The following is a 54,397-nucleotide window of genomic DNA, read 5'->3' on the forward strand; positions in this document are numbered from 1 at the left end:
AAAGGGGCGATGCCCCGCTGTCCTAGCCTAAGGGAAAACGGAATAGACGGAACCGACCGTCCGGCTGAGTCTGGGAAGAGGTGCCGGGCGGCGGGCGGAGCATGGCCACCGGACCCATCGAAACACATCTCCACCGTTCCTTCAACTGGGAAAACGGCGCCCCCGGGCCCCGGGAGGGGCCGCGGGGCGTTCGGCTAGGTGCGGGAACGGCCTATTTGCTCAGTGTGTTCGGCTGAGATCGGAAATCAACCGGCCCATACTCGCGCTGTGCAATGCTGTCAGGCTGCGTTGTCCGGCGCGGAAGCTCGCGAATCGGCTATTATTTGTTTAGACAACTTGAGTTGTAGAGGAGTGACTGGCGATGGTGCAGGGCGCCAAACATATGAAGAGCAATAACGCCGCGGACAACGGCGGCTCAAGCCCTCAGCCCAAACCTCAACCAAAGTCCAAGCGCCGCCGCAAGCGGCTGCCGCGCTGGGCCGATCGGCTCATCACCATCGTCATCATCCTTATCGGCGTGGGCCTTATGACCTGGCCGTGGATCTTGGACCGGCTCGAGGCCTCGGGCGTGTTCAACCAGATCAGCACCGTGTCCAGCACCGTGGACGCGCTGTCTGCCGAGGAGCGCGAGCGCATCTTGCTGCAGGCGCGCTCCTATAACGAGCAGCTTGCCGGCGAGGCCACCGAGCTTCCCGCCGACCAGATCGAGCCCTACGCTCAGCAGCTCATCTTTGACCGCGACCCCATGATGAGCTGGGTCGAGATCCCCTCCATCGATGTGAGCATGCCCATCTACCACGGCACGAGCGAAGAAGTCCTCATGGCGGGCGTCGGCCACCTGGAGGGCACGAGCCTGCCGGTGGGCGGCACCTCGACGCATTGCGTGCTCACCGCGCACTCGGGCATGCGCAACCTGAGCATGTTCGACGACATTCACTCGCTGGAGCCCGGCGACCTGGTGCTGCTGCACACCATGAACAAGACGCTTGCCTACAAGATGGTGGATTCCGAGGTGGTGCTGCCCGAGGAGATGGAGTCGCTGACCATCGAGCCCGGCGCCGACAAGGTGACGCTCGTCACCTGCACGCCCTACGGCGTGAACGACCATCGCCTGCTGGTGCATTGCGTGCGCACCAAGTACAACAAGAAGGACGTCGACAAGCAAAAGTCGCTGGCCGGCCGCCACTGGGGCAAGCGCGAGTTTGCCGTGCTCATCGTGGTCGTAGCCATTGTGCTGTTGCTGCTGGACATCGTGATCCACGCGATCCGCAAGCGCCGCAAGACCAAGGCCTCGGCATAAGACATTCTCCAGAACCACCGCAATGGGGACAGGCACCTTTGTGGCGGTCGGGACTTCCAAACCATCACAACATTCGATGAAAATCTCGATTTTGGCGAAAAGCGTCGAATGTTGTGATGGTCTTCGTTGTGGACGGCGCGGTTTTCGTTATGGGCGAGACGGTTTTCGCTACGGACGGTGCGGTTTCGCTGCAGAATCGCCAGCCCATTACCTGCCAGCCCGCCGCCCCCGTTACGTTTTCGCTGCATTTAGGTAAAGCGCCTGCTCCAAGCGGCGTTGCCTTGTATACTAGAGCGGTTTATCTGTTATGCGGAAGGGAGCGCCTATGGCACTCAGCGAGAAAGACGTGCGCGGTATCGCCGAGTACGCAAAGATCGCACTGACCGATGACGAGCTCACCCAGATGACGTCCTACATGAACGACGCCGTCCAGATGCTCGAGCCCGTCTTGCAATATGACTTGCCCGACGTGGAGCCCACGTTCCATCCCATCGGAAGCCTGTCCAACGTGATGGGCGATGACCTGCGCGAGCCCGAGCGCGACCTGCCGCTCGACGTCGCGCTCGAAAACGCCGGCAGCGCGCGTGAGCGCTACTTCCGTGTGCCGTCCATTTTGGGAGAGGGGGAGAGCGAGTAATGGCGCTAAGCTTCGATTCCCTTACCGCCGCCCAGATCGCCGCGGGCGTTGCCGCCGGCGACTTTACCGCTACCGAGGTGGCCCAGGCCTCCCTTACCGCCATCGAGGCGCGCGAGGGCGGGGTCCAGGCATTCCTACAGGTGGCGCCCGAGCTTGCGCTCGAGGCCGCTGCGCGCGTGGATGCCGACCGTGCCGCTGGCAAGCCGCTGCCTCCGCTCGCGGGCGTGCCGCTGGCCATCAAGGACAACATGAACCTCGTGGGCACGCGCACCACCTGCGCTTCCCGTATGCTCGAGGACTACCAGAGCGTCTACACCGCTACCTGCGTTCAGCGCATGCTCGACGCCGGCTGCCTGCCCATGGGCAAGGTCAACATGGACGAATTTGCCTTTGGCAGCTCCACCGAGAGCTCGGCGTTCCACCGCACCAACAATCCTTGGGATACCGAGCGCGTGCCCGGCGGCTCCTCGGGCGGTTCCGCTGCTGCCGTCGCCGCGGGCGAGGTCGCGCTCTCGCTGGGCTCAGATACCGGCGGCTCCATTCGCCAGCCGGCGTCGCTGTGCGGCGTGGTGGGCTTTAAGCCCACGTATGGCGCCGTGAGCCGTTACGGCGTGGTTGCCTTTGGCTCGTCGCTCGACCAGGTGGGCCCCTTTGGCCGCACGGTCGAGGACGTCGCGCTGGCCATGAATGCGCTTACCGGCGCGGGCCACGATCCCTACGACTGCACCAGCCAGGATTGCGCCGTCGACTTTACCGAGCATCTCAACGACAGCATCGAGGGCAAGCGCGTGGGCATCATCCCCGCATTTATGGAGGCCGAGGGCCTGACGCCCGAGGTCAAGGCCGCTGTTCAGCGCGCCGCCCAGGAGCTGCAGAACCAGGGCGCCGAGCTGGTCGAGGTCGACCTGCCGCACCTGGACGCCGCCATCGCCGCCTACTACGTCATCGGCCCGGCCGAGGCGTTCTCCAACCTGGCACGTTTCGACGGCATTCGATACGGCTATCAGGAGGAGGGCTGCGCCAACCTGTCCGACCAGAGCTCGCTCAGCCGTGCCCACGGCTTTGGTGCCGAGGCCAAGCGCCGTCAGATGCTCGGCGCCTACCTGCTGAGCTCGGGCGTGTACGACAAGTACTACTACGCCGCGCAAAAGGCCCGTACGCTCATCACGCAGGACTACGACGCCGCGTATGCCAAGGTGGACACCATTCTCATGCCCGCCTCGCCGCGCACGGCTTTTAAGTTTGGCGAGATCAGCGACCCCACGCAGATGTACCTCTCCGACCTGTATACCATTTCGCTCAACATCTGCGGCAACGGTGGCATTTCGGTGCCGCTGGGCCTGGGCGAGGATACTCAGCTGCCCGTTTCTGCCCAGCTGGTGGGACCTGCCTTTAAAGACCGTCAGCTGCTTACGTTTGCCCGCGCCCTGGAGCGCGGCTTTGCCGATGCCGCCACGGGTGCGCCCGCGCTTTCCGTCGCGCCCGATTTTGCCGGGAAGGGAGGCGAGCTGTAATGAAGGAGCTTTCCGAGGTCCTGCAGGATTGGGAGGCCGTGATCGGCCTGGAGATCCACACCGAGCTCACCGCACTCGATACCAAGATGTTCTGCAACTGCAAGCTCAGCCACGATGACGAGCCCAACGCCAACGTGTGCCCGGTGTGCCTGGGCCTGCCCGGTGCCCTGCCGGTGCCCAACAAGCGCGCCATCGAGAGCATCGTCAAGGCTGGTCTCGCCACCAACTGCGAGATTCAACGCCACTCGATGTTCTACCGCAAGCACTACTTCTATCCCGATATGGCCAAGAACTTCCAGACCACGCAGGGTCCGGTCGCCTTTGCCATGTACGGTCACCTGGACCTGGACGTGACCGGTCGCGGTGCCGCCGAGCGCCCCGACTGCGCGTTTGGTGAGGCCGAGGCCCAGAGCCTGGCGAGCGCCTCGGCCAACGCCGAGGGCCTGTCCACGTCCATGACGTCGACCATGCGCGAGGGCAACCAGCGTGCCGGCCATCTGGCCAGCTACGATGCGTCCAACCTGCAGATGCCCGAGCGTCGCGAGGACGGTTCCTACACGGTGCCCATCCGCATCCTGCGCATCCACATGGAGGAGGACGCCGCCAAGATGGTCCACGTGGGCGGCGCCGAGGGCCGCATTACCGCCGCTGCCGAGTCGCTCGTCGACTACAACCGCTGCGGCACGCCTTTGATTGAGCTCGTGACTGAGCCCGATCTGCGTACGCCCGAGGAAGCGCGCCTGTTTATGGAAAAGCTCCGTCGCATCTTTGTGACGCTGGGCATTTCGGACTGCTCCATGGAGAAGGGTTCCATGCGCTGCGACGGCAACGTGTCGCTGCGTCGCCGCGGCGAGACCAAGCTGGGCACCAAGACCGAGCTCAAGAACCTCAACTCGTTTAAGAGCCTGCATGACGGCCTTGCCTACGAGATCTGCCGTCAGGCCGAGGTGCTCGAGGAGGGCGGAATCATCTATCAGGAGACCCGCCACTGGGAGCCCAGCCGCAAGCGCACCGTGGTCATGCGTGTGAAGGAAACGGCCGACGACTATCGTCTGTTCCCCGATCCCGATCTGGCGCCGTTCGATCTGGACGACGAGTTCATCGACCGCTGCCGTGGCGAGATTCCCGAGCTGCCCGATGCCAAGCGCGCCCGTTTTGAGACCGACTTTGGTATTAAGGCGGCCGATGCCGAGCAGATCGCGGGCGACCCCGAGTTTGCCGAGTTCTTTGAGGCTGCCGCTGCCGGTATGGCTGGCAAGGAGGCCCAGACGGTCGCAAACCTGCTGGTCAACGAGATGATCGCCTACCTTAAGAGCGCAGGCGTGTCGCTCGCCGAGTCCGGCATCGCGCCGGCTCAGGTAGCAGCGCTGGCCAAGCTGCTGGTGACCGATGCCATCAGCTCCAACCAGGCGCACGAGGTCTTTGAGGCCATGCCCCAGACCGGTGACGATCCCAACAAGATCGTCGACGAGCGTGGTATGCGTCAGGTGAGCGATGCCGGTGCGTTGCAGCCGATCGTGGACGAGGTGCTGGCTAACTGTGCCGATCAGGCGCAGCAGTATCGTGACGGCAACCAGAAGGTTATCGGCTTTTTGGTGGGCCAGTGCATGAAGGCGAGCCGCGGCAAGGGCAACCCCAAGCTCTTCAACGAGTTGCTGAGAACGTCGCTCTCGTAGCTGCGAGGCCGGGGAAGCCCCGAGTCGCCGGGGTATTTCCTCCAAATTTCAAACAGTCCTATGCAAGACGAAGGCCACGTTTAGTGGCCTTCTTTGCATGCGGAACTCATTTGGAGCAAACACCCCGGCGACTCGGGGCTTCCCCGGCCAGACGACTCGGCCGTTCGGGTCAGGCGGGGCTGAATGGAATAGAGTGAATGGGCGTGCCGTCGGCACGCCCATTGTTTTGAAGGGAACTCATTGAGAGGCAAGGCCCTGCGCCCGGCCCCTCGGTTCCGTAACGACTCGGCCGTTCGGGTCAGGTAGGCTGAATGGAATTTGGTGAATGAGGGCGCCGTTGGTGCCTTCATTCTTTATATATGTTGGGAGCGCCAAGCGGTGGGGGTGGTGCCGGTGTGTTGCTTGAAGGCTTGGGCGAAGGCGGCCTGCTGAGGGTAGCCTAGACGCTCTGCGACCTGCGCTATCGTGAGCGAGCTATCGGCCAAAAGGTCCTGTGCTCGCTCCATACGGCGTCTGCGGATGTAGGCGCCCAGGGACTCGCCAGTTTGGGCCTTAAAGGTGGCGCATAGCTTGGAGCGGCTCGTGTAGAGCCTCTCGGCCACCTCGTTGATACCCACACGTCTGCCTTTGTCGAGCGCGCGCTCAATCATTGCCGTTGCTTCTTCGGCAATGGTTATGCTGGCGCGTGTGTCTGCCGCCCGCCGCGCCTGCTTGTGGGCCGCGCGCGAACAGGCGAGCTCCGCGACCATGGTCTCCACGATGCCTTGCATATAGACGTGTCCGCCTACGGTGCGGGCGCGGTCCTCGTTAATCCGGCGCAGCGTGTGGCAGATGGCAGACGTCGCCTCCTCGTGCCACGACTCGGCAAACGCTTCAAAGACTCCCACGAACTCAGTGGGATACCGATGCTCCAGCTCGTCAAAATACCCGGGCAAAAAGAGCACCGAGCGCGAGTGATAAAGCTGCCCTGCAAACAGCGGACTTAGTTCCTCGCCGCAGCTATCTTGGATAAAGCTGCACACCGCGCTGTTCGGCCACGGTCCATGCAAGGGTTTAAGGTTCGCAGGCGTTATGCCAGCCTCGGGCATGCATATAAGTGTGGGCGCGCTGACCTCGCTCACGCAGGCGTACGGTTCGGGTGTGTATTCGGCCAGGTACATATCGTGCATCGGGGTAATGAAATGCTCCATAACGATGCAGGCGGGGGAGAGAGGCATGATCCATGCGCGTCCGTGCGCCCGATCGTTTGCCACCTCGCCGGTAAAGACGGCGCCCTTGCCGGTAAGCTCCAGGCCAAACTGCTCAAACTGCGGTGCGTAGAGCTCGGTTATGTCGGTCGCTGCCCGCCGTATTTGCAAAAGCGTCCCTTTCCTTTGCAGAAACGTCCACGCATGGCTCGATTGTGAGCCATGGCTAACACATCAATGATAAGTTCATTACGGTTAACTCTCAAGCCGTTAGAAAGGAATCTCATGGCAAAGGGATCAAAAAAGGAAGGCGGCGGTATCGGCGAGCTGCTTGCATATGCCGGCGACCGTAAATTCCTAACATATTTGGGCATGGCCCTCTCGGCGCTCTCGCAGCTGCTGAGCTTTGGCCCGTTCGTGTGCATTTGGCTTGTCGCGCGCGATCTGATCGCCGTGGCGCCTAACTGGAGCGAAGCCTGCGGCATCGCGACGTATGGCTGGTGGGCCGTGGGGTTTGCGCTGGCAAGCATCGTGGTCTATTTCGTGGGGCTCATGTGCACGCACCTGTCTGCGTTTCGCTGCGCGTCCAATATTCGCAAGACTACGAGCGAGCACCTGCTTAAGCTGCCGCTTGGCTACTTTGACACACACGCCACCGGTGAGCTGCGCCGTATCGTAGACGGATGCGCCGCCTCCACCGAGACCCTGCTCGCGCACATGCTACCCGATATCGCCGGCGCCACCGCCATGGTCGCAGGTCTGCTCGTGCTGCTTTTCGCCCTCGATTGGCGCTTGGGCGCCGCATGCCTTATCTCGGTCGCCGTTTCGCTTGGCGCCATGGCCACCATGATGAGCGGCAAGGGCGCCGAGTTCATGAAGGCCTACATGGGCGCGCTGGTCAAGATGAACAAGACCGGTACCGAATACGTACGCGGCATTCCCGTGGTCAAGGTGTTTCAGCAGACGGTCTATTCCTTTAAGGCGTTCCACGACGCGATCGCCGAATACGCCGACATGGCACAAAGCTATGCGGGCACGTTTTGCCGAGGTCCGCAGGTACTCAACCTTACCGCGCTCAATGGTCTTGTGACATTCCTGTTGCCCGTGGCGTTGCTGTTGGCGCCGGGCGAGACGGACTTCGCGCATTTTATGGCCAACTTCACGTTTTACGCGATATTTTCGGCCGTGGTACCGACGGCCATGACCAAGCTCATGTTTGTGGGCGAGGCCTCTCAGATGAGTGCTGATTCGCTGGCTCGCATTCGAAGCGTCATGGATTTCAAGCGGCTCTCCGTGCCCGCGCAACCCAAGCACCCCGCTGGCAGCGATGTGCGCTTTGAGGACGTGAGCTTTACCTACGAGGGCGCCGAGGCGCCTGCCGTCAACCATGCGAGTTTTAGCGTTCCCGCAGGTAGCACTCTCGCGCTGGTGGGTCCTTCGGGCGGCGGCAAGTCAACCTGCGCAAGCCTGATTCCTCGTTTTTGGGATGTTTCCGCAGGTCGAGTGCTCGTAGGTGGTGTGGACGTTCGCGATATGGATCCGCACGAGCTTATGGACCAGGTCGCCTTCGTGTTCCAGACCAACCAGCTGTTCCGGCAAACACTTGCCGATAACGTGCGCGCCTCCAAGCCTGGAGCCACTGACGACGAAGTGCGCGCGGCCCTCTCCGCGGCCCAGTGCGACGATATCGTGGCCAAGCTCCCGCAGGGCATCGACACCATGCTCGGCGCCGGCGGGGCGTACCTTTCGGGCGGCGAGGTCCAGCGCGTGGCACTTGCCCGCGCGATCCTTAAAGACGCGCCTATCGTGGTGCTCGATGAGGCCACGGCGTTTGCGGATCCCGAGAACGAGGCACTCATCCAGCGCGCCTTTAGCAAGCTGGCGGCGGGTCGCACGGTCATTATGATTGCGCACCGACTCTCGACTGTAGTGGGGGCCGACAAGATCGTGGTGCTCAACCAAGGTAGCGTGCAGGAGACTGGCACCCATGCCGAGCTGCTGTCCCAAAACGGCCTGTACGCCAAGATGTGGGCCGAATACGAACAGGCCGCGAGCTGGAAAATCACTGCTACCGCGGATGCCGCCGTCACGAAGGGAGGCGAGGCCTAAATGTTCGCCTCATTCCAAAAGAAGTATTTCCTATCCGATAAAGGCGTCGCCGGCGTAAAACGCGGCATTTTCTGGACCGCGCTCACCAATCTCATCATCATGGCCGGCATGGGCTTTTTATTCCTGGTCATGGCCGGCTTTGTCGAGCATCTCGCCAGCGGCGCCGACCTGCCGGATGCCCTGCCGATTGTGGGCGGCCTCTTGGTCTTTTTCGTGTTGCTCTTTGCCTCTAACTGGCAACAGTATTACTACACCTACTGCATATTTTACGAGGAGTGCGGCAAGCAGCGCATGGAGATTGCCGAGCGCTTGCGCAAACTGCCGCTGTCGTTTTTTGGTCGTCGTGATCTGGCTGATTTAACCGAGACCATCATGGGCGACGTTCAGGCCATGGAGCACGCCTACAGCCACGTGCTGGGAGAGCTTTGGGGTGCCATCATCGCAAGCGCCATTATGTTCGTGGCGTCGCTGTTCTTTTGCTGGCAGCTGGCGATCGCGGCGTTTTGGAGCGTTCCCGTGGCCTTTGCCGTGCTGTATCTAACACGCGGCCCCATGACCCCGGTGTTCGATCTCGTGCGCGCCGAGAAGGTCAAGGTTACCGAGGCGATTCAAGAGACGCTCGACTGCGTTCGCGAGATCCGCGCCACCAACCAGGAGGCTCATTATCTTGAGGGGCTCAACGTCGTGATCGATGCCGAGGAGCGCGAGACCACCAAGGGCGAGCTCGCCAATGGGCTTTTGGTCAACTCCGCCTTTGCCATCCTGCGTCTGGGCATTGCCACCACGTTGGTCACGGGCGCCGCGATGGTCGCCTCCGGGCAGGTCGACTTTTTGGTGATGTTTGCCTTCCTGCTTATGGTGAGCCGTATCTATGCACCCTTTGACCAGGCGTTAATGTTAATGTCCGAGCTGTTTGCCGCCGAGTCGTCTGCCAAGCGCATGCGTTCCATCATGGAAGAGCCTGTGGCGCGGGGCAGCGAGAAATTTGAGCCCGTGGGCCACGATGTGGTGTTCGATCATGTGGCATTTGGCTATGGTGCGGGCGAGGACGGCCGCACCGGCGAGAAAGTTCTTACCGATGTGAGCTTTACCGCCAAGGAAGGCGAAGTTACGGCGCTGGTCGGTCCTTCGGGCTCCGGTAAGTCCACAGTGAGCCGCCTGGCCGCGCGCTTTTGGGACGCCACCGAAGGCACGGTCACCGTGGGCGGCGTGGATGTTGCGAGCGTGGATCCCGAGGTGCTGCTGCGCGACTACGCCATTGTGTTCCAAGACGTGCTGCTCTTTGACGACACGGTGATGGGAAACATCCGTCTTGGTCGTCGCGATGCCACCGATGAGGAAGTGCTTGCTGCCGCGCGTGCCGCCAACTGCGACGAGTTTGTGAGCCGCATGCCGCAGGGTTATGACACCATGATCGGCGAGAACGGCTCCAAGCTGTCCGGCGGTGAGCGCCAGCGCATCTCTATCGCCCGTGCGCTGCTCAAAGACGCCCCGATTGTGTTGCTGGACGAGGCAACAGCGAGCTTGGATGTGGAGAACGAGACCGTGGTTCAGCAGGCGCTCTCCCGTCTGCTTGCAGGTAAGACGGTTATCGTTATTGCCCACCGTATGCGTACGGTGGAAAATGCCGACAAAATCGTTGTACTCAAGGATGGTGTGGTTGCCGAGCAGGGCACTCCGGCGCAGCTCAAGGCGGCAGGTGGAGAATTCGCCCGCATGGTGGCGCTGCAAAAGGAAGCAGCTACCTGGCAGTTGTAAGAAGGGGCAAAGGGACAGTCCCTTTGTCACATTGACAATCGGTTACTCCGCATCGTTAATTTTCAAAAGGTTAGCCATGGCTGACCTAGATAGTTAGATAAAATTGAGATATTTCAAAAGCGTGCTCGAGCAAACTTGTTTACTCGGGTGCTGAGGCACCATGCCGCGTCCAATGCGGCAAAAGGGAGAGACATCATGAAGAAGTCCACGTTCAACACCCTGCTTGTTGGTGGCGGTTTTCTGCTTGGTACGGCTGGCATCAAGCTGCTCACCAGCGCTCCGGTAAAGAACGCCTGCGTGCAGGGTATCGCGTGCGGCATGCGCATCAAGAACGGCTACCAGGACATGGTCGAGCAGGCCAAGGCTAATGTCGACGACATGGTTGCCGAGGCGGCCTACATCACCCAGAGCGAGGCCGCTGCTGACGAGGCAGCCGAGTAACGCTCCCAGGCACAAACTATGAGATTCTCGATTATCAGCGAGATCCCCGGCAGGACCCGTCTTCAATTGGCGGGTCCTGTGCCAGAGAGCGATCTCGATGCACTTCTTAAGCTCAGCGGCGATATCGACGGCGTGCGCAAGGTGCGCGTCTATGGCCGTATTGGCCAGTTAGCGCTCGAATACGACGAGCCGTGTCGCGATGCCGTGCTGGCCGCCGTCGGTGCGCTCGACGCTCAGGCCATTGCCGACGCAAAGACGGGTTACGTGATGCAGCTTGAGCCGCGCAAGCACAAGCTCGTTATGGATCTTGCCATGCTTGTCGGCGCCCACTATGCGCGCCGATGGTTTTTGCCCACGCCCCTGCGTGCGGTGTTTGTCGTGGCCGGTTACATGGCATTTTTGCGCGCTGCCCTTCATGAGCTGGCGCAGCCGCGCCTGACCGTTCCCGTGCTCGACGCTTCGGCCATCGGCATTTCGTTCGTCAAGCGTGATGTCGACACCGCGGGCCAGACAATGTTCCTGCTCAACGTGGGCGAGCTGCTCGAGGACTACACCCGCGCCATGAGCGAAAACGAGCTCATCAACTCGCTGCTCGATGTACCCGACAAGGCGCAAAAGGTCGTCGGCGATACCGAGGTAAGCGTTGCCGCCACCGAGCTTGAGCCCGGCGACTTGGTGGCCGTGCGCACTGGCATGTCCATTTGCATCGACGGTGTCGTCGAGCAGGGGAGCGCTATGGTCAACCAGGCGACCCTGACCGGCGAGCCGCTGGCCGTTGAGCGCAGCGTGGGCGACGACGTGTTCGCCGGTACCGTCGTGGAAGACGGCAGCATCTTGGTGCGCGTGCGCGCCAACACGGCGCAGACCAAACTGCGCTCGATCGTCTCGCTCGTGCAGACGGCCGACTCGCTCAAGTCCGAGGGCCAGTCGCATATGGAGGACCTCGCCAACAAGATCGTCCCGTGGAACTTCCTGCTCGCGGGCCTGGTTGCGCTCACCACGCGCAGCCTTATCAAGACCTCGGCGGCGCTGATGGTCGACTACTCGTGCGCACTCAAGCTCACGGGTTCCGTCGCCGTCATGACCGCCATGAGCGATGCCGCCAAGATGGGCGTCATGGTCAAGGGCGCGAAGTACTTTGAGTCGTTTGCCAAGGCTGACACCATCGTGTTTGATAAGACCGGCACGCTTACCGAGGCACAGCCGCGCCTGGCTTGCGTGCTGACGACAGATGGCTGGAGCAAGGACGAGGTCCTGCGCCTTTCCGCTTGCTTGGAGGAGCATTTCCCGCATCCGGTGGCGCGTGCCGTGGTCAACGCCGCCCTCGAGCGCGGGCTCGAGCACCGCGAGCGCCATGCCGCGGTCGAGTACATCGTGGCGCACGGCATCGCTTCGTCCATCGAGGGGCGTCGCGCCATTATCGGTTCGGCGCACTTTGTATTTGAGGACGAGGGTGCGCAGCTCGAGTCCGACATCAAGGAGCAAATCGAGCTCCAGATGCAAGGCCTGTCGCCGCTGTATCTGGCGGTCGACGGCAAGGTCGTCGGCGTGCTCGGCATCGAGGATCCGCTCAAGCCCGGCGTCCGTGAGGCCATCGCCGACCTACATGCGCTGGGCGTCAAGCATGTCGTTATGCTCACGGGCGATTCGGAGCGCACGGCCGAGCGCATTGCGCGCGAGGCGGGTGTCGACGAGTTTAAGGCCGAGCTGCTGCCCGAGGACAAGTACGCCTATGTGGAGCGCATTAAGGGTGAGGGGCGCCACGTTGCCATGGTGGGCGACGGCGTCAACGATTCGCCGGCACTCGGTTTGGCCGACGTGGGGCTGGCAATGGGTGGCGGAAGCGACATCGCCAAGGAGGTCGCCGATATCATCCTGACCGACACGGATCTGGCCGCGATCGTGCGTTTGCGCCGCATGAGCCAGGGCCTCATTGATCGTCTGACGAGCTCCTACTCTAAGGTGATGCTTACCAACTCAGCGCTCCTGGCGCTGGGCATTACCGGCGCGATTACCCCGCAGACGTCGTCACTGCTGCACAACGGCTCGACGATTGCCTACAGTCTGAGCAACGCGAAGGCTTACCTGCGTTAGCGTTTTCGATTGAGTAAATGGCCTGCACCCTGACGACACCGCAGCCGCCAGGGTGCAGGCCTTCTTTTGTTTGACGAGATGTTAGCTCGGATATATGCTCGTGCTAGCAGAGCTAGCAAATGCTGAAGGTGAGGTTGAGATGGCTACCGTTGGCAGCATGGCGCAGGTGAATGTTCGCGTAGATCGCTCGGTTAAAGAGCGCGCCGAGGAAGCGCTGCGGCTTTCGGGCGGAACGCTGCCCGAACTCATCAAAAAGGTGGTGGCCAAGGTTGCGCAGGGTGGCGGGCAGTGCGAGGAAGTGCTTGCGGCCGTCGACGACCGGCAGCAGACCGTCGCGCCCGATACGCCGTTCGCCGCATCATGGGCGGCGGCGGATCAGCTTTACACGGACCTGGGCATCGCAACGTCGCCCGTATCCGACGATCGCGATTGGGACACAATCTATTCCGAAGCCATGGACGAGTGCTATCGCCAAAAGGGGATGATCCTGTGAGCGGAGCCCCTCTTAAGATCATGGTGGATGCCAACGTTTGGGTCGATTCGTTTTGCGCCGACCATGCCGAGTCGCTCGCTGCTCGTGCCTTTATTGGGCAGGCGGCGGAGGCAGGGGCATTGATGTTCTTTCCGGTGCATATCGCCAAGGACGTGCTGTACGTTGTCCAACACGAGCTGAAGCGTAGCGTTCTTGCCAGTGGGGGAGCGCTCGACGAGGCATCTGCCCGTGCAATTGGCGATGCGGCGCTGGCGTTTGTTCGGAACATGACCGAAAACGCCACGGCCGTGGGTGCAGATGCGTCGGACCTTTGGCTGGCCGACAAATACTTAGCGCTCCATCGCGATTACGAGGACAACTTGGTACTCGCCGCATGCAAACGCGCGCAGGTCGATTACTTGGTGACCAACGATCGCAAGCTGCTCGAACATGCCGATCTTGCAGCAAAGACCCCGCGCCAAATGATGCCGATTCTTGCTTTGGCCAAACGCGGCAGCGCGGTTATCGGTTGACGCGAACTGTTTGCGGGCCCCTTGGACGACGATGCGCCAAGGGGCCCGCGTCTGCTATTTACAAAAGCTCGGCCTTGATGGCGGGACTTTCTGCGAGCTGCTCGGCTGCCTTTTCGTCGGAGCTGTCGAGTGCTGCCAGACTGCGGTAGACCCACTCGTTGACCTGGGTGTTCTTGACGCCTGCGGTCTGCATAAGGGCGCCTACCTCGCGGATTGCTGCGAGCAGATCGGCTTTGGGACCCGCGAGCTCGACCTCGATGCCGTGGTAGGCGGTCACGCCACGGTTCTCGCTCACGTGGTCGATAAAGCCCTCGACGGTCTCAAGCTGCTGGGCGAGAGCTGCATCATCGGCAGCGTCCAGCGCGACGAGTGCGTTCGATACCGTGAGAGCGGGATGTCCGCAGGGGACAAAGCCTTCGATGACATCCATGGCTTCGGTAATGGTTGAGCCCAGGCCTGCGAGGGCATTGACGAGTTGCTGCTTGGTATCCATAACGGTCCTTTCGACGGGTCAATTTTGCTTGGCGAAAATATACGTGACGCGATCGGTAACAAAAGTGCGAAGTGCGGCGCACATTGGGGTCTTCACAGCTCGTGCATAGAACAGCTGTCCGCTTTCAGAACGTGGTAAGATAACACTCCACAAGCGGGGCTCGCCCCGTATGTTCCTTGAAAAGTCGACGGTTATCGGGTGTTTGCAGGCCCGATACCATCCAGACTTTCCCAACATTCGGGGGCGACTGGTTTCGACACGATAGCTCTGAGAGAGGAAGCAAGCCGAGGTCTCCTCGCCTCGTTAAACAGGGGTACCGTCAAATTGAATTGACAACAACTCTTCTTTTGAGCCTATGGCTCTCGCTGCTTAATTTATAGCGGCGCGTCAACCCGGTGATTTCCCCGACACCGGCGCGACGTCATTTTAGGGGAATGCTCCTGCGCACGTAATCGGTATGGCGCGGGCTAAGACCGAACCGATTAGGACGCCGCGAGCGTGTCGCTGCGCGCAAAGCGTCCGAGACTAAACCAGCGACTGAGCTTGGAGATGCCAATCAGGGGGCTTTCGTGGACCGGAGTTCGATTCTCCGCGCCTCCACCAATAGTTACAAGCAGGTAGAGAAGCGTCTCTGCCTGCTTTTTTATTACATATAGATACCGCGGAGAATCGAACTCTGTGCAGGGCGCGGGCGTAAAGAAAACGCGTAAGCGTTTTTAGCCCGCGGGCGAGGACGCCGGCAGGCGGCCGAAGCCGGTGCGGATTTGCGAAGCAAATACGCGGATTCTCCGCGCAAAGCCTCGACTGGATATAGATTCGATGCCGACCGGATGACAGCCTGCCGTGTCCCGCGCGGACGGATCCCCTCCACCCGCGGAGAATCGAACTCTATGCAGGGCGCGGGCGTAAAGAAAACGCCTCAGTGACGCAGAGTGGGACGCGCTTTCCCAATGGCAGCCCAGGCGGAAAGCCCATCCCGGAATCCGCGCTCAGACTGGGACGTAGTTTCCGGATGACACATCAAGCGGAAACCGCATCCCGGAATCCGCGCTCAGAACGGGACGCGCTTTCCCAACGGCGGTCCAAACGGAAAGTTCATCCCGGAATCCCGCCTCAAACTGGGACGCACTTTCCGCTTCACCTGCCGCCTCGAAAAACCTGCGCGCCCTCCATCCCAAAACTGGGTAGAAGAAAGTCAAAACGCAATCGCAGGAGGTCAATATGACTGCAGAAGATAAGGCAAAGAACGCCGGCAAGGTCGCGCTCGTCTTGGAGGGTGGCAGTTTTCGTGGGCAGTTTACCGCCGGCGTGCTCGACGTTCTCATGGAGGCCGGTGTCGAAATTCCGGCGGTATATGGCGTATCGGCCGGTGCGCTCAACGGCGTCAACTACAAGTCACACCAGATCGGTCGCGTCAATCGCATCAACCTGACCTTCTGCAATGACAACCGCTACATGGGTGCCGCATCCTTCGCATCCACGGGCTCCATCGTGGGTTACGACTTTATCTTCAACGATATCCAGGACCGCCTGGATCCCTTTGACAACGAGGCGTTCGACGCGAGCCCCATCGAGATGTACGCCGTCGCGACGGACATGCTGTTTGGAACCGCTGCCTACCTGCCGGTCAAAAGCGCCGTGCTCGACCTCGATGCTGTGCGCGCCTCCACCTCGCTGCCGCTGGTGACGCCGCCGGTCGAGATCGACGGGCACAAATACGTCGACGGCGGCGTGGCCGATTCGGTTCCTATCGAGCATGTGCTCGAGGAGGCGGGCTTCGACCGTGCGGTCGTCATCGTCACCCAGGACCGCTCGTACGAGAAAAAGCCCTACGAGTTTATGCCTGCCGCGCGCGCCCGCTATGCCGACTACCCCTACCTGCTCGAGGCTATCGAGACGCGCCACGACCGCTATAACCTCCAGCGCATGCACCTGTGGAAGTATGAGCGCGAGGGCCGCGCGCTGGTCATCGCTCCGCAAAAGCCGGTCGAGGTCGGCCATGTCGAGCACGATCCGGCAAAGCTTTTGGACCTGTATATCCAGGGCCGTCAGGAGGCAAAGCGCCTGCTCGCGGAAATCCAAGAGTTCGTTGAGCGCTAGCGACGGCGAACCCTCAAAAAATGACAACAGCCAAAGAGCTGGAAAATCACGGCTCGTGGATGACATGTGCAGAAACTCTGGTCGGAGCCAAAATACCTGTTGACTCGTACGGCGAGCGGGGTAATATGGACGGGTTACTTGCAGAGCCCCGTGAATCTCTGTAACAACACGTACTGTACATGGAGGAGTCTAAGTGATTTCGAAATCGACTCACTACGCCAAGCAGGGCGAGGTCCAGCGCAACTGGGTTCTCGTCGACGCCGATGGTGCTGTCCTGGGCCGTCTTGCCACCCAGATCGCAATGATCCTGCGCGGTAAGAACAAGCCCCAGTTCACGCCCAACAGCGACTGCGGCGACTTCGTTGTCGTCATCAACGCCGATAAGGTCCAGCTTACCGGTAACAAGGCCGACACGAAGACCTATTATCGCCACAGCGGCTACAACGGCGGCCTCAAGGCTGAGAGCTTCCGCCAGGCTATGGAGAAGCACCCGGAGAAGGTCATCGAGCGCGCCGTTCGCGGTATGCTGCCCAAGACCACCCTCGGCCGTGCCCAGATGACCAAGCTTAAGGTCTACGCTGGTGCCGAGCATCCGCATGCTGCCCAGAACCCCACGAAGATTGAGCTGGAGGCTTAAAGATGGCTGAGAACACCGTTGTCTACCAGGGTACCGGCCGTCGTAAGAACGCCGTCGCCCGCGTCCGTCTCGTCCCCGGCACCGGCAAGGTGACCATCAACAAGCGTGACGCCGAGCAGTATTTCGGCCGTCATCAGCTCGTTGAGAACGCCCTTGCTCCCTTCAAGGTGACCGACACCGCCGGTCAGTTCGACGTTATCGCTCTGTGCGATGGCGGCGGCATCTCCGGTCAGTCCGGCGCTCTGCGTCTGGGCATCGCTCGCGCTCTTCTGAACGCTGGCGACTACCGTGCTGACCTCAAGAAGGCCGGTTTCCTTACGCGCGATGCTCGCGTGGTCGAGCGCAAGAAGTACGGCCTCAAGAAGGCCCGCCGCGCTCCCCAGTTCTCCAAGCGCTAAGGTTTTATCTCCTTTCGAGATACAATGTACAAGCGGGGCCTGCCGATTCCTCGGCGGGTCCCGCTTTTCTTTTTCGACTAGGGTGGGCGGTTGCATATCGCCTGCTAGGGAAGGAGCGATCCTATGCCCCAGAACATCTTCGGTACCGACGGCGTCCGTGGCGTCGCCAATGCCGACCTCTCGTGCGACCTTGCGTTTCGCCTGGGCCGCGCGGCGACCAAGTTTCTTGGTCCGGATATCTGCGTCGGCCGCGACACGCGTCTTTCGGGCACCATGCTCGAGAGCGCTCTGACCGCCGGCATCATGGCCGAGGGCGGCCGTCCGCACTGCTGCGGCGTCATCCCCACGCCTGCCGTGGCGCTGCTCACCGTCCAGAACGAGCTCGACGGCGGCATCGTCATCTCTGCTTCGCACAATCCGCCGGAGTTCAACGGCATCAAGTTCTTTAGCCGCAAGGGCATGAAGCTTCCCGACGCGGTTGAGGAAGAGATCAGCGCCTGGGTCATGTCCGAGGAGGCCATGGCTGCCGACACGTTGCCGACCGGCGCCGGCGTGGGCCACATTATCAAGATGAAGGACGCTCGCAAGGCATACGTCGACCACGCCATCGATACGCTTGATGGCCTGAGGCTCGATGGCCTAGTCGTTGCCGTCGACTGCGGTCATGGTGCTTCCTGCCAGACTACGCCCGCCGCGCTGCAGCGCCTGGGTGCCACGGTCCATGCCATCAACACCGATTACTGTGGCACTGACATTAACGTTGAGTGCGGCTCTACGCACCTTGAGCCCCTGCGCGAGCTCGTGCTGCGCACCCACGCCGATATCGGCCTGGCCCACGACGGCGACGCCGATCGCGTGCTGTTCGTGGACAGCGAGGGCAACGAGATCGATGGTGACTACATCCTGGCTATCTGCGGTTCCGACCTGGCCGCTCGCGGCAAGCTCGCCAACTCCGAGATCGTCTCGACCGTCATGTGCAACCTGGGCTTCTCCATCGCTATGAAGGATCAGGGCTTCGAAATGGTTCAGACCGCCGTGGGCGATCGCTACGTTCTGGAGCGTATGCTCGCGGATGGCGCCGTCATCGGCGGCGAACAGTCCGGCCACATCATCTTCCTGGAGCACAACACCACCGGTGACGGCCTGGTGACGGCTCTTCAGCTGCTGGCCGTGCTCAAGCGCACCGGTCGTACCCTCACCGATCTTGCCGGCATCATGAAGAAGTACCCGCAGGTACTCGTCAACGTGCATTCCGACAACAAGGCTGGTCTGGACGATTGCCAGCCCATCTGGGATGCTGTCGCTGCTGCCGAGAAGGAACTTGACGGCCGCGGTCGCATTCTGGTGCGTCCGAGCGGTACCGAGCCGCTGGTCCGCGTTATGGCCGAGGCCGAGACGCACGAGCTGACCCAGCGCGTTGTTGACGACATCGTCGAGGTTGTCAAGCGCGAACTTCCCTAATGGTCAAAAACGAGTGCCAAGTGGTAAACTGTTAAGGCTATTTTGGTCGATTGGTATGTCCGAGGGGGAGCATGTTCACTAAAGTCCTAAGGTCTTTTGGTATGCGTGGTCGAGTCCTTACGCTGGATGCTCCCATCTCGGGCGACGTCATTCCGCTTTCCGAGGTAAACGACCAGACATTTGCCACCGGCCTTTTGGGCCAGGGCGTGGCGATTCAGCCTACCGGCACGCGTGTGATTGCACCGGCTGATGCCAAGGTCGAGGCCATTTTTCCCACGGGACACGCTGTTGCGCTTAACACGGTCGATGGCTTGGACGTGCTCATCCACGTTGGTTTGGACACTGTTCGGCTTGAGGGCAAGCACTTTACCGTACATGCGCAAGTGGGTGACATCGTCCATAAGGGCGATGTGCTCATTGAGTTCGATCGCGAGGCAATTGCTGCCGAGGGCTACGATGTGACGGTTCCCATCTTGGTGTGCAACTCCGTTGAGTTCTCGAGCATCAAGGGCTCCGTTGGCGTGCATGTCGAAGAGATGGACCAGCTCATCGTTGCTCGCGAGCGCTAGCAAGTGCACGTGGCCATTAGCCTACAATTCAAACACGTTTATGGAGGGCGCCCTTGAAAGAGGACGCCCTCCGTGGCAAGATGGGATTTGTCCGAAGCTAAAAGGCTTCGGGTCACCGTGGACGGGCAGGGGCCTCGACGCGGCTAGACACGAGACACATACATTACGCGACCTCGCCCTGGTGGCCGCACACGTTGGTTGCGGCCGACGCGGGCCGCGGGCAAGTGCTTGTAAGGGGAGCCTTGCCTCTCTTGTACGAGAAAGGACGCGTAATGAAGATCATTAAAGCTAAAGACTACGAGGATATGAGCCGCAAGGCAGCCAATATCATCTCGGCGCAGGTTATTCTCAAGCCCGACTGCGTGCTGGGCCTTGCCACCGGCTCCACCCCGATCGGTGCCTACAAGCAGCTCGCTGCTTGGTACGAGAAGGGCGACGTCGACTTTGCCGAGGTCAGCACCTACAACCTGGACGAGTATCGCGGCCTTTCGCACGACGATCCCCAGAGCTATCACTACTTTATGCGTGAGAACTTCTTCGATCACATCAACATCGACCTGAACAACACGCATGTGCCCGACGGTTCCAACCCCGACGCCGCCGCTGCCTGCTCTGAGTACGACAAGATCGTCGCCGCCGCCGGTTACCCGGATCTGCAGCTGCTCGGCATTGGCAACAACGGCCACATCGGCTTCAACGAGCCCGATGACCACTTCTCCAAGGGCACGCACTGCGTCGATCTCACCGAGAGCACCATTCAGGCCAACAGCCGCCTGTTCGACAGCATCGACGACGTTCCCCGTCAGGCCTACACCATGGGCACCCAGACCATCATGTATGCCCGCATGATCCTGGTCGTCGCCAACGGCGAGGCCAAGGCTCAGGCCGTGCATGACATGTGCTATGGCCCGGTTACGCCCGCGTGCCCGGCTTCGATCCTGCAGCTGCACACCAACTGCGTTGTCGTTGCCGACGAGGCCGCCCTTTCGCTCTGCGAGTAGCGCGAATCCTGCACCTCGACATAGCCTTGCCTAAGGCCTCCGCTTTGCGGGGGCCTTTTTGCTATCCCTTTCCGCCCGCTTGACCAAAATCTTGCCGCAAGCTTGGCGAATGCCGGATGCCCAACAGCTTGATTCATTCCATACCAGATTCTATGCAAAAATGCCACTAAAAGGTCGTAGACGGTAGCGGGTGCTAGGCGAGTTGAATGACATGGCTGAACCTTGTTCATTTGCGTTACACTGCCGCTTAGATGGGACAAGCTGACAAGCTCATTTACCTGCTTAAAGACCGATTAGTCGGGGGATTAATAACAATCGGCCCTTGCTGTACAAAAACTTGCCGCTTGCGTACCAAAAGACAACCTAAAACACAAGGCCGCTTTATTCATGGCGCGGCCTGTATGGTCTTGCGGTTACAGTGTCCATACGGTCGAGTTGAGGAGCGGGCATGGTAAACGATTTGAGCAGTATAGACGGCCTCGAGCTGATGCCGCTGGGCGGAGGCTATATGGTGCGCCGCGAACGCTTGATGAATGAGCTTATAGCCAAGGGCCGAAAGGCCGGCATCGTGGTTCTTTATGCGCCCGACGGGTTTGGGAAGACCTCGGTGCTGCTGCAGTACACCCATGAGGTTAAATTCGACCCGACGCGAGGCCCCGTGCGGATTATCGAGGCCGATCGCGCCATTGGGCGCGAGGTGTTTATGCAGCTCGAGGTGGTTACCGAAGAACTCAAAGACAAACCGCACTCCCTTATCGCGATTGATAATGTGCCAAACCTCGATCAGCACGATACCGAAGACCTCATCGACAGGATTCGCGGCCTGCGCGCTATGGGGGTAGGGGTCTTTATCTCCTGCCGTCCTTCAAATCGTCAGCTGATTCACGGGCTGGGCGATTCGGTTAAGATCAATGCGCAGATGCTCAAGGTGCATGCCTATGAGTATTCGGCGTGGGCATCGGCGTTTTCGATCAGCACGTCGCTCGACTTTTATCAGCTCACACAGGGCGTGCCCGAGCTCGTTTCGGCATTGCAGACGGGTCTGTATGGCCAAGGCGACGTAGCCGGACTGCTCGAAAACGAGATTGTCAACGTATATGGCGCGGCACTTGCCGATCTGGCTTCGCTCGACAATAATGCGCTGTTTTGCGTGGCATGTCTCATGATTTTGATGGGCGAGGGCAATATCGCAGAACTCGAGGCCTGTGGGGTGAGGCTGTCGATGGTCGACCAGTCCTACTTTGTACGCGACTACCCGATCTTTGGCTTGGATCCCGCCGAGCGGAGTTTTACGTGTCTGGGCACGGAGGATAACGGACGCTTGCGTTTGCGTAAGTTGGTGGCCGAGATTCGCCCCGAACTTGTTCCGAGGGCAGCCCGGATTTTGCTTAAGGCGGGCCGATGCGATGCGGCGATGGGCCTGGCGGACGCCTTTTTGGACCGTGAGGCGGTCCTTGAACTTGTTGGGCAGTATGGGGTCGATCTTGCTCTGACGGGGCACGGGGCCGATATCTGCCGAGCAGCGCTGGGCACGATCGATGCCGACGATCCGGCTCCAGAGCCAACGCCTGCCGAGGCGCTTGGCGTATATCTGGCAGCGGTCAGCGTGTCCAATACAAAGCTCGCTCGCTATATGGCATCGGTTATCGAGCGCGGGGGCGAACGGGCGGCCTGCGAAATAGGCCCTGTTTCATGGAGGGTGGCCCAGACACTGACGGCTGTTTGCTATGGGGACAACGGGCTTGGGCTTCCTGCGAACTTGGCCGTGCCAGAAATCGAGACATCCCACACCGCACTCGACATGTTGTCTGCGCATATCGAGGTCAAGCGCTGTCTGACCGAGCGGGGAGATGACGGCGGCGTTCTACAGCAGCTCAAAACGAGCAAGGCCTACGACTGCGAGCTCGACATTGCGGGGATTGTTATACGGGCCGATAGCATGCTGGTGGAGCTCTTTGATGGGTCGTTCGCGGGAACCGACGAGCGCGACGACGAGATGACGGTGGTGCGGGAGGCGCTCGACGTACGTGGGCTTAAGGCGATGGCTATCTGGGTGCGCATGGTGTTGGCGGCACGGCGGCTCCTTTCCGGCTTGCCGGTAACCGACGACGCGGCGTTCAACGAGCTCGATCGTTTTGCCGTGCGCATGCGCGACAACCAGATTCAGCTGTTTGGCCTGTTGCTAGAAGGCTGGCAGTCGCTGGCAGAGGGACGGCCGGTTAATGCAAAGTTCCGTGCGGTCCAAGTGCTCAAACTTGCCGAGGAGTCGATTGCGTACATGCGCGATAACGCATTGCTGCTGGAGCGCGCGGCGTATCTGCGTAACACCTCGATGGTTTCGGTGCGCGAGGAAGCGGAGTTACTCGATATAAGCCAGACACAGGTTGGTGGAGCGGAGGCCTGGATGGTGGCGCTGCATTTGGCCTGTGCGGGACGGGACAGCGACCTTGCGGCCTGGATGTCCATGAATCGTGCGGGGATTCTAGAGCCATCGTATCGGCTCTTTGCGCGCCTTGCCATGCATTGTCTGGGCGAGCCGGCGACCAGGATTCGCAAGAAGCTTCCCGTGCGCGAGCTGTCGCGGTACTCGCTGCGCGATGATCTGGAAGGGGAGGGCGAGCGCTTATTTCAGGCCGGCGAGGTTGAAGCCGTTGATACCATCGACCATATCGAGATTCGCATGTTTGGTGCGTTTCGCGCCGAACGCGACGGGTTTCCCATCACGGACAAAATGTGGCGCCGCAAGAAGGCGGCGACACTTGCCGAGCGGCTTGCGCTGGGCATGGATGCGCTCGTCGATCGTGAGACGCTGGCTATGGAGCTGTGGCCCCATGCCGAGTTCAATAGCGCCCGCAACAACCTGTACTCGACGATATCGCGCTTGCGGTCGGCTTTGGGACCGACGCCGGATGGCAAGTCGTGTGTGCTCATCCAAAATGAATGCATCGGACTCAACGGCGACTACGTCAAGACCGATGTACGGCTGTTTGACCAGATAAGCCGCGAGGTTTTGGGAAATCGAACGGGTGCGCGCGGGCCCCATTTAGTTGAGCTGTGCCTTAAGATTGAGCAGCTTTATGCCGGACCGCTGTATGTTCCCAATGGCTGTAATCCCACCTACTTTTTGCGTATGCGACGCATTATGCAGTCAAAGTATATCGATTGCATGATTAAGGGAGCAAATGCCGCTCTAGAAGAAAACGACCTGCAGTCGGCGATTTGGCTGGCGGAGTCGGGTCTTCGACAGGAAACGGCGCGTGAGGATATGGTGCGCTGCGCCATGCGTGTCTACAGTGCGGCGGGGCGGCGGCGCGATATCGTCGAGCTGTACAGCGGGCATATGCACCATCTGAGGGAGCAGGTCAATGGCGTGCCCGAGCCCGAGACGCGGCGTCTATACGAGCGCTTGGTGGAGGGGCGGCTCAATCGCGTGCTGGTCGAGCGATAAAAACGGGCGCCCGAAGTACTTGGGCACCCGTAAGCTCGCTATGTGTTGGCTCGCCGGATCATTGGCTCTTAGACGAGCTTGATCTTCTCGATGTCCTTGCGCGAGGACTCGCGATACAGCGAGAACTTGCGGCCGATGACCTGGACGACCTCGGCGTGGCAGCGCTCAGCGAGCTCTTCGGCGGCCTCGCGGGCGGAAAGACTGGAGCCATCGAGCACGGAGCACTTAACGAGCTCGTGCTTCTCCAGGTAGGCGACCGTCTGCTCGACGGTGCCCTCGTTGACATCGGACTTACCGATGATGATGGCGGGGTTGAGGTGATGGGCCATGCTGCGAAGCTGCTTGACCTGGGCTCCTGTCAGTGCCATGGGTTCTCGCTTTCTATGTATGGGGCGCCCCGCGACGGGGCCTTAATCTACGTGAGCTGTCCCACGATAGCGCAGGAACGGCGCGGTGTGGGGCGCGTTTGCCCAGTTCGCAAAGAATGCGGATGCCGAGGTGATGGGCAGCTCGGGCTGTGAACGGGCTACGAGCGGGATTCAGAGACCGGTTCCCATGCAATAAACGCCCAGCGAGCCTTACGGATATGGTCGAGCATATAGCACCCCTGCGGCACGCCCTTGGAGCCCGGCTCACCGGCATGGGGATTCTCGATCATGTGTTGGGCGATGTAGTCGCGCAGACGGTCGACCTTATCCTCGTTGCCATGCTCGAGCATACGGGAAAAATCCGCCACGCCTGCCTCAAGGCTATCGAAGGTATCGCGACGAGGCGATTCAAAGTACGTGACCTGCGGCAGGGCACCCATCTGAATGAGAATGTTAAAGGCGTACACAAAGCCATTGCTGCAGGTAACCGAGGCGCCGATGGCGTTCATCAAGTGCAGATCATAGCGCGGGCTGGAGTTGGCGACCATCGTGACAGCACAACGCCGACGAGCCGTTCGATTAAGCTTGGCAAGCGCATCTTTTAGATTGGTCGTCGTAACCGACCGACTGGCAAAGGCAACATCCACCGCTTTCGCGACCGGTCCAACCAAATCCCAGTCATCATCCCAAGCAAGCTCAAGCGGCGTAATAAGGTCCTCGAGCCCATAGTATTCAATGCCAGCATCTAGGGTGCCCAACATGGCAGGGGAAAAATCAGCGGCAATCACGGGATGCCTGTCTTGCGCAAGCGGAATAGCAATCGACCCAGCTCCACATCCCATATCAAGCACCGACTCACCAGGCTCCAGCGCTAACAGCTTTATAAAATCTCGGGCGTAGGGGGCAGTCTCCAACGGACGAAAATGCCGAGCCCGCTTATCCCACTCAAAAGAATCATCAGCTCGCCGCCGACCAGCCTGCAGACGCATCCATTCGCCATTCCAATCCGCAGAAAGCAGTTCAGAACGAATCAAATCATCAGCCACGGGCCAACCTCCTAGCAACAAAAAAGCGGCCCCTCCCAAAAGAAGAGCCGCAACCAGCATATATCAGAAAGAACCGATCCAACGCCAAACCGCCATACCAGCAAAGTAGGGCAGAAGCGAAGCGACTGCCAAAGGGATAGAACCCAACCGAGGGCCCGTTGTGCGGGAGCCCCGGGGAGGGCAAATATATAAGGTCGATCGCGAGTTCCGCACGAGCCGGAGAGCACTTAATGTGCTCTCCGTGCGAGCCAGGACTGTCCGAGCAGGCGACCTTATATATTTGCCCTCCCCGGGGCTCCTCGCCAGTCCCCCTCAGCTAGTTCTTCAGCGAGTTCAGCGGCGCCGGGAAACGTCCACCGCGATGGGCAAGCACGGTGCCGGCGTTGGGGTTCACCGGCATGATGGGTGCACGGCCGAACAGGCCGCCGTACTCGACGCAGTCGCCCACGCCCTTGCCGATGGCGGGAATCACGCGGACGGCCGTGGTCTTGTTGTTGATGACGCCGATGGCCATCTCGTCGGCGATGATGCCGGCGATGGTCTCGACCGGGGTGTCGCCGGGGATGGCGATCATGTCCAGGCCGACGGAGCACACGCAGGTCATGGCCTCGAGCTTCTCGAGCGAAAGCGCACCGGCTTCGACGGCGGCGATCATGCCGGCGTCCTCGGACACGGGGATGAAAGCGCCGGAGAGACCGCCCACGCTGGAGCTGGCCATGACGCCGCCCTTCTTGACGGCATCGTTGAGCATGGCGAGCGCGCAGGTCGTGCCCGGGCCACCGCAGGTGCCCACGCCGATGATCTCGAGGATGCGCGCGACGGAGTCGCCGATGGCAGGCGTGGGAGCCAGCGACAGGTCGACGATGCCCTTCTCGACACCCAGGCGATGGGCGGCCTCGCGGCTCATGAGCTCGCCGGCACGGGTGATCTTAAAGGCGGTCTGCTTAATCTTTTCGGCGACTTCCATCATCGATGCGGAATCGGGCAGCGTCTCCAGGGCTGCGGCCATAACGCCGGGGCCCGAGACGCCTACGTTGATGACGGCGTCGGCCTCGCCACCGCCGTGGACGGCGCCCGCCATAAACGGGGAGTCCTCGACCATGTTAGCAAAGCAGACAAACTTGGAAGCGCCGACGGAATCCTGGTCGGCCGTGAGTTTAGCGGCATCGATGATGGTCTGGGCGGCCATAAGCACGGCGTCCATGTTGATGCCGGCGCGCAGGCTGGCGACGTTGACACTGGAGCAGACACGGCTCGTGGTGGCGAGCGCCTGGGGGATGGACTGAATGACGCGGCGGTCGGCGTCGCCGATGCCCTTCTGGACGAGTGCGGAGAAGCCGCCCAGGTAATCGATGCCGAGCGTCTCGGCCGCGCGGTCGAGGGCATGCGCGATGGGGGTGAGGTCCTCATCCTTGCAGCACGCGGCGATCTGCGCCACCGGGGTGACGGAAACGCGCTTGTTGACAATGGGGATACCGTACTCGCGCTCGAGGTTCTCGGCGGTCTCGACCAGATGCTCAGCCGTGTGCGTCACATGGTCGTAGATCTTCGTGCACATGCGGTCGAGGTTCTCGTCACCGCAACCCATGAGCGAAACACCCATGGTGATGGTCCTGATGTCGAGGTTCTGTTCCTCAACCATGCCGCGGGTTTCCGCGATTTCTGCGGGCGTGATCGCCATCCTTGCGCTCCTATCTGCCAAAACGAGCATAGTCTTTTCTATTCTAACGTGCCGCACGTGCCAAGTGGCGCGTGCGGCACGTTTTAGTGCTCGGTTGTTTCCGTTGTGTTACTGCCCAAAGACCTCTTCGGCGATACGAGCGCTTTCGGCGGCATCCTTGGCGTAGTAGTCCGCGCCGATCTGCTTGGCGTATTCGGGGGTGAGCACGGCGCCGCCTACGATAATCTTGACGCCCGGAACCTCGGCATGGAGCAGCTTGATGGTCTCCTCCATGGCGACGACGGTGGTGGTCATAAGCGCCGAGAGGCCGACGAGTTTGATATCGCGCTCCTTGACGGTCTTGAGTACCTCCTGCGGATCGACATCGCGGCCCAGGTCAAAGACGGTGTAGCCGTAGTTGTCGAGCAGCATTTTGACGATGTTCTTGCCAATATCGTGGATGTCGCCCTTGACGGTGGCCACGCAGATCTTGCCCTTGTCGGCGATCTCGCCGGCGGGCATCAGGCGCTTGATGGTGTCGAAGCCCACGCGCGCGGCCTCGGCCGAGGCCATGAGCTGCGGCAAGAAGAACTTGCCCTGGTCAAAGAGGACGCCAACCTCGTCGAGGGCGGGGATAAAGTGATTGTTGATGAGGTCCATGGCGTCGTGGTCTGCCAGCAGACGCTCGGTCTCGGCAGCGATCTCGCCTTTGCGGCCCGAGACGACCATGCGACGAATCGGGTCGTCGTTGCCGACGGTGCCGGCGGTGCCCGCGGTGCCCGCGGCCGGCGCGGCATCACTCGATGCGGCCTGAGCTGCTGCCGGGTTGGCGGCGATCTTATAGGGATCGGTCCAGCCGGCGTAGCGTTCGATGTATCCGGTCGAGCCCTCGTCCTCAACGCTCAGCACGCGATAGCTGTAGACGGTGTCCATAAAGCGCTTGGAGCCCGGGTTCATGATGGGGGCGTCCAGGCCCGCGCCAAAGGCGGCGGCCAAAAAGACCGAGCCCAGCAGCGGGCGGGCAGGCAGGCCAAAGCTGATGTTCGACACGCCGAGCGCGCATTTGACACCCAGGCGCTCCTTGCACAGGGACATGGCACGCAGGATCTGCTCGGCCTGGCGCTGGTTGGTCGAGGCGGTCATGACCAGGCAGTCGATGAGGATGCGGTCCGGTCCGATGCCGTAGCGGGCAGCCTCGGCCACGATGCGCTCGGCGATGGCGAAGCGAGCCTCGGCGGTATCGGGGATGCCGCCTTCGTCGAGCGTAAGGCCGACAACGTTGGTGCCGTAGTGGGCGACCAGTGGAAAGATCTCATCCATGATCTGCTGCTTGCCATTGACCGAGTTGATGATGGGCTTGCCGGCGTAGCGGCGCACGGCGGCCTCGACGGCTGCGGGGTCGGTGGAGTCGATCTGCAGCGGCAGCAGCGTGGAGCCTTGGAGCTGCTCGGTCGCTTGCTGGATGACCTTGACCTCGTCGATCTCGGGCAGGCCCACGTTGACGTCCAAGATATCGGCGCCCTGTTCTTGCTGGCTGATGCCCTGGCTTACGACGTAGTCCAGATCGCCGTCGCGCAGGGCCTGCTGCAGGCGTTTTTTACCGGTGGGGTTGATGCGCTCGCCGATGACGGCGATTTTGTGGCCGTCGCAGGGGAGGTCCACCACGGTCTGGGCGCTTGTGACCGACATGCTGGGCTTGCGGTGGCGCGGACTGGGCGTGTGGTTATCGATAAGCGTGCGCAGCGCTGCCATGTGCGTGGGCGTGGTACCGCAGCAACCGCCCACGACGCTCACGCCGTCGGCGATCATGCCGGCGACGGCCTCGGCGTATTCGGGGGCTTGGATATCAAAGACGGTGTTGCCGTCGTCGTCCACGCGGGGCAGTCCAGCGTTGGCCTGCACCATGATGGGCTTGTCCGTAACGGTGAGCATGCGAGCGGCGAGCCCTCGGAGCTCGGCCGGTCCCTGGCTGCAGTTGATGCCCAAAACGTCGGCGCCGATGGCATCGAGCGTGATGGCGGCAACCTCGGGACTCGTGCCCAGGAAGGTGCGACCGTCTTCCTCAAAAGTCATGGTGGCAAAGACGGGCAGGTTGGAGTTCTCGCGGCAGGCGAGGACCGCCGCCTTGATCTCGGCCAGGTCGGTCATGGTCTCGATAATAAAGAGGTCCACACCCGCGGCGACGCCGGCGCGCACTTCCTCGGCAAAGAGGTCGTAGGCCTCGTCGAAGCTCAGGGTACCCAGGGGGCGCAGCAGCGCGCCGATGGGGCCGATGTCGCCGGCGACGTAGTGGGCACCGGCCGCGCGAGCGCAAGAGACTGCGGCGGCAAAGACATCTGCCACGGTGGCGGCGCCATCGAGCTTGTGCGCGTTGGCGCCAAAGGTGTTGGCGGTGATCACGTCGCACCCGGCCTCGACGTACTGACGTTGGATGTCGGTGATGACCTGGGGCTCCTCAAAGTTGAGCAGCTCGGGCAGGGCTCCGGCCTTCATGCCGGCCGCCTGCAGCATGGTGCCCATGCCGCCGTCGAACAGCAGGTGTCCCGTGCCCTCGATGGCGGCGCGCAGACGATCGTTCTTAATGCGAAGGTCGTCGATTGTGCGCGTCTTGTATGCAGCGCCTTTGCGGCGTGCGGCATCAACAGGCGCCGCCAGCGCGGCACCGTCCAGATCATGAGTGATAAGCGGAGTAAACATCGATGGCTCCTAATGGCTGGAATAGCAGGTGGTGTGGGCGGCGCGGAAGCGGCAGTGCTCACGCATGCGGCAGATATTGCAGGTGGGGCGGCTCTGGGCGTCGTGGACTTCGCCGTCAAACAGACCAATCACCGCGGTCACGCTCTTGGTGGGCATGAGCAGGCTGGTCGGCGTGACGGTAAGCCCGATGAGCCGCGTGGCGTTGAGCGCATTCACGATTGAGCGCTGGGCCGTAAGCGGGCAGTCGCCATAGCCGGGACTGAAGCGCCAGTTACCGGCGAGTCCGTGTGCGGCGGCCGCAGCCTTGACCTGCTGGTCCATCTGCTCGACGGCGGCTTCTACATAGGCAGAGCATGCGGCGTCGAGCACGGCTCCCTCCAGGGGCTGCTGGGCTCCCGTGGTGCGCAGACGACGCTCGGCGTCCATGCCGAGTGTGCATGCCATGAGCGCGGCAAAGCGGGCGTCTTTGAGATGTCGATAGATGTCGCGACCGCGCAGCTCAACGTTGGTGCCGACCAAGCGAATGCAAGGCTCTCCCTGCTCGTCCACGCCCATGGCATCGATGGCAAATGCGCGGCGCACGCCACGGGGCTCAATGTCCAGTTCCAGACGCTCAACGACAAGCTCAATACGCTGCGACAGCTCGGGCTCAATCTGCTGACCGCCGTAGCCCAGATAGCGCAGCATCTCGGCACGATCGACGCGGGGATGGTGGGCATCATCGATACGATAAAGCGCCGGCGACGCAAGGTCGGCCGGCACTTCGACAGCGGTTGTATCGATGTGCGGTTTTTCCATTACCCCAAGCGCTCCATAATGGTTGCGGCGATTGCAGGACGGTTCATAGTGTACAGGTGCAGACCGGCGGCACCGTGCTCCTTAAGGTCGCAAAGCTGACGGGCGGCATAATCTACACCGGCTGCCTGCAGACTCTCGGGGTCGTTCTCGTACTTGGCGAGAATCTTGATGACGGGGGAGGGCAGTGACGCGCCGCACATAAAGACCATGCGGCTGATCTGCGACTTGCCCATAAACGGCATGATACCTGCGGTAATGGGCACGGTGATGCCGGCCTTGTCGGCAAGCTCGCGAAAACGATAGAAGCACTCGTTATCAAAGAAGAGCTGCGTCACAAAGAAGCTCGCGCCGGCGTCCTGTTTTTGCTTGAGGTGTTCGACCGAGAGGTTGAGATCCTCGCAGGCAATGTGGCCCTCGGGGTAGGCTGCGGCACCCACGCAAAAGCCGGCGTCGACGAGCTCGGGGATGAGGTCGCGGGCGTAGGCGTAGTCGGAGGCGGGCTTGTCGTCCTCGGTCGCGCCGGCAGGGAGATCGCCACGCAGGGCCAGGATGTTTTCCACGCCGGCGGTGCGGTACTCATCGATCTTGGCGGCGATATCGGCGTGGGTACGGCCCACACAGGTGAGGTGCGCCACCGAGGGCGTATCGAATTCGCTCGTAATCATATGCGCGATGGGGGCGGTGGTGGCGCCGTTGCCCGAGCCGCCAGCCGAGCAGGTGACCGAGACAAAGCTCGGCGAAAGCTTGCACAGATTGCCTGCCACTTCGCGAGCCGTGTCGAGGGTAAGCTCGCCCTTGGGCGGGAACATCTCAAACGAAACGGGTGCAGTGCCCTGGGATGCTGCCTGCTTAAAAACCTCGTCGACGCGCATATCGTGCTCCTCTAGATACGTAATAGTGTGATGTGTTGTAAGGATTCTACAGCACCACTGTGCCACGGTGGAGTTTCACTCACTATTTGGGGGATACCAATCAAAGATGCCTTGCTATCGGCATTTCCTATAGCAGAGCGGCTCATTTTGACACGGGCTATAAAGACTGGTATCTGATGCGAAATACCAGTTAATTGAGCCCCATCCCAAATTGACTACCCTTAAACCATGGGGAGAGGTCTGCAATTTATACAGTTGATTGGCTGTTGAGGGCGGCAACGCCGCCGCGATGCGGTAACCTCATTGATTGGTTTCGTGACAGCAACATAACGGTAATGTTGCGGAAACACGACGAGCCTAATCTATGGCTCGTTCGTTAGTAATCAACACCGCTTCTCACGCGGTGCCGATACGAAGGGAGTTCCGTATGGCCGAACTTACTGACCGCTTCGGGACCATGGTGTTCTCTGAGGAAGTCATGAAGGACTACCTCCCCAAGGACATTTGGAAGCGCCTTGCTGCAACCCTCGAGGACGGTGAACCCCTCGACCTGGATGTGGCCAACGCCGTCGCTCACGCCATGAAGGTATGGGCCATCTCCAAGGGCGCCACGCACTACGCGCACTGGTTCCAGCCGCTTTCGGGCATCACTTCCGAGAAGCACGACAGCTTCCTCGAGCCTAACCACGACGGCACCGCCATCACCAAGTTTACGGGCAAGAACCTCATCCAGGGCGAGCCGGACGCCTCCAGCTTCCCCAACGGCGGCCTTCGCGCCACCTTCGAGGCCCGTGGCTACACCGCCTGGGATCCCACTAGCCCTGCCTTTATCAAGGACGATGTCCTGTGCATCCCCACGGCTTTCTGCTCCTACACGGGTGAGGCCCTGGACAAGAAGACCCCGCTGCTGCGCTCCATGACCGCGCTCTCGCGTGAGTCCAAGCGCGTTTTGGCGCTGTTCGGCAAGACGCCAAAGAAGGTCGTTCCTTCCGTGGGCGACGAGCAGGAGTACTTCCTGATCAAGAAGGACGCCTACCGCAAGCGCAAGGACCTGGTCATCACCGGCCGCACGCTCTTTGGCGCCGCTCCCTGCAAGGGCCAGGAGCTCGAGGAACACTACTTTGGCGCAATCCGTCCCACCGTCTCGTCCTATATGAAGGACCTGGACAACGAGCTGTGGGCGCTCGGCATTCCCGCCAAGACCAAGCACAACGAGGTTGCTCCCTGCCAGCATGAGCTCGCCCCCGTCTATGGCGAGGTCAACGAGGCCATCGACCAGAACCTGGTCATGATGGAGAAGATGAAGCTTATCGCTTCCCGCCATGACCTGGTCTGCCTGCTGCACGAGAAGCCGTTCGAGGGCATCAATGGTTCGGGCAAGCACAACAACTGGTCGCTTGGCACCGAGTCCGAGAACCTGCTCGATCCGGGCGACACCCCGCTCGACAACCTGCAGTTCATCGTCTTCCTCACCGCGGTGATCGAGGCCGTCGATAACTATCAGGAGCTCCTGCGCGCTTCCGTCGCCTCGGCCGGCAACGATCATCGTCTGGGCGCCAACGAGGCTCCTCCGGCGATTATGTCCATCTTCCTGGGCGACCAGCTCACCGAGGTTGTCGAGAAGATCATCGATGGCAAAGCTTCCGTCCATGCCACGCGCGGCGTGCTCGACTTGGGCGCCGATACCCTGCCCAAACTGATGCAGGACAACACCGACCGCAACCGCACCTCCCCGTTCGCCTTCACCGGCAACAAGTTCGAGTTCCGTGCCTGCGGCTCCGAGCAGAACGTCTCCGACTCCAACCTGGTGCTCGATGCCGCCGTGGCCAAGTCGCTCAAGTCCTTCGCCGACGCACTCGAGGGTACGCCCGAGGATAAGTTCCAGGACGCCGCGCTCGAGTACTGCAAGAAGGTGCTGACCGATCACCAGCGCATCCTGTTCTCCGGCGACGGTTACTCCGACGAGTGGCCCATCGAGGCCGAGAAGCGCGGCCTTGCCAACAACAAGACCACGGCCGACGCTCTTCCCGCCTTTGTTTCCGATAAGGCTATCGCGCTCTTTGAGGAGACGGGCGTCCTGACCAAGGCCGAGGCTCAGTGCCGCTATGACTGCAAGCTCGAGAAGTACAACAAGCTCATGAACATCGAGGCTACCACGATGGTTCGCGAGGCGCGTCGTACCTATCGCCCGGTCATTACCGCCTATGCCACCAAGGTCGCTAAGGGCCTTGAGACTATTCGTGCCGCCGGTGCTGAGGCCGCCATGCAGTGCGAGCAGAACACGCTCAACAAGCTCTGCAACGGTATCACCGCCATCAACAACTCCATCAAGGCGCTCGACGCCGTACATCAGAAGGCCGAGGCTCTCGATGGCCAGGAGCAGGCCAACGTGTACGCGCACGAGGTCGTTCCCGCTATGGATACGCTGCGTGCCGCCGTGGACGCCATGGAGGAGATCGTGGCCGCCGACTACTGGCCGGTTCCGACCTACGACGACATCCTGTTCTACGTGTAGGGCGTAACTGACATATCGTCACGGTATTGAGCCGGGGTCCGCATCGCGCGGGCCCCGGCTATTTGTTTGTGAAGGACGCTTTGGAGTCCGTTTTGCCGCCGATTTGCCGGGATCCGCACCCTGTCGGGTTCGAATCCCGGCATATCGGTAGCAAAAAGCCCGCTACCGAATTGGTAACGGGCTTCTCAGATTTTGTGGTGCCCCCAGCGGGATTCGAACCCGCGATATCCACCTTGAAAGGGTGGCGTCCTTGGCCGCTAGACGATGGGGACAGCGGGGAAGAGTATAGCAGACTTTTTTGCCGGCGCGTATATCGTTGGCAAACTGGAAAACCACCACAAAGGTGCCTGTCCCCTTTGTGGTGGTGAGGTGCTAGGAGAGGAGCTTCATGGCGGCGTCGTGGGCGGCGTGCTCGTAGGTGTCGTCGAGGGGTTTGAGCGGCAGCAGGGCGGCGGCCTGTGTGTCGCCACGGCGCTCGAGGGCGTGCGCGATGAGCCAGTCGGCGAGTTCGGGGTTCTTGGGCAGCGCCGGGCCATGCAGGTACGTGCCGATGACACCCTTGTAGATGAGACCCTCAAAGCCATCGTCGCCGTTGTTGCCGGTGCCCGTGACGACGGACGTTCCGAGCGGCGTGGCATCGGCGTCCAAAAGCGTGCGGCCACCGTGGTTCTCGAATCCCACAAAGGGCTCGGGTGCCAGGTCGGTCTTGACGGCGACGTTGCCGATCAGGCGGTCGGAGCCGCGTACGGTCTCGGCGGCAATGACGCCCAGGCCCTCGATGCGATTTTCGCCCATATAGTACGAACGGCCGAGCAGCTGATAGCTGCCGCAGATGGCGAGCAGCGAACCGCCGTCCTCAACATAGGCTGCGACCTTGTCTTTTTGGGCGAGCAGCTCGTGTGCCACGGCTAGCTGGTCGCGATCGGATCCGCCGCCCATCATGACGATATCGGCATCATGCAGATCGAGCACCTCGCCCATGCGGACCTCATCCACGCGAACGGGGATGCCGCGCCAGGCGCAGCGGCGCTCGAGGGCGATGACGTTGCCGCCGTCGCCATAGAGGTTGAGGGCATCGGGATACAGGTAGACGATGCGCAGCGGGCGCGAGAGCTCGACTGGCGCGATATCGGTGGGGACAGCGCTACCATCGGCGCGCGTTACGGCGTGGGAGGCGACCGAACTTGCATCGGTGCCTTTGAGCCCGTCGAGTTCTTTGACCAGCGGCGGGAAGGCCGTGTAGTTGGCGACGGCGTAGAAGGTGTCATCGGCGGCCTCGTCTGCCATGGCGCCAATTGCCTGCGCGACGTCCGAGATAATGGCGGCGTCGATGCCGGCGTACTTGAGGCGCACCTGCATATCGTGTGCACGCGTGCCGCCGGCAAAGGCGACAAGCCCCGAGGTATCGGCGATGCGCTCGAAGTCGACGTCGTAGATCCACGAGACATCGTGGCCGTCGGCGTCGTTGTCATTGAGGAAGAAAGCGCAGAGTCTGCCGCCTGCCGTCTTGATGGACTGGATTTGTCGATCGAAGCCTACGGGATTCTTGGCCAGGTTGGCCTCGACGGTGCGGCCGGCGATATCCCAGCGCCCCATACGACCGCCGGCAGGCACATAGGCATCGAGCGTAGGCTGTAGAAGCGCCGTGTTCACGCCCAACTCGTGTGTGGCAAAGAAGGCGGCGGCAACGTTATAGACCATGTACAGACCGTTGTAGCGCGTGGCGATGTGCGTTGCGGGTGCGTCGGTATCGGGTCCAAAGACAAGGTCAAAGCCGTAGCCGTCGCAGCCGAGTTCCACGCCCGTCACGCGACGGACAAGCGCAGGGCGGGCCCAGCCGCACGAGGGGCAATGGTAGGCGCCGAGTTGACCATACTGTACGTAGTCGTACTCCAACGGGGCGTTGCACTGCGAGCAAAAGCGCGAGTCGCTAATGCGGTCGGACTCGGTGCCCGTGGCGCCGTCGATGCCAAAGGCAATACTCGCGTTGGGAACGCGCGCGGCAATCGAGGCGCACAGCGGGTCGTCGGCGTTGTAGATGAGCGTCGTTGCCGGCGAAAGCTCCAACGCGTGGGCGATGACCTCCTGGGTGTGATCGATCTCGCCATAGCGATCTAGCTGGTCACGGAACAGGTTGAGCAGCACGAAGTACGTCGGCTTGAGCTTGGGCAGGACGCGCACAGTGTAGAGCTCATCGCATTCAAAAACGCCTACGCGCTTGCCACTGCTGGTGTGCTTAAGGCCGCCGCGGGCCTCGAGCAGAGCACCCACCACACCAGGCTCCATATTGTTGCCGGCACGGTTGCACACCACGGTAGCACCGCTGGCAGCAACGGCGTCGGCGATGAGGTTGGAGGTGGTGGTCTTGCCGTTGGTGCCGGTGATCACCACGCTGCGGTCGACCAGGCTCGCGAGGTCGCTTAGCAGCTCGGGGTCGATCTTCATGGCGATGCGGCCGGGGAGTACGCCGCCCTGGCGCTTAAGGACGGAGCGCAGCCCCCAGCGGGCGATATCGCTCGAGGCACAGGCGAGAGATGAGCGGAAGTTCATGAAGCCGTTCCTAACGTGAATGACATGGTCGTGGCGTTTGCGCCGTTAAAAGCCGTAACGGCGCGCAAATTCCTGGGCAAGCTGCGATACATCTTCGCAGGCGTTGGCCCAGGGGGCAAAGTCGGGGGTGTCCGAGATGATGCCGTCGGCTTCCCAAACTGCCTGATGCGAAAGGTCCCAGGGGTCGTGCGGTTCGGGCCGGCAGGGAAGGTACGGTGTCTGATACATGGGGTTCAGCAAAAAGAACGCGCCGCCCTCGCAACGGTTAGCGAACTCACGCAGCGCGCGCGTCGCCGGGCGCATCTTGTTTGTTTTGAACAGCAGAATCGTGCGGGCGAGCAGGTACCAAGGAGAGTTTTCGAGTGCGTCTGCCCCCATCTGTTCCTCGAGCTGGTGGGCTAGGGCAAAAAAGCCGTCCTGGTCTTCCAGGCGAGCGAGAGCGAGCAACACGGTGCCGGCAGCTCGGGTGGGATAGCCTTCTGCCTTAAGGACGCGGCGGGCGTAGTTGGCAGCAGCGCGGTAGCGGGCGCTTGCCATGCACTGCTGCGAGATGGCCTCGAGTGTGTGGAGCCACCCGATAAGGGCCGGCTCGCTCACGGTAAGGTCCGCTGCGGTGACACCGTCGGCCAAAACATTATTGGCCCAGTAGTGCGGGGCCTCCATATCAAACCCGGGCACGCTTCGCTGCAGGTAATCGGCCGTGGTCGCCTCGAGCTTCATCAGGTCGCCCAGGCAAGCGTCAACGGGCGTGTCGGCCAGGATGATGGCGAGCAGCTGCGCGTCGACGGCCAGTGCATCGACGCGGACAATCTTGAGCAGCTCATCGCGCATGTCGTCGAACAGGCGATTGCGCGTCTGCTCGAACTCCTCGTCGCTGCCCATGTCCTCGATGCGATGGAGCTCGTCGAGCAGGTGGCGATGAACACCGGCATAGGACAGCAGCGCCTGGGCATGCTCGGACTGCGCATACTTTTGGGGATTCGCGCTCATGTCGTTATGGACAAGCTCGCGTGCTGCATCGGTGAGCTCGGGGTGCGACGCCAGATAGGTGCGCTCCAGGTAGGCGGGGATGTAGACGCTCGGATCCATTAGAGGTCTCCTCCCTTAAATGGAAGCCCCTGCTCGGCTGCGCGCAGGATGCGCTCGTCGATCTGGGAACGCACGATGTCGTTGGTGGCGACCCAGGCGGCAAAGCTGGCGTTGTCGGGAGCGCCCAGGCCCTCCTGCAGTACCGGCGTCGCCTCGGAGAGTGCAAGGACGAGCTCGTCGGTGGAGCCTGCACCCACGTTGACGCGGGCATAGACGCCATCGGGAAACTCGGTTTGGAAGTAGAGTGCCTCGGCCGCGTGCGGGCACGAGCGTGCAAGGATGCGCAAGTAGTGCTCGGCACCCTCGTAGTCCAGCTCGCGCCAGGCTGCGCTCATCAGTGCGATGAGCGTCCACGGGTCCAAGTCGCGCTCCGCGTCCTTGGGACGACGACGCAGCGGCGTGTTGGCGAGATAGGGGACGGAGTGGGCAGAGCGAAAGCGCTTGAGCTCCTCGGCAGGGTATTCGAGCTTCGCCATGGCGAGCATCGCGGTGTGGCGGACGCCGGCCGGATCGTTGGGGGCAAAGTCGAGGCTGCGGTTTGCAGCTTCGAGCGACATGCGATAGCGTCCGCTAATGAGGGCGCGCGATGCAAGGGCGGCAAGCCAGCGCAGGTAGGGGCGGCGCATAAGGTCGCCCGCGGCCTCGCGCTCATAGGGGTCCTGCGCCGAGGCGATCTTGAACGCCAGGTCATGCTCGACTTCATCGCGCTTGGATACCAGGTACTGTACGTATTCCTCGTTGGAGTCGGCGGTGAGGGCCGTCAGCATGCGCTGGGCATCCCAGTTGGTCGGATCGAGCGCGGCGGCCTCGCGAAGCATGTTCTCGGCAGCGGCCTCTTCCTGCTCGGCTTGGGCATCGTCGGGGATAAAGGGAATGCGGTAGTCGACAGCCTCGACCACCTTGGCAATCAGATGTCCGGCGCGGTCGCGATCATGCACGATGAGCGGCGCGGGGTTGCGGGTGAATTGTTCCATCAGACGCTCTACGGCGGTGCCATCGGTGAGCGGGATATTGTCGCGGCGCAAGGCCTCAAGAACGAGGCGATGGCAATCCTCTTGAATGGGATCGAATGCCATGGGGCCTCCTTTGCTGCGGTTAGGGTTCAAATGTCTCTATATAAGGTTCTAGTTTACCCGCATGTGGCACACCGGGGGCGTCGCACTTGGACTTGCACCTTTGCACCACGAAGACGGATGTCGCACAAATGTCGGCACCTTGGACGACCGAGTGGTATCACGGTGCCGCAAACGGTCGATTTTTGGCGGCGAACGGTGCATATTTTGGAGGGGCACAGTCCTGCCCAGGATATGTAGTCAACCTTGATAAAACGTTTGCCCAGCTTGGGAGTATGAATGCCGCACAAGGGTCTTCAGGGATAGAAAAAACGTTTCATCATTGGCGGCTTTAGGTGAATAACTGACCAACCAGAACGGTAAAATAGTGTTTGTCTGAGCGTTGAGACGTTTAGACATCGCGCATTGTCATCGCCGGCAACGCGCAAACCGGTCCTAACGGAGTCAATTGGGTGCTCCGTTATATACGCAAGTCTAAGAGGGGCTTGTTTAGGAGGCACAGTATGGGACGTTTTACCAATCCTCGCGATCTGTACTTTGGTGAGGGCGCTCGCCACGAGGTGAAGAACCTCAAGGGCAAGAAGGCCATCATCGTTTCTGGCGGCAGCTCTATGCGCCGCGGCGGGTTCCTGCAGGACGTCGAGAACGACCTTAAGGAAGGCGGTTTCGAGGTCAAGCTGTTCGAGGGCGTCGAGTCCGACCCGTCCATCGAGACGGTCATGAAGGGCGCCGAGGCCATGCGCGAGTTCGAGCCCGACTGGATTATCGCCATCGGTGGCGGCTCGCCCATCGATGCCGCTAAGGCCATGTGGGTCTTCTACGAGTATCCCGAGGAGTCCTTCGATAACATCATCCAGCCGTTCAGCTTCCCGGAGCTGCGTCAGAAGGCTCATTTCTGCGCCATCTCCTCTACCTCCGGCACCGCTACCGAGGTCACCGCGTTCTCCGTCATTACCGACTACGCCAAGGGCATCAAGTACCCGCTGGCCGACTTCAACATCACCCCTGATGTCGCCATCGTCGACCCCGAGCTCACCTACACCATGCCCGCCAAGCTGTGCGCTCACACCGGCATGGATGCTCTGACCCACTGCATGGAGGCCTACGTTTCCACCTGCGCCTCTATGTTCACCGACGCCAACGCCCTGCACGGCATCCGCGAGATCGTCGAGTGGCTGCCCAAGTCCTATGCTGGCGACCATGAGGCCCGTCAGCACATGCACGAGGCTCAGTGCATCGCCGGTATCGCCTTCTCCTCGGGCCTGCTCGGCATCGTTCACTCCATGGCTCACAAGACCGGTGCTGCCTTCGAGAACGGCCACATCATCCACGGTGCCGCTAACGCCATGTACCTGGGCAAGGTTATCCAGTGGAACTCCAAGGACCCGCGTGCTGCTGAGCGTTACGCTTACGTGGCCAAGGAGATCCTGCACCTTCCCGGCGAGACCAACGAGGAGCTCATCGCTGCGCTCGTCCAGAAGATTCGCGACCTCAATGACCAGCTCAACATTCCGCAGTCCATCAAGGATTACGCGAATGGTGGCGTGAAGGTCGACGCCGAGAACCCGCAGATGGTTTCCGAGGAGGAGTTCCTCGCCAAGTTGCCCGAGATCGCTGCGAACGCCGAGACCGATGCCTGCACGCCCGAGAACCCGCGTGAGACCAAGGCTGCCGACTTCGAGAAGATCCTCAAGGCCTGCTACTACGACACCGACATCGATTTCTAATCGACTCTTGTTATCGTAACGAGGGGCTCCGCACGTATCCGTACGGAGCCCCTTTCTTTTTTCTTTTAGAGAATGGGATAGTTATGGCTGCAATTTTCAATAGCCCCAGCAAGTACATCCAGGGCCCGGACGAGCTGGCCAAGCTCGGCTCCTATGTCGAGCCGCTCGGCGCTAAGGCCCTCGTCATCGTGACGCCTTCGGGCAAGAAGCGCGTCGGTGCCAAGATCGAGGGCGGCTTTGCCGAGGCTAAGGCCGAGCTGCTGTTTGAGGACTTTAACGGCGAGTGCTCCAAGGGCGAGGTCGATCGCCTGGTTGCGCTCGCTCGCGACAACGGTTGTGACATCATCGTCGGCGTCGGTGGTGGCAAGATCCTCGACACCGCGAAGGCCGTCGCCTATTACCTAGAGTCCCCGGTTATCATTTGCCCCACCATCGCCTCGACCGATGCACCGTGCTCGGCACTTTCGGTGCTCTATACCGACGACGGCCAGTTCGATAAATATCTCTTCCTTAAGGCAAACCCCAACATTGTCCTTATGGATACGACGGTTATCGCGGCGAGCCCGGTGCGCCTGACGGTTTCCGGTATGGGCGATGCGCTCGCAACCTATTTCGAGGCCCAGGCAACGCACGATGCCGACGGCGGCACCTGCGCCGGCGGCAAGGGCGGAATGGCCGGCCTAGCGCTCGCCAAGCTCTGCTACGAGACGCTTATGGCCGATGGCGTCAAGGCCAAGGTCGCGCTGGAGAAGGGTGCGCTCACGCCTGCAGTCGAGCATATCATCGAGGCCAATACGCTGCTTTCGGGCATTGGCTTTGAGAGCTCGGGCCTTGCTGCTGCTCATGCCATCCACAATGGCCTGACGATGCTGCCCGAGTGCCACGGCATGTATCACGGCGAGAAGGTCGCCTTTGGCACCATCGTTCAGCTGGTACTCGAGGATGCTCCGACTGAGAAACTCGAGGAAGTCTTGGGCTTCTGCATTGAGCTGGGCCTGCCGGTCACGATGAAGGAACTTGGCGTTGCCGAGCTTACGCGCGAACAGGCCATGATTGTTGCCGAGGCCGCCTGCGCGCCCGATGACACCATGTGCAATATGCCGTTTGAGGTGACGCCCGAGATGGTCGCAAACGCCATCCTGGGTGCCGACGCGCTGGGACACTACTATCTCATGGATGAGTAAATCAAGCTAAGGAAGGGGCAAAGCCAGCAGACGGCTTTGCCCCTTTTTGCTATGGTGCAAACTAACCTGACCCCATCGCACCAAGTTGGTGCAAAGGGGTCAGGTTACTTTGCACCAATCGTTGTTTGATGAAGGGCGGATTCTCGTATGGCGCTTCCTATGGTTTACGGCGGTCCCGGCCGGTATGTTCAGGGGCCGGGCGAACTTTCGCGTCAGGGCAGGTATTTGTCATGGTTGGGCTGCGCTGCCTATGTCTTGTTTGACCAGGGCACCGAGGATCGGCTGTGCAGGCAGATCGTCGATGGATTTCTGGATGAAGATCTAAGCGAGCCGTTCTTTAAGATTTACAACGGTCCGTGTACGGAAGATGCCGTTGTCGAAATGGCCAAGGAAGCCCAGGCCGAGTATTGCGACATGGTGGTGGGCATTGGCGGCGGCAAGATGCTCGATATCGCCAAGGCAGTAGCGTTTTATGCCGAGTTGCCGTTGTGCGTATGCCCCACGGCGGCTTCGATGGACGGTCCGTGCAGTGCGATTTCGGTGCTGTATCACGAGGATGGGTCGTTCGACCGCTACCTGATGCTCGAGAAGAATCCAGATATGGTCGTGGTCGATACCAACGTGGTCGCAGCGGCCCCACTGCGTATGACGGTCGCTGGTATGGGCGATGCGCTGGCAACGTACTTCGAGGCGCGTTCATGCGCCGCGGCGAGAGGTGCGAACGAACACGGTGGCGCGCCGGGACACTTGGCCTTGGTTACGGCTCGTGCCTGCTACGACACGCTCATGGAGTGCGGCGTCGCTGCCAAGCGCGATCTCAAAAAGGGCCGTATATCGCCGGCGGTTGAGCGCCTGATCGAGTGCAATATTCTGCTTTCGGGCGTTGGCTTTGAGAGCGGTGGCTTGGCGTTGGCGCATGCCATCGCCAACGGTCTGACGATTCTGCCCGAGTGCAAGGCCATGCATGGTGAGGCCGTGGCATTTGGCCTGGTGGTGCAGCTGCGCCTGGAGCGTGCACCCGAGCTTGATCAGGTGCTCGAGTTTTGCCAACGCGTTGGTCTGCCGACGACGCTCGAGGAGCTGGGCCTTGGCGAGATTTCCGATGCCGACCTGCAGGGTGTTGCAAATGCGGTCTTTAGAAACGAGCGTAACATAGCCAACGAGCGGGCCAAGGTGACCAAACAAAAGCTCGTGCAGCTCATGTGCGAGGCATAGTTTGGCGCTTGATTGACCTTGTGCAATCGAGGCGGCGATAGGCCATGGGCTATTTGCCGCAAAGATGCTCCGCGTGTAATTTGCCCGAGGCGTGGACCGATGGCGTATCATTATCTCTTGCTTGTTTGCACTGCTCAGGGAGGGGCCGCGCATGGCGCAGGAACACGATCTGTTTGATGACATTATCGAGATCAGCAAGGGTTTCGACTTTCTTAAAAATCCGCTTGGCGGTGTGACCGACGCACTCGATCCGTCGGCGCCGCAGTGGAATCCTGCCGACTACAAGGAGCGTCCGCGCGGCAACACCATTCCGTGCCTGACCTGCAAAAACGAAAAGAGCGGCTGCACCGCGTGCATGGACGTGTGCCCGGTCAACGCTATCGAGGTCGAGGAAGACGCCATCGAGATTCTCGACTCCTGTCGCAAGTGCGGCCTGTGCGCCGCTGCCTGTCCGACCGAGGCGATCATCTCGCCGCGCCTGGCGCCCAAAAACCTGTATGACGACATCGTCTCTGCTGCTACGAGCCACGAGACCGCCTACGTCACTTGCACGCGCGCCCTTAAGCGCATGCCGCGCGAAAACGAGGTCGTCGTCGCCTGCGTGGGCGATATTACGGCCGAGACCTGGTTCTCGGTGCTGGCGGACTATCCCAACGTGAGTGTGTACCTGCCGTTGGGCGTGTGCGATAAATGCCGCAACACCGGCGGTGAGGACATTCTGGGCGAGGCCATCGCTACCGCCGAGGAGTGGGCCGGTACGGGCATGGGCCTGGAGGTCGACCCAAAGAGCCTCAAATGTCATAAGCGCCGCGAGTACGAGCGCAAGGAGTACATGGATAAGATTGCCCGCACCACGGGCCTTACCGTGACCAAGCTCAACCCGGCAACGGCGGCGCTGGCCTCGGTGACGCAGAAGCTCAAAGCCCACCGCCACCAGATTACCCAGCTGGAGCGCACGCTCAATACCATGTGCGGCACCACGACGGCCAAACGTCGCCGTACGCTTACGCACGGGCGACAGCTGGTGCTCTCGACGCTGCAAAACCATCCCGAGCTTGCCCAGAACATGCAGGTGAGCACGCCGGAGTGCGATTTTGACAAGTGCACGTCGTGCGGCGAGTGCGTCAATGTGTGCCCCACGTTCGCCTGCGATCTGGTGGGAAGCAGCCGCTTTGCACTGGAGTCCACGTATTGTTTGGGTTGCGGAGCCTGCGTCAAGGTTTGTCCCGAGCATGCGCTCAAGCTGGTCGAACACGATGCGTCCAATCTGGTCGTCGTCGATCCCGAGGCCGAGGAAAAGGCCGCCCAGAAGGCGAAGGCTCACGAGGAGGCCGAGAAGGTCAAGGCCGAGGCAAAGGCCAAGCTCGATAAGATGCTCGATCAGGTGGAAAAGCTCGCAGACTAGTCAGCGACCCCTATCTCTGCTTCATTTGCGCCGCCGTGGCGTCCGGGTTCGCCCAGATGCCACGGCGGCGCTATACTTATGCAGTTTGAAGTACCTGTACCAAAAGGAGCTGTCGTGTCCCTTTCCATCGGTATCGTGGGCCTGCCCAACGTAGGCAAGTCGACGCTGTTCACCGCGCTTACCAAAAAGACCGGCCTTGCCGCCAACTACCCGTTTGCCACGATCGACCCCAACGTGGGTATCGTCGACGTGCCCGATAGCCGCCTGCAAAAGCTCGCCGACATCGTCAACCCCGGCCGCATTGTGCCGGCAACGGTCGAGTTCGTCGACATCGCAGGTCTGGTGAAGGGCGCTAACGAGGGCGAGGGTCTGGGCAACCAGTTCTTGGCAAACATCCGCGAGACCGATGCCATCTGCGAGGTCGTTCGCTACTTTAAGGATCCCAACGTTATGCGCGAAGTGGGCCGTACCGGCGAGTTCGTCGACCCCGCCGGTGACGCCGACACCATCATGACCGAGCTCATCCTGGCCGACATGGGCACGCTCGAGAAACAGCTGCCCAAGCTCGAGAAGGAGGCCAAGCGCGACAAGGAGCTCATGCCCAAGTTTGAGGTCGCCAAGCGCCTGCTTGCCTGGCTCAACGAGGGCAAGCGCGCCGCGTCCATGGAGATGACCGATGAGGAGCGCGCCGCTGCCAAGGGCTTGTTCCTGCTCACCATGAAGCCCATCCTGTATGTGGCCAACGTAGACGAGGACATGCTCAACGAGGACCTGGCGCCCATCGATGGCGTCAAGCCGCTGCGGATCTGCGCCAAGATCGAGGCCGAGCTTTCCGAGCTCGATCCCGAGGATGCGGCCGACTACCTGGAGAGCTTGGGCCTGGAGCAGCCCGGCCTGGACGTGCTCGCCCAGGCAGCCTACAAGCTGCTCGGCCTGCAGTCGTTCTTTACGGCTGGCGAGATGGAGGTCAAGGCCTGGACGGTTCGTCAGGGCGCGACCGCTCCGCAGGCCGCCGGTGTCATCCACACCGACTTTGAGCGTGGCTTTATTAAGGCCGAGGTCATTGGCTACGACGACTACATCGAGCTTGGTGGCGAGCAGGGCGCCAAGGCTGCCGGCAAGCTGCGTATTGAGGGCAAGGACTATGTCATGGCCGATGGCGACGTCGTGCACTTCCGCTTTAACGTGTAAGGACGACGCATATGTTTAAATATGGCAAAAAAGCCGGCTACATGGGTATTGCGCTGCTCGTACTTGCGGTGATTCCGCTGGCGGTCGCAGCGTGTGTTATCCCCAACATTGGTCCCGAGGTGGCAACAAAGTTTAATGCCGCCGGCGAGGTGACGCGCTGGGGCAAGAGCTACGAGCTGCTGGCACTGCCGGTGCTCAACCTGCTGCTGAGCGTGGCGACGTACTTTACGGCAGGACGTCAGGCTAAAAACAATGATGACTCCGCCGCCATGGCGCGCATCGTGTGCGAGCGCTACCTGCGCAACGGTTGCATCACGGGTGTGTTCCTCAACGTGATCAACGTTTACTTTATGTACTCGGCTATTACCGGAACGGGCTTTGGCTTTGGTTTCTAGCTTGTCCTTTTAGTCAACGAGCCTGCACGCATATTCAATGGCTGCTGCGAGGCCGCCGCTCGATCGTGGTTTAAAGACCATGTCGGCGGCGGCCTCGTTTTCGTATCCGGCGCCGCGAAGGGTGAGCGCGGTACCGGCTTCCAGGAGAAGGGGCAGACCGCGTTGGCTGGTTGCGATTACGGCAGCCTGATTGAGCGAGCAGCTGTGCGCTTGGCATTGGATGGCAAGTTCGCCTTGCGCCGGGCAAGGGACCAGAACGGCGGCGACGCGACTTGATAGCAATGCAAATGCTGTGCGCTCATCGGGCGAAAGACATTCTGCTTCAACGACGACGAGCTTGGGCGGTGCGCTGTTTGTGCGAAGCGTGGCTCGGTACGTGCGGACCGAAGAACCCGACATAGAAAACTCCTGTGTATTCGGCAAAACGTAAACTATAGTTTACGTTTATGTTCGGCTCCATTTCAAACTCGTCTGCATGGACGAACGTGCTAAACAGATTCTTGGCAGGCGGGTCGAAGAGACGCGCAGGGACCTTGGTATCTCCAAGGTTGATTTTTGTGTGGCGACAGGAATCAGCCGACCCTACCTCGACCGAATCGAAGATGGGACGGCAAATTTCACGCTCAAGGTTCTATTTAAGATCGCGCCCGCCCTTGGCATGACGGTGTCAGAGCTTCTCGAGGGTATCGAATAGGGCGTTCCCCCGCTGTATTTGACGCTCTTTGGGCGGGTCCCCCTGGTTGCGATGTGCAAAATCGCGAGTATTCAGCACCTGTTCAGCCGTAGATGGTAGCCCGAGCGGCTGGCGTTGCCTTTTTAACAGTAGTTAATCCACGCGCTTAATAAAAATGAGGAATAAATATTTACTAGACGGCCCGTTCGTCCGAAAAGTTTGTCTAACAATCAGCCGATTCTGCGCCTCCGGCGGAGAAATTGCAGAATACTCCGATTTTTGCACGGCCCGAGGGGGACCACCTGTCGTTTGAGGCTGCGATAAGTGGAACTGCCTTAGGGGTTACGCCATCGGGATGCGGTCGTGGTTGACTTGGCTGTAGAACAGGCGCTGGATCTCGGCGGCATCGCGTGACTGGCCGAGCGCCCACATGGTCTTGGCCACGAGCGTCTCGGTGGTCATGTCGTCGCCGCGCAAAATGCCCGGATGATCGGCGTAGGCACGGCCGACCTCATAAACACCCAGGTCAAGGCCCTCTTCGGGGACCTGCGTGGTCATAACGACGGTGCGGCCCGAATCGACCCAGCGGAAAATCGCCTCCTGGAACGACTCGCCCGACTCGCCAAACTCGGGGATACCGCCAATGCCAAAGGTCTCAAGGATTACAGCGTCGTAGCTATCGGCAAGGGCGTCGAGGATGCCCGGGTTTACGCCGGGCGTGAGCTTGAGTACAAATACGCGCGGGTCGATGCTGTCGTAGAAACGCACCGGGTTTTCGCCCTGATGCGTGCCGTGAAGCCCGTTGCGCACGATGCGGTCGTTGCGGATATAGGCGATGGGCGGATAGTTGACGCTAATGAACGCGTTAAAGCTCATGGTGCGCTGTTTGCGGGCGCGCGTACCGGCAATGGCTACGCCGCCAAACACGATTGAGACGTCGTGCGAGTGCTCGTCGAGCGCATAGAGCAGGCTCTGGTACAGGTTGAGCTTGGCGTCGGTAAAGGGATTGCCCATGGGCTTTTGCGAGCCGGTGAGCACGATGGGCTTGGGGCTGTCCTGAATCAGGTAGGAAAGCGCTGCCGCGGTGTAGCTCATGGTGTCGGTGCCGTGCAGAATCACGAAGCCGTCGTGGTCGGCATAACCCTCGACGATGACGTCGCGGATACGCATCCAGTCACTGGGGCGCATATTGGTGCTGTCGATGTTCATGGGCTGCACGACGTCGAGCTCGCAGAGGCCCGAGATCTCGGGGACGCTCTGGGCGAGCTCCTCACCGGTCAGGGCGGGGGAGAGGCCGTTGCCGTCCTCGGTCGATGCGATGGTGCCGCCCGTGGCGATGAGAAGGATGCGCTTCATGCTGGTATTCCTATCGTATTTGCCGCCGCAGAGGCGGAGTCGTTCGGCAGTATTGTGGCACAGGGCGTCCAATGTTCAAACGTATTACATCATCTGTAGCGTTTGGTAACACTTCAATCGCCGTCAAATAGGGCTCCGGTCGTGCGTTTGCCGTGCGCTGATGGCTGCGAGGGACGAGAAACCCCATATAACGTGTACACTATGAAAGTTATTTTCGTTCATTCACGCGGGTGGGCACCGGCTCCCCGCCAACAAGAGGGGGAAACCATGGATCAAAAGGCTTCCGCAAAGGTCCTCGTACTCGACTTTGGTGCGCAGTACGGTCAGCTCATTGCCCGTCGCGTCCGCGACCTCAACGTGTATTCCGAGATTGTCCCCTGCGACATCTCGGCCGACGAGATTCGCGAGATGAACGCCTCTGCGCTCATCCTTTCCGGCGGCCCGGCCTCCGTGTATGCCGAGGACGCTCCGTCCATCGATCCTGCCATCTTTGACCTGGGCCTTCCCGTCCTGGGCTTTTGCTACGGCCATCAGATCACGGCCGTGACGCTCGGTGGCAAGGTCGGCCACTCCGAGGTGGGCGAATACGGCCGCGCCACCATCACGCGTACGGCCGGCGCCAAGCTCTTTAACTCCACGCCTATGGAGCAGACCGTGTGGATGAGCCATCGCGACGCCGTGTCCGAGGTGCCCGAGGGCTTTACCGTTACCGCCAGCACCGACGTGTGCCCGGTTGCCGCCATGGAGTGCGTCGAGCGCAAGATCTTCACCACGCAGTTCCACCCCGAGGTCAAGCACTCCGAGTACGGTCAGCAGCTGCTGAGCAACTTCCTGTTTGAGATCTGCGGCCTGGAGCCCAACTGGAGCATGGACAACCTGGTCGAGACCATGACGGCAGACTTCCGCGAGAAGGTCGGCGACGACCGCGTGATCCTGGCCCTGTCCGGTGGCGTCGACTCCTCCGTCGTGGCTGCGCTGGGCGCTCGCGCCGTGGGCAAGCAGATGACCTGCGTGTTCATCAACCACGGCCTGCTGCGTAAGGGCGAGCCCGAGCAGGTGGAGGAGGTCTTCACCAAGCAGTTTGACGTCGACTTTATCCACGTCCACGCCGAGGACCGTTATGCCGAGCTTCTGGCCGGCGTGACCGAGCCCGAGGAGAAGCGCCGCATCATCGGTACGCAGTTCTGGAAAGAGTTCTTCGCCGTGGCGCAGCAGCTCGAGACCGATGGCAAGCCGGTCAAGTACCTGGCTCAGGGCACCATCTACCCCGACATCATCGAGTCCGGCGCTCGCAAGACGGGCGGCAAGACGGCCACCATCAAGAGCCACCACAACCTGATTCCGTTCCCCGAGGGCGTGCACTTCGACCTTATCGAGCCGCTCGATCACTTCTTTAAGGACGAGGTCCGCGCGCTTGGCCTGGCGCTGGGCCTGCCGGGTCACATCGTGTTCCGTCAGCCCTTCCCGGGCCCGGGCCTGGCCATCCGCATCATCGGTGCGGTCGACAAGGAGAAGCTCGAGATCCTCAAGAATGCCGACGCCATCGTGCGCGAGGAGCTCGACGCCTATAACCAGCGTCTGTTTGAGCAGACCGGCGAGCGCAACTCCGAGCACAGCTGCTGGCAGTATTTTGCGGTCCTGCCCGACATCAAGTCCGTTGGCGTCATGGGAGACGAGCGCACCTACCAGCGCCCGATTATCCTTCGCGCTGTCGAGTCCAGCGATGCCATGACCGCCGACTGGGCCAAGCTGCCCTACGACGTGCTGGCCCGCATCTCCGGTCGTATCGTGGCCGAGGTCCCCGGCGCCAACCGCGTGTGCTACGACATCACGTCCAAGCCGCCCGCGACGATTGAGTGGGAATAGAACAGACGTTCGATAAAATAATATAGTATTAGATAGCGGGCACGGTTTCAATCGAATCCGTGTCCGCTGCTGTATGTGTGTCCTTGCACGCCCAATATGTGCCGTAAAAGCCGTCTTCTTCAACGTCAAAGTGAATGGGCTTCATTTTTGCCTTTTAAAATCTAATTTTCACGATTTGCATTTTCATCCCGTTGTCACCGACCCTTGCGAGAAACCGGAAAAAGCCGCTGACAGAAGGGTCTCTCAAATCGTTGTAGCCCAGCATATAGCCGCGACTTGTGACCTGCAGACGGCTGTCCCACGTGCCGATTTCCTTGGCGGCATCCGAAACCGCAAAATATGCCCCCACATCCTTGATTTTTGCAGTCTTAAGCCATGTTTTTGCGATCATCTTTACCGCCGTCCGATTGGCAGCATCAAAGACCAGCACACTGCCGGGGAAAGCGTCCGCCATCCCCCGCACCAGTTCCCGGACCTGCTGGGTCAGAAAGTAATAGAACACTCCGGAGGCGAAGAACACCGCCCCGCCGGAGGCATCGATTTTGCCAAACCATGCGGTGTCTTTCAGGTCGCAGGGGATATTTTGTTCTCGATCCCCGGCGGGCAGCAGCTGCTGCCGCAAGGCAATCACATCCGGGAAGTCCAGATTGTAGATCTTGCATCTACCGTTGTCGCAGGTTCTGCCGGTGTTGTCCAGCCCGCAGCCCAGATTGACCACCGCCGCATTGGGGTGGTCTTTCAGGTAATCCCGCACCTCGAAAGCAAGATCACCCTGCCGCATGGCCACCTCCAGCGCACCAAAGCGCTGCATCAGGCTGCGGGAGTTTTTCTCTGCCTCTGAAAAGTCGTAGTCGATCTGGCCGAGCAGACGAACCGCTGTTTCATCCTTGTAAAGGTTCGGGTACAGCTCCGTACACAGCTTCCGGGAATACAGCGGAAGGATCAGCGTCTCCTGCACGGTGTTTTTCTCAATTTTACATTTCATAGGTTTCTTCCTCAGTGAATAAAAACTGTCATAATTGCCGCCAGCACAGCCGCTATGACCGGCATGCCTAACTCATGTGCAGGATGGATGCAAAAATGCCCGTGCTTGATGCCCTTACTTCCGCGCCGTGACGCAGAGCCACTTTTTCTTTTTGCGTATCTGCACCTCATGAAAACCCGCCTGCTCCAGATACGCCTTTAATTCAATGTCCTTGTAGATGGTCATGCCGCCGATGATCTGCGTCCACCTCTCGTCCTTGTCCGTATCGCCATTGCTCTCGTTGCAGATAAGAATTGTCCCGCCTGGCTTCAGCGTCCGCCAGACCTCGCGGAAGCATCGGGGCAAATCAGGCCAAAAATAGACGGTCTCAAAGGCCGTGGCGGCATCGAAGTAGCTATCCTCAAACACCATATCCGCCACACTGCCTTGCAGAACGGCGCAACGCCCCTCCTGAATTGCAATTCGGTTGAGCTTTCTAGTCTTCTCCACGCTGACGGGCGAATAGTCGACGCCCTTGACGACGCCATGCGGGCATTTTTTCAGCAGCCGTTTTATGTTCGCCCCGCCGCCGCAGCCGCAATCCAGCACCTTGGCATTTGGCGCAAGTCGTAGAAATCGAAGTCCCCACCGCGCCACAGGGCTGTGGCCCAGGTTCATCATGGCAACCATAAGTTTTCCGCCGAGGCCCACGGGCTTGCGGGTGTTTTCAAAGAACGACATCTGGCCCCTCCGATTTCGTGCATTCCGCATAGGTCAACGGGAACGAGGCCTTCAGCACCGCGCTTTTCCGCACCGCCCAGCCGTTTTGACGCAGGAAACGCAGGTATTCCTCGCTCGTCCATCTGCTGTGGAGGGGAAATCCCGCCATGCTCATGAAAAAGGCTTTTGCCTTGCCGGAAACCGAGTTCCCCGCGTGGGTGAAGGTTGGCGCGATGAGCACGCCGTCGTCCTTCAGCACCCGCCTGATTTCTTGCAGGGCCTTTTCCGGATGCGGTACTATGTGAAGTGCGTTGGAAACGATCACCACTTCGAAGGACTTCTGCGCATAGGGCAGGCGGAACATATCCTGCACGGAAAAGTGCAGCTTTGCGGATTGATTGTCCCGCTTTGCTTCAAGGATCATCTTTGCAGAGGCGTCCGTAGCCTCGATGCGCGCCGCCGCATCCACGATGCTCTTTGCGATAAGCCCCGTGCCGGTGGCAACCTCCAGCACGGTCTTTGCTTTCACCACCGGCCGGATCAGCCCATACATCTTCTCATACGCCGCCCGGTCGTTTCGCATGAAACGGTCATACCGACCGGCGTTCTTGTCCCAGAAACCCTCGCGTTCGTGCATGGCTGTCGCCCCCAAACAGTTAGAGCCATCTAACTATAACACACGAATCATGCAGTAAGATGAGGCTAACCTTCTTTTCTTGGCTAAGACGCATCTCTTCGGTTTTCGCTTATAACGGCGCGAATCAGATACTAGGCTGGAGCTGAAGAAAGAGCTCGGCGGACAGGTAGGTCGATACCGGTTCCCGGAACGGTGATCCAGCCAATTACACCAGGGCCCTAGTCATTGAGTGGGAATAGAAAATTCCTTAGTTATGGGGGTATTAATTTGATTTCCTTTAGGATACACTCCCATAACTATATGAATTGACCTGCTGACTCCAATGAAGATTGGAGGGTAACGGCCAGGGGCGACGGCCCAGCGAGTGTTATTTTGCGAGCTATGCGCGTTGAAAGCGACCTTTCGTGGTATAAACTGCTTGCCGGAAGCCGCGGCTTTCAGAGTACGGCTTACGTGTACGTTTAACCTCCGTGGGCGACGGGGTGCCGCAAGGCGTAGAATATCGCCCACCTGTAGGGGCCTGCAGCGATGCGGGCCCCACTTCGTATGAAGAGGCGCAACCGGTGAAGGTCGTATCCATCTCCCAGGACTTCTTCGACCTCGTCGAGGGCGACCGCGAGCTCATGCTTAAGCACAATCTCCCCTGCATCGTGGTGGTGAGGCTGCGTTTCCGCGGAAAGCGCAGGGACTTCGCCGTGCCGCTGCATTCCAACATCGCCCCCAACGTGCCCAAAGACCAGTACTTTGCGTTGCCACCCCGCCCCACGACGCGCCCCGGCTGTCGCCACAGCATCCACTACATCAAGATGTTCCCCATAACCAAGTCCTACCAGCGCCGCTTCAGGACCGAGGGCTCGGCCTACTACGAGACGCTCCAGCGCATCATCGACGGCAACATCAAGCGCATTGTCTCCGAGTGCCAGGCGTACCTCGACCGCTACGAGCGCGAGGGAAGGCCCCGCTTCGCCGTCGACATCGACCGTATCGTGGGGCTGCTGGAGGGCGAGAAGTAGGGCACCTCGGCTCAGTCTCGAGCCATGTGGAGTCGCTCCGCATTTTTGAACGCCGCGTGTGCGCCCAAATACTTGAGAAACAAGCTGTGAAGTGCAGTGGCTCGCCCGTGCCCGTGCATAGCCGTCACCATTAGCGTCTACGCGGCGTCGGCTTCAAGTGGAACTGGCCCCACTGCTGTATATGGTTTGCCTTGCTGCACATGGCGATCGATGCCCACGATGCTTCTGCTTGCGCTTCAGCTTTCGCTGCTCGAAGCGCGCCTCCGCCTCATCCGCGCGGCGTTGGCTTCTTGCGCGGGCTGACTCCCGTTTCATCGCTTCCCGCTGTGCTGCGAGCGCCTGTTGTGCCTTGGTGCTCACCGCGGGCCGCTTAAGGGCTTTCGCTGCCTCGCGAGCGCGTCGCTTGGGATTCTTCGCGGGCTTGCTTGTTTCCGTGGCCTCGTCACCGAAGAACGAGAGCTTCGCCCATTTGCTTGTAACGAATTGCAGGATTTCCTCATTGGACGGTTCTGCACCGAAGACGATGCGGACGACGCCGTATCTGCCGTCCTCGACATGCTCCGCCAGCCCGACCCAGAATTGGCCGTCATGATATACGGTCAGGGTGGATGACACACTGATCTGCATGGTTGGTTCCTTCTTTATGTAGATGACCATGCAGAGAAGGGACAACCAAGGAGGCAGGTTACTGATGCGGACTCCCGCACGCCCACGACTACCCGACGGGGACTGTGTTTTCATCTCTGGTGGTTGGATTGTAGCATGAGCGAATGCGCATTGACCTCGCTGCCGGCATGCTGTGACTGGTCGAGGGTTTTACCAGGAATGGGGAAAGCCGGCACAGGAGCTGCGCCCGGGCGATGTGGTCAACATCGCCCCGGGGGTGAAGCATTGACACGGAGCCGCGCCCGACGGCTGGTTCTCCCATCTCGCGCTGGAGGTTCCGGGCGAGGAGACCTCCAACGAGTGGTTGGAGCCTGTGAACGACGAGGATTATCTCAAAGCGACTAACAAAGAGGCTTAAGCACCGTCGCCCACCCGCGCCGCCGAGAGCAGTGCGCCCAAATCGGCCTGGATTGCCTCCGCCTTGCTTCCGAGCTGCAAGGGGGCTGAGTCGCCCGAGATGTTTACGCTCAACAGATGCGCATCCGGCAGCTTTGCGGCCATGCTCCAGAACGGGAGCGTGATGATGCCGGGGGTCATCTCGCCCACGCCAAGCTCCAGCAGCAGCACGCGGCCAGCTCCGTGCTCGTGCACGAAGCGCTCGTATCGTCCGAGGCTCTCGCGCCATGTCGCACCCTGCAGAAACGTGCCGTCGCGCACCCACGGTACAAGATACTGGTTTTCCGTGCGAAAACGCTCATGCCGCTAAATTGAGCGACCGCCTGTACTGCAGCGGGATCATCCGCCCGAGCGATCCCTTAATCCGTCGCCCGTTGCGCCAATCGGCAGAAGCCACGCGTGGACGCTAATCGCTCGAGCGAATCGTCGTCGGTTTCCGTTTAACGATTTCTTTTGGCTCTGTTAGACCAGGATTGACATTCCGCCCCATCAT

At 60.7% G+C, this 54,397-nt stretch carries 45 protein-coding genes, 1 tRNA gene and 1 other RNA gene; 28 read left to right on the forward strand and 19 right to left on the reverse strand.

The window, feature by feature from the left end; all coding sequences use genetic code 11:
* Positions 1 to 382: 382 nt before the first annotated feature.
* The 4 genes from DW211_RS08025 (at position 383) to gatB (ending at position 5,127) form a co-directional block, all read left to right on the forward strand.
* The gene (locus DW211_RS08025) at positions 383 to 1,300 is read left to right on the forward strand and encodes a class C sortase (RefSeq protein WP_158568510.1); all 918 of its coding nucleotides are present in this window, start codon (positions 383 to 385) and stop codon (positions 1,298 to 1,300) included.
* 325 nt (positions 1,301 to 1,625) lie between these two features.
* Entirely contained in the window at positions 1,626 to 1,937 is a 312-nt protein-coding gene (gene gatC / locus DW211_RS08030; RefSeq protein WP_117716772.1) for an Asp-tRNA(Asn)/Glu-tRNA(Gln) amidotransferase subunit GatC, read from the forward strand.
* The gene (gene gatA / locus DW211_RS08035) at positions 1,937 to 3,451 is read left to right on the forward strand and encodes an Asp-tRNA(Asn)/Glu-tRNA(Gln) amidotransferase subunit GatA (RefSeq protein ID WP_118260196.1); all 1,515 of its coding nucleotides are present in this window, start codon (positions 1,937 to 1,939) and stop codon (positions 3,449 to 3,451) included. The genes gatC and gatA overlap by 1 nt, the downstream gene beginning before the upstream one ends.
* The gene (gatB, locus tag DW211_RS08040; RefSeq protein ID WP_118260197.1) at positions 3,451 to 5,127 is read left to right on the forward strand and encodes an Asp-tRNA(Asn)/Glu-tRNA(Gln) amidotransferase subunit GatB; all 1,677 of its coding nucleotides are present in this window, start codon (positions 3,451 to 3,453) and stop codon (positions 5,125 to 5,127) included. The genes gatA and gatB overlap by 1 nt, the downstream gene beginning before the upstream one ends.
* Positions 5,128 to 5,480: 353 nt before the next feature.
* Here the strand turns inward: gatB and DW211_RS08045 are convergent, their stop codons facing one another.
* Positions 5,481 to 6,485: an AraC family transcriptional regulator gene (locus DW211_RS08045; protein ID WP_118260198.1), complete on the reverse strand. Its 1,005-nt coding sequence runs from the start codon at positions 6,483 to 6,485 to the stop codon at positions 5,481 to 5,483.
* Positions 6,486 to 6,599: 114 nt separating this feature from the next.
* Between DW211_RS08045 and DW211_RS08050 the strand changes: the two genes are divergently transcribed.
* The 6 genes from DW211_RS08050 (at position 6,600) to DW211_RS08070 (ending at position 13,721) form a co-directional block, all read left to right on the forward strand.
* Complete coding sequence (locus tag DW211_RS08050) at positions 6,600 to 8,423, forward strand: ABC transporter ATP-binding protein (protein WP_199576739.1); 1,824 nt, start codon at positions 6,600 to 6,602, stop codon at positions 8,421 to 8,423.
* The gene (locus DW211_RS08055) at positions 8,424 to 10,181 is read left to right on the forward strand and encodes an ABC transporter ATP-binding protein (RefSeq protein ID WP_118260199.1); all 1,758 of its coding nucleotides are present in this window, start codon (positions 8,424 to 8,426) and stop codon (positions 10,179 to 10,181) included.
* Positions 10,182 to 10,376: 195 nt separating this feature from the next.
* Positions 10,377 to 10,622, forward strand: a complete 246-nt coding sequence (locus DW211_RS08060; RefSeq protein WP_055250999.1) for a DUF6110 family protein — start codon at positions 10,377 to 10,379, stop codon at positions 10,620 to 10,622.
* Positions 10,623 to 10,700: 78 nt separating this feature from the next.
* The gene (locus tag DW211_RS08065; RefSeq protein WP_233540980.1) at positions 10,701 to 12,716 is read left to right on the forward strand and encodes a heavy metal translocating P-type ATPase; all 2,016 of its coding nucleotides are present in this window, start codon (positions 10,701 to 10,703) and stop codon (positions 12,714 to 12,716) included.
* Between the two features lie 139 nt (positions 12,717 to 12,855).
* Positions 12,856 to 13,209 (forward strand): hypothetical protein, encoded by a 354-nt coding sequence (locus tag DW211_RS10145; protein ID WP_158568511.1) that lies wholly within the window; start codon positions 12,856 to 12,858, stop codon positions 13,207 to 13,209.
* Positions 13,206 to 13,721, forward strand: a complete 516-nt coding sequence (locus DW211_RS08070; protein ID WP_158568512.1) for a PIN domain-containing protein — start codon at positions 13,206 to 13,208, stop codon at positions 13,719 to 13,721. Before DW211_RS10145 ends, DW211_RS08070 begins: the two co-directional genes overlap by 4 nt.
* A 58-nt stretch (positions 13,722 to 13,779) precedes the next feature.
* Here DW211_RS08070 and DW211_RS08075 read toward each other — a convergent pair whose 3' ends face one another.
* Entirely contained in the window at positions 13,780 to 14,214 is a 435-nt protein-coding gene (locus DW211_RS08075; RefSeq protein WP_118260204.1) for a hypothetical protein, read from the reverse strand.
* A 239-nt stretch (positions 14,215 to 14,453) separates the two neighbouring features.
* On the opposite strand from DW211_RS08075, the gene ssrA reads away from it, so the two are divergent.
* From ssrA to DW211_RS08115, 8 genes are all read left to right on the forward strand, one after another.
* Positions 14,454 to 14,817: a transfer-messenger RNA gene (gene ssrA, locus DW211_RS08080) on the forward strand.
* Positions 14,818 to 15,435: 618 nt separating this feature from the next.
* Positions 15,436 to 16,314, forward strand: a complete 879-nt coding sequence (locus tag DW211_RS08085) for a patatin family protein (RefSeq protein ID WP_055251009.1) — start codon at positions 15,436 to 15,438, stop codon at positions 16,312 to 16,314.
* A 193-nt stretch (positions 16,315 to 16,507) separates the two neighbouring features.
* A complete protein-coding gene (gene rplM, locus DW211_RS08090; RefSeq protein WP_022094635.1) occupies positions 16,508 to 16,951 on the forward strand; it encodes a 50S ribosomal protein L13 in 444 nt (147 codons plus the stop codon).
* A 2-nt stretch (positions 16,952 to 16,953) separates the two neighbouring features.
* Complete coding sequence (gene rpsI, locus DW211_RS08095) at positions 16,954 to 17,349, forward strand: 30S ribosomal protein S9 (RefSeq protein ID WP_022094634.1); 396 nt, start codon at positions 16,954 to 16,956, stop codon at positions 17,347 to 17,349.
* 123 nt (positions 17,350 to 17,472) lie between these two features.
* Positions 17,473 to 18,810 (forward strand): phosphoglucosamine mutase, encoded by a 1,338-nt coding sequence (glmM, locus tag DW211_RS08100; protein ID WP_118260205.1) that lies wholly within the window; start codon positions 17,473 to 17,475, stop codon positions 18,808 to 18,810.
* A gap of 101 nt (positions 18,811 to 18,911) precedes the next feature.
* On the forward strand, positions 18,912 to 19,379 hold the full coding sequence (locus DW211_RS08105) for a PTS glucose transporter subunit IIA (protein WP_369831898.1): 468 nt from the start codon (positions 18,912 to 18,914) through the stop codon (positions 19,377 to 19,379).
* A 272-nt stretch (positions 19,380 to 19,651) separates the two neighbouring features.
* Positions 19,652 to 20,380 carry a glucosamine-6-phosphate deaminase gene (nagB, locus tag DW211_RS08110; protein WP_055251013.1) on the forward strand — a complete coding sequence of 243 codons (729 nt, stop codon included), beginning with the start codon at positions 19,652 to 19,654 and terminating at the stop codon, positions 20,378 to 20,380.
* Positions 20,381 to 20,828: 448 nt separating this feature from the next.
* Positions 20,829 to 23,828: a BTAD domain-containing putative transcriptional regulator gene (locus DW211_RS08115; protein WP_118260207.1), complete on the forward strand. Its 3,000-nt coding sequence runs from the start codon at positions 20,829 to 20,831 to the stop codon at positions 23,826 to 23,828.
* Between the two features lie 68 nt (positions 23,829 to 23,896).
* Here DW211_RS08115 and DW211_RS08120 read toward each other — a convergent pair whose 3' ends face one another.
* The 6 genes from DW211_RS08120 to DW211_RS08145 all read right to left on the reverse strand — a co-directional run bounded on the left by DW211_RS08120 (position 23,897) and on the right by DW211_RS08145 (position 31,269).
* On the reverse strand, positions 23,897 to 24,196 hold the full coding sequence (locus DW211_RS08120; protein WP_006234690.1) for a YhbY family RNA-binding protein: 300 nt from the start codon (positions 24,194 to 24,196) through the stop codon (positions 23,897 to 23,899).
* Between the two features lie 158 nt (positions 24,197 to 24,354).
* Entirely contained in the window at positions 24,355 to 25,242 is an 888-nt protein-coding gene (locus DW211_RS08125; protein ID WP_233540981.1) for a methyltransferase domain-containing protein, read from the reverse strand.
* Between the two features lie 316 nt (positions 25,243 to 25,558).
* Positions 25,559 to 26,923 carry a PFL family protein gene (locus DW211_RS08130; protein WP_035136908.1) on the reverse strand — a complete coding sequence of 455 codons (1,365 nt, stop codon included), beginning with the start codon at positions 26,921 to 26,923 and terminating at the stop codon, positions 25,559 to 25,561.
* A 108-nt stretch (positions 26,924 to 27,031) separates the two neighbouring features.
* Positions 27,032 to 29,599 carry a homocysteine S-methyltransferase family protein gene (locus DW211_RS08135; protein ID WP_199576741.1) on the reverse strand — a complete coding sequence of 856 codons (2,568 nt, stop codon included), beginning with the start codon at positions 29,597 to 29,599 and terminating at the stop codon, positions 27,032 to 27,034.
* Positions 29,600 to 29,608: 9 nt separating this feature from the next.
* Complete coding sequence (locus DW211_RS08140; protein WP_117805960.1) at positions 29,609 to 30,397, reverse strand: hypothetical protein; 789 nt, start codon at positions 30,395 to 30,397, stop codon at positions 29,609 to 29,611.
* Positions 30,397 to 31,269, reverse strand: coding sequence for a methylenetetrahydrofolate reductase (locus DW211_RS08145; RefSeq protein WP_117805959.1), 873 nt, complete (start codon positions 31,267 to 31,269; stop codon positions 30,397 to 30,399). The genes DW211_RS08140 and DW211_RS08145 overlap by 1 nt, the downstream gene beginning before the upstream one ends.
* A 427-nt stretch (positions 31,270 to 31,696) precedes the next feature.
* Here DW211_RS08145 and DW211_RS08150 point away from each other — a divergent pair, with 427 nt between their 5' ends.
* Positions 31,697 to 33,784 carry a glutamine synthetase III gene (locus DW211_RS08150; RefSeq protein WP_118260210.1) on the forward strand — a complete coding sequence of 696 codons (2,088 nt, stop codon included), beginning with the start codon at positions 31,697 to 31,699 and terminating at the stop codon, positions 33,782 to 33,784.
* 195 nt (positions 33,785 to 33,979) lie between these two features.
* On the opposite strand, the gene DW211_RS08155 is transcribed toward DW211_RS08150, so the two are convergent.
* The 4 genes from DW211_RS08155 to DW211_RS08170 form a co-directional block, all read right to left on the reverse strand.
* Positions 33,980 to 34,056 (reverse strand) — tRNA-Glu (locus DW211_RS08155).
* Between the two features lie 100 nt (positions 34,057 to 34,156).
* Entirely contained in the window at positions 34,157 to 36,334 is a 2,178-nt protein-coding gene (locus tag DW211_RS10325; protein ID WP_233540982.1) for a MurT ligase domain-containing protein, read from the reverse strand.
* Positions 36,335 to 36,379: 45 nt separating this feature from the next.
* Positions 36,380 to 37,423, reverse strand: a complete 1,044-nt coding sequence (locus DW211_RS08165; RefSeq protein ID WP_118260212.1) for a hypothetical protein — start codon at positions 37,421 to 37,423, stop codon at positions 36,380 to 36,382.
* Positions 37,423 to 38,499 carry a hypothetical protein gene (locus tag DW211_RS08170; RefSeq protein ID WP_118260213.1) on the reverse strand — a complete coding sequence of 359 codons (1,077 nt, stop codon included), beginning with the start codon at positions 38,497 to 38,499 and terminating at the stop codon, positions 37,423 to 37,425. The genes DW211_RS08165 and DW211_RS08170 overlap by 1 nt, the downstream gene beginning before the upstream one ends.
* 500 nt (positions 38,500 to 38,999) lie before the next feature.
* On the opposite strand from DW211_RS08170, the gene DW211_RS08175 reads away from it, so the two are divergent.
* From DW211_RS08175 to DW211_RS08200, 6 genes are all read left to right on the forward strand, one after another.
* The gene (locus DW211_RS08175) at positions 39,000 to 40,223 is read left to right on the forward strand and encodes an iron-containing alcohol dehydrogenase (protein WP_089572776.1); all 1,224 of its coding nucleotides are present in this window, start codon (positions 39,000 to 39,002) and stop codon (positions 40,221 to 40,223) included.
* Positions 40,224 to 40,306: 83 nt separating this feature from the next.
* A complete protein-coding gene (locus DW211_RS08180) occupies positions 40,307 to 41,407 on the forward strand; it encodes a glycerol dehydrogenase (protein ID WP_117563611.1) in 1,101 nt (366 codons plus the stop codon).
* Between the two features lie 147 nt (positions 41,408 to 41,554).
* Positions 41,555 to 42,622, forward strand: a complete 1,068-nt coding sequence (locus DW211_RS08185) for a glycerol dehydrogenase (protein WP_118260215.1) — start codon at positions 41,555 to 41,557, stop codon at positions 42,620 to 42,622.
* Positions 42,623 to 42,773: 151 nt separating this feature from the next.
* Positions 42,774 to 44,027 carry a 4Fe-4S binding protein gene (locus DW211_RS08190; RefSeq protein WP_118260216.1) on the forward strand — a complete coding sequence of 418 codons (1,254 nt, stop codon included), beginning with the start codon at positions 42,774 to 42,776 and terminating at the stop codon, positions 44,025 to 44,027.
* Positions 44,028 to 44,141: 114 nt separating this feature from the next.
* Positions 44,142 to 45,218, forward strand: a complete 1,077-nt coding sequence (gene ychF, locus DW211_RS08195; protein WP_118260218.1) for a redox-regulated ATPase YchF — start codon at positions 44,142 to 44,144, stop codon at positions 45,216 to 45,218.
* Between the two features lie 11 nt (positions 45,219 to 45,229).
* Positions 45,230 to 45,613: a DUF1648 domain-containing protein gene (locus tag DW211_RS08200; protein WP_117635913.1), complete on the forward strand. Its 384-nt coding sequence runs from the start codon at positions 45,230 to 45,232 to the stop codon at positions 45,611 to 45,613.
* A 9-nt stretch (positions 45,614 to 45,622) separates the two neighbouring features.
* On the opposite strand, the gene DW211_RS08205 is transcribed toward DW211_RS08200, so the two are convergent.
* Complete coding sequence (locus DW211_RS08205) at positions 45,623 to 46,012, reverse strand: hypothetical protein (protein WP_117843347.1); 390 nt, start codon at positions 46,010 to 46,012, stop codon at positions 45,623 to 45,625.
* 76 nt (positions 46,013 to 46,088) lie between these two features.
* Here DW211_RS08205 and DW211_RS10455 point away from each other — a divergent pair, with 76 nt between their 5' ends.
* Positions 46,089 to 46,307: a helix-turn-helix domain-containing protein gene (locus tag DW211_RS10455; protein ID WP_035136926.1), complete on the forward strand. Its 219-nt coding sequence runs from the start codon at positions 46,089 to 46,091 to the stop codon at positions 46,305 to 46,307.
* Between the two features lie 321 nt (positions 46,308 to 46,628).
* Here DW211_RS10455 and DW211_RS08215 read toward each other — a convergent pair whose 3' ends face one another.
* On the reverse strand, positions 46,629 to 47,642 hold the full coding sequence (locus DW211_RS08215) for an asparaginase (protein ID WP_055309953.1): 1,014 nt from the start codon (positions 47,640 to 47,642) through the stop codon (positions 46,629 to 46,631).
* A 267-nt stretch (positions 47,643 to 47,909) separates the two neighbouring features.
* Here DW211_RS08215 and guaA point away from each other — a divergent pair, with 267 nt between their 5' ends.
* On the forward strand, positions 47,910 to 49,508 hold the full coding sequence (gene guaA, locus DW211_RS08220; RefSeq protein ID WP_117848077.1) for a glutamine-hydrolyzing GMP synthase: 1,599 nt from the start codon (positions 47,910 to 47,912) through the stop codon (positions 49,506 to 49,508).
* 154 nt (positions 49,509 to 49,662) lie between these two features.
* Here the strand turns inward: guaA and DW211_RS08225 are convergent, their stop codons facing one another.
* The 3 genes from DW211_RS08225 to DW211_RS08235 all read right to left on the reverse strand — a co-directional run bounded on the left by DW211_RS08225 (position 49,663) and on the right by DW211_RS08235 (position 51,829).
* Positions 49,663 to 50,493, reverse strand: a complete 831-nt coding sequence (locus tag DW211_RS08225) for a class I SAM-dependent methyltransferase (protein ID WP_118260219.1) — start codon at positions 50,491 to 50,493, stop codon at positions 49,663 to 49,665.
* A gap of 114 nt (positions 50,494 to 50,607) precedes the next feature.
* The gene (locus DW211_RS08230) at positions 50,608 to 51,213 is read right to left on the reverse strand and encodes a class I SAM-dependent methyltransferase (protein WP_117655559.1); all 606 of its coding nucleotides are present in this window, start codon (positions 51,211 to 51,213) and stop codon (positions 50,608 to 50,610) included.
* Positions 51,200 to 51,829 (reverse strand): class I SAM-dependent methyltransferase, encoded by a 630-nt coding sequence (locus DW211_RS08235; protein ID WP_118260221.1) that lies wholly within the window; start codon positions 51,827 to 51,829, stop codon positions 51,200 to 51,202. Before DW211_RS08235 ends, DW211_RS08230 begins: the two co-directional genes overlap by 14 nt.
* 563 nt (positions 51,830 to 52,392) lie before the next feature.
* Between DW211_RS08235 and DW211_RS08240 the strand changes: the two genes are divergently transcribed.
* Positions 52,393 to 52,842 (forward strand): hypothetical protein, encoded by a 450-nt coding sequence (locus DW211_RS08240; protein WP_118260222.1) that lies wholly within the window; start codon positions 52,393 to 52,395, stop codon positions 52,840 to 52,842.
* A 153-nt stretch (positions 52,843 to 52,995) separates the two neighbouring features.
* Here DW211_RS08240 and DW211_RS08245 read toward each other — a convergent pair whose 3' ends face one another.
* Together DW211_RS08245 and DW211_RS08255 are read right to left on the reverse strand one after the other, a co-directional pair.
* Entirely contained in the window at positions 52,996 to 53,469 is a 474-nt protein-coding gene (locus tag DW211_RS08245; protein WP_118260224.1) for a YjdF family protein, read from the reverse strand.
* Positions 53,470 to 53,862: 393 nt separating this feature from the next.
* Positions 53,863 to 54,099, reverse strand: a complete 237-nt coding sequence (locus tag DW211_RS08255; protein WP_147357253.1) for a hypothetical protein — start codon at positions 54,097 to 54,099, stop codon at positions 53,863 to 53,865.
* Positions 54,100 to 54,397: the final 298 nt, after the last annotated feature.

The sequence above is a fragment of the Collinsella sp. AM18-10 genome (genome assembly GCF_003471585.1).
In the GTDB taxonomy this organism is placed as follows: domain Bacteria; phylum Actinomycetota; class Coriobacteriia; order Coriobacteriales; family Coriobacteriaceae; genus Collinsella.

Coding starts and splice junctions, on each gene's coding strand:
- DW211_RS08190 (WP_118260216.1), top strand. CDS start 42,774: ATGGCGCAGGAACACGATCTGTTTGATGACATTATCGAGATCAGCAAG.
- DW211_RS08120 (WP_006234690.1), bottom strand. CDS start 24,196: ATGGCACTGACAGGAGCCCAGGTCAAGCAGCTTCGCAGCATGGCCCAT.
- DW211_RS08165 (WP_118260212.1), bottom strand. CDS start 37,423: ATGGATCCGAGCGTCTACATCCCCGCCTACCTGGAGCGCACCTATCTG.
- gatA (WP_118260196.1), top strand. CDS start 1,937: ATGGCGCTAAGCTTCGATTCCCTTACCGCCGCCCAGATCGCCGCGGGC.
- DW211_RS08200 (WP_117635913.1), top strand. CDS start 45,230: ATGTTTAAATATGGCAAAAAAGCCGGCTACATGGGTATTGCGCTGCTC.
- DW211_RS10145 (WP_158568511.1), top strand. CDS start 12,856: ATGGCTACCGTTGGCAGCATGGCGCAGGTGAATGTTCGCGTAGATCGC.
- DW211_RS08050 (WP_199576739.1), top strand. CDS start 6,600: ATGGCAAAGGGATCAAAAAAGGAAGGCGGCGGTATCGGCGAGCTGCTT.
- glmM (WP_118260205.1), top strand. CDS start 17,473: ATGCCCCAGAACATCTTCGGTACCGACGGCGTCCGTGGCGTCGCCAAT.
- DW211_RS08235 (WP_118260221.1), bottom strand. CDS start 51,829: ATGCACGAACGCGAGGGTTTCTGGGACAAGAACGCCGGTCGGTATGAC.
- DW211_RS10325 (WP_233540982.1), bottom strand. CDS start 36,334: ATGAACTTCCGCTCATCTCTCGCCTGTGCCTCGAGCGATATCGCCCGC.
- rpsI (WP_022094634.1), top strand. CDS start 16,954: ATGGCTGAGAACACCGTTGTCTACCAGGGTACCGGCCGTCGTAAGAAC.
- DW211_RS08175 (WP_089572776.1), top strand. CDS start 39,000: ATGGGACGTTTTACCAATCCTCGCGATCTGTACTTTGGTGAGGGCGCT.
- DW211_RS08130 (WP_035136908.1), bottom strand. CDS start 26,923: ATGGCGATCACGCCCGCAGAAATCGCGGAAACCCGCGGCATGGTTGAG.
- DW211_RS08215 (WP_055309953.1), bottom strand. CDS start 47,642: ATGAAGCGCATCCTTCTCATCGCCACGGGCGGCACCATCGCATCGACC.
- DW211_RS08170 (WP_118260213.1), bottom strand. CDS start 38,499: ATGGCATTCGATCCCATTCAAGAGGATTGCCATCGCCTCGTTCTTGAG.
- gatC (WP_117716772.1), top strand. CDS start 1,626: ATGGCACTCAGCGAGAAAGACGTGCGCGGTATCGCCGAGTACGCAAAG.
- DW211_RS08085 (WP_055251009.1), top strand. CDS start 15,436: ATGACTGCAGAAGATAAGGCAAAGAACGCCGGCAAGGTCGCGCTCGTC.
- DW211_RS08185 (WP_118260215.1), top strand. CDS start 41,555: ATGGCGCTTCCTATGGTTTACGGCGGTCCCGGCCGGTATGTTCAGGGG.
- guaA (WP_117848077.1), top strand. CDS start 47,910: ATGGATCAAAAGGCTTCCGCAAAGGTCCTCGTACTCGACTTTGGTGCG.
- DW211_RS08205 (WP_117843347.1), bottom strand. CDS start 46,012: ATGTCGGGTTCTTCGGTCCGCACGTACCGAGCCACGCTTCGCACAAAC.
- DW211_RS08225 (WP_118260219.1), bottom strand. CDS start 50,493: ATGAAATGTAAAATTGAGAAAAACACCGTGCAGGAGACGCTGATCCTT.
- DW211_RS08115 (WP_118260207.1), top strand. CDS start 20,829: ATGGTAAACGATTTGAGCAGTATAGACGGCCTCGAGCTGATGCCGCTG.
- DW211_RS08025 (WP_158568510.1), top strand. CDS start 383: ATGAAGAGCAATAACGCCGCGGACAACGGCGGCTCAAGCCCTCAGCCC.
- DW211_RS08230 (WP_117655559.1), bottom strand. CDS start 51,213: ATGTCGTTCTTTGAAAACACCCGCAAGCCCGTGGGCCTCGGCGGAAAA.
- DW211_RS08145 (WP_117805959.1), bottom strand. CDS start 31,269: ATGCGCGTCGACGAGGTTTTTAAGCAGGCAGCATCCCAGGGCACTGCA.
- DW211_RS08075 (WP_118260204.1), bottom strand. CDS start 14,214: ATGGATACCAAGCAGCAACTCGTCAATGCCCTCGCAGGCCTGGGCTCA.
- DW211_RS10455 (WP_035136926.1), top strand. CDS start 46,089: ATGGACGAACGTGCTAAACAGATTCTTGGCAGGCGGGTCGAAGAGACG.
- gatB (WP_118260197.1), top strand. CDS start 3,451: ATGAAGGAGCTTTCCGAGGTCCTGCAGGATTGGGAGGCCGTGATCGGC.
- DW211_RS08140 (WP_117805960.1), bottom strand. CDS start 30,397: ATGGAAAAACCGCACATCGATACAACCGCTGTCGAAGTGCCGGCCGAC.
- DW211_RS08245 (WP_118260224.1), bottom strand. CDS start 53,469: ATGCAGATCAGTGTGTCATCCACCCTGACCGTATATCATGACGGCCAA.
- DW211_RS08060 (WP_055250999.1), top strand. CDS start 10,377: ATGAAGAAGTCCACGTTCAACACCCTGCTTGTTGGTGGCGGTTTTCTG.
- DW211_RS08180 (WP_117563611.1), top strand. CDS start 40,307: ATGGCTGCAATTTTCAATAGCCCCAGCAAGTACATCCAGGGCCCGGAC.
- DW211_RS08135 (WP_199576741.1), bottom strand. CDS start 29,599: ATGTTTACTCCGCTTATCACTCATGATCTGGACGGTGCCGCGCTGGCG.
- nagB (WP_055251013.1), top strand. CDS start 19,652: ATGAAGATCATTAAAGCTAAAGACTACGAGGATATGAGCCGCAAGGCA.
- DW211_RS08105 (WP_369831898.1), top strand. CDS start 18,912: ATGCGTGGTCGAGTCCTTACGCTGGATGCTCCCATCTCGGGCGACGTC.
- DW211_RS08055 (WP_118260199.1), top strand. CDS start 8,424: ATGTTCGCCTCATTCCAAAAGAAGTATTTCCTATCCGATAAAGGCGTC.
- DW211_RS08150 (WP_118260210.1), top strand. CDS start 31,697: ATGGCCGAACTTACTGACCGCTTCGGGACCATGGTGTTCTCTGAGGAA.